Genomic DNA, 53,181 nt, shown 5'->3' on the forward strand with positions numbered 1-53,181 from the left:
GCGGGCTGTCATGTCCTCGGCAGGCGCCTACTGATGCTGTCCGCTGTGCGCGCCCTCTCGAGCTCCCTGCGCGCCCTGCCGCGGTGGACGCGGACCTCCGCCCTCGCGGTGCTCGCCCTGTATCCGGCGGGCGCTGCCTTCCTGCTCCTGCTGGACGACGGCTGGGCCGTGAACCGGGCCAATGTGCGGGTCTGGTACGCCGTGACCGCGGTGACCGGGGGTCGGGACGTCATCACCCCGGAGGTGTTCGCGGTGATCGCGAACGTCGCCCTGTTCGTGCCGGTGTTCGCCGCGCTCGCCGTCCTCGTCCCGACGCGCTGGTGGGTGCTGCTCGCGGCGCTGCTCAGCACGGCGGTGGAGCTGCACCAGATGGGCATCCAGCGGGAGGCGGATCTCGGCGACGTCGTCGCGAACACCTTCGGCGCCGGTCTCGGGACGGTGCTCGGCATCGGGCTGCGCGCTCTCGTGCTGCGCCGCGGCGCAGCTCCGGCCGCGGCGCTCCCCGATGAGGGAATCCGCCCCGACGGGGCGGCTCTCAGCGACGGGGGAGCGCTCGGCGCAGGCGTGCCCACCACTCGCGGCGCAGCTCGGCCCGGTCCGGCCGGTGGCCCAGACGGAGGGCCAGATGATCGGGGTTGACCCGCGCCGCCTCGACGAGCAGCCGCAGCCGCTCCCGCAGGCCGTGCGCATCGCGCCAGCGCGCCGCGCGCACCCCGCGGGCATCGGCGTTCGCATGCAGCGCCGTCCACAGGTGCTCCCCGGGGCCGCCGCGGGCGAGCTCCGGGCGGCCCGTCGCGATCGCGAGCGGCACCAGGGCCCCCAGATCCCGGGCGAGCGCATCGATCCGCTCCTGCTCGGACGCATCGACCCGCGTCCAGGAGACGTCGAGGTCATGGCGGGCGTGCCCGGTCGCATCGCGCGCCGCATGCACGAGCAGCAGCAGGCGCTGCGGCCGCAGCGCGGGGACCGCACAGGGCACCCCGCCCAGCAGCATCTCCTCGTGCCCGTCCCACAGCTGTGCGAAGGACGCCCCGGGGTCCCGGTCCAGGCCGGGGAAGGACCGATGCACGTCGACCGTGCCCCACACCGTGTGATGGAAGGTCGCCGCATGCATGAAGACGCTGCCGTGCGCGAAGGTCGTGATCTGCTCCCAGCCCTCCGCCGCGAGGGCCGCGGTGAAGACCGGGACCTGTGCCGGGCGCACCAGGACGTCGCAGTCGGTCGAGCGGCGCCGGCCCTCCGCGAGCTGCGGGTGCAGGGCGACGCCCTTGACATGCAGCAGCTCCACCCCGGCGGAACGGGCATGATGCTCGAGCACCCCGTGGGCGAGCCGCAGACGCACCTGCGTCGGGACGTGGGTCGTGGGTGCCTGCATACCCTCCACTCTAGATTCCCGGAGGCCGCGGCGAATGCCCGGTCCCACGGGACGTGCGACGCCGTGCGGAACGGCCCCCGCGGCAGCACGGAATGCAGGACCATCGGAACCATCGGAACGTTCAGGAGGCGCACGGATGCAGGAGCTTGACGGGCTCATCCAGCACTATGCCTGGGGGTCTCCGCGTGCGTTGCCGGAGTTTCTGGGTCGGGAGGCTGATGGGACCCCGTGGGCGGAGGTCTGGTACGGGGCGCATCCGCTGGCGCCGTCGACGCTGGCGGGCGGGGCGGGGCTGGACCAGGCGATCGCTGCGGATCCCTGGCGCACCCTGGGCGACGGAGTGAGCCGTGCGTTCGATGAGCGTCTGCCGTATCTGCTGAAGGTCATCGCTCCGGATCAGCCGTTGTCCCTGCAGGTCCATCCCACCCGCGAGCATGCCGCGGAATCCTATGCGGCGGAGAACGCGGCGGGTCTCGCGCTGGACTCCCCGCACCGGAACTACCGCGATGACAACCACAAGCCGGAGATGCTGGTGGCGCTGACGCGTTTCACGGCCGTCTGCGGGTTCCGCACGCCGCGTCGTGCGGCCACGATCCTCGAAGGTCTGGGCACGGTGCTCACCGATCGTCTCCATTCCCTCCTGGTGCGGTATCCCACCGCTCAGGGGATGCGTGCCGCGTTCCGCACGTTGGTGGCGACCTCGATGCGTCCTCCGGCGGCTGCGGTCGAGGAGGTCGTCCAGGCCTGCCGTGATCGGTACGCGGCGGGGTGTTCGCCGTCGCCGCGGATCGATCGGATCGTGTCCCTGCTCGCGGATCATCACGGCGGGGATCCCGGGGTGGTGGCGGCTCTGCTGCTGAACCCGGTGACGTTGCAGCCCGGGGAGGCGATGTTCGTGCCTGCGGGGACGTTGCATGCGTATCTCGAGGGGGTGGGGGTGGAGATCATGGCCGCGAGCGACAACGTGCTGCGGGCGGGGCTGACGCCGAAGCGGGTGGATGCCGAGGAGATGCTGCAGTGCGTGAGCGTGGCGGCTGCTCCGCCGTTGCGGGTGGCTCCGGAGCGGCAGAACGCGACGTCGGTGGCGTATTACGCGCCGGTGGATGATTTCGAGCTGTCGGTGACCACGCTTGCTGATCCGCCGGGGGTGTTCGGTCGTCGGCATCCCGTGCCGGGGACCGGGCCGCGGATCGTGCTGGGGCTCGAGGGCGAGGTGCTGCTGGAGACCGATGCGGGTCGCCAGCTCCTGCCCGCGGGCAGAGCCGTGTTCGTCCCTGCTGCTGATGGCCCGTTACGGGCCGGTGGCGAAGGCCGATTCGTCCAGGCGAGCGTGCCGTGAGCCCGCGCTATCGGCTGCGACCGATGGTCCTCGAGCACGACGACGAGACCGGGATGCTGTGGGCGGGAGCGCTGCCCTCCGGGCCGATCATCTCGCTGGGCGGGATCGCCGAGATCGTGCTGTACGTTCTGGAGGAGCAGGACGAGCCCCTCGGCGTGGTGGACGTGCTGGGCCGGCTGCGTGAGCAGCTCGAGGAGCTGCCGGAGGATGCGGAGGAGATCATCGCCGGCTTCCTCGAGGACCTCGACCGCGTGGGCCTGCTCGAGACCGTCCCGCAGGACCCCGACCCCCGTGCGCCGCGGCGCCCCCCGCGCAAGGAGACCGACCTCCCGTGACCGAGCCGACCGCCCTCCCGTCCGACCAGGGGTCCGCGCCCCCGTCGTCCGGACCCGCCGCCGTGCCCGACCCGCCCGTCGCCCGCACCGTCCGCCTGCGGGTCGCCGGGGTCGACCTCGACCTCGATTTCGGCCCCGGCCATGAGGACCTCGCCCGGGAGGTCGACGGTCTGTGGAGCGGGCATCTGGGACGTCCGGAGACCCGCGATCCGCAGCCCGCCGAGGACGGGACGCTGCGCCGGACCTACGTCGTGCCGCCCCGCGAGGAGGAGCTGGGCCTCGCCGTCGCGGAGCTCGTCGCCCCCGTCGCGGGCGAGGCGTCCCGAGGGCTGCTCACCCGGCCTGATGCGATGATCCTCGCCCCCGGACCGCAGGCCGCCTATGCCGTCTCCGGTGACCTGACCCGGGCGGTCATCGGCCGTCTGCTGGGCGAGGCGATCCTGCTGCACGCGGGGGTCGTGGAGCATCCGCGGCTGGGCGTGCTCGCGCTCGTGGGAGCATCCGGAGCCGGCAAGTCGACCGCGACCCTCGAGCTGGGGCGCGGCGGCGTGTACCTCTCCGACGAGCTCGCGATCCTCGACCCCGTCAGCCATGCGGTCACCGCCTTCCCCAAGCCCGTCTCCCGGGTCCTCGGCGAGGACGGCGGCAAGCAGGACATCGCCCTCGCGGCGCTGGGCCTGCGGGCGGGGACGGGATCTGCCGCGCCCGGCACCGTCGTGCTGCTGGACCGCGTGCGGGACGGGGAGGCCTCGCTCTCCCGCGTCCCGCTCGCGGAGGCGCTGCTGGCGATCATCGAGCAGTCCTCCTCGCTGTGGCGGGTGCCGGGCGGGCTCGCCTCCCTGGCACGGCTGCTCCTCGGGGCCGGCGGCGCGCTGCGCGTCCGCTACCGGGAGGCCGCGGAGTTGCCCGCCCTGCTGGCCCATCCGCCCGCCGCTGCGCGCGAGGACGTCGAGGAGATCCCCGCCCGTTCGATCACGACGGCCGCCCCGCCCGCGGGGACGGCGGATCTGACGCCGTACGTGCAGGCGCTCGCCGTGGAGGACGGCGTGGTGGTGCTGCGGGAGGGCAGGGCCGCGCACCTGACCGGGCTCGGCAGCCTCCTGTGGGAGGAGCTGCAGGCTGATGGCCCCCTCGGCCCTGCGGAGCTCGAGCGGAGGATCGTCGAGGGCGCCGGCGAGCACCCCGACAGCGCCCGCCTGATCGCCGAGGCCCTCGACGCCCTCGTGGAGGCCGGCTGGGCGCACCGCGGCTGAGCGCGCGTCCCCGGGCCCGTTCGAGCCCCGGTCTCCGGGAGCGCCGACCTCAGACGGGCAGCTCGCCGTTCTCGCGGGCCTCGGCCAGCTGCTCGATGATCTCCTCGACGAAGTCGATCACGTCGTTGCCGCCGCGGACCGGCCCGCCGGCGAGCATGCCGTCGGCGCCGAGGAGCACCGCCGAGGGGGTGTGCCGCGCCTCGAAGGCGTCCATGAGGTTGCGGTCGATGTCCAGGCTGGCGGTGTCTCCGGCGCGTTCGAGCACGTTCTCCGGCAGCTCCTCCGGGTCGCGGCGGAAGAGGGTGCGGATGCTCATGACGTCGCCGAGCTGCTCCTGCCAGCCGGCCACGGCGGACAGGACGCGTTCGCAGGGGCCGCAGCCGGGCTGCAGCCAGATCAGCAGGGCGGCCCGCTCCCGGGTGAGGGTCGCGAGCGTGATGGGCTCCTGCCCACGGGGGCGGAGCATGCCGAAGGGCGTCGCGCTGCGCTCGTACTCGAGCTCCTCCTGCGCGTCCGCGGCGTCCTCGGGCTCCGGGGCCGGCGCCGCCTGCGCAGACTCGCTGCGGGGTGCATGGGGCGGACGGGGCCGATGCGCGCTCCCGCGCGCCGGGGCGGGCGCGGGATCCGTCGTGGCGGCCCGCGAGGTCCCGAGGGTCAGGAGCGTCAGGCCGATGGCGAGTCCGAGCGCGAGGGCGAGGCTCAGCAGGGCCGGCCCGTCCAGGCGGACCACGGCCGCCGTCCGCCCGGTGACCGCGGCGATCAGGGCGAGGGCGGCGAGGAACACGAGCACGGCGTTGCGGCCCAGCGTCGCCGGGGAGACCGTGGGCGAGCCCAGCTTCCCGAAGCAGGAGCAGGTCACGGCCTCGCCGAAGGTCAGTGCGCGCGCGATGATCACGAGATAGGAGACGACGAGCGCGAGCGTCGCCGTCGCGAGCACGCCCTGGAGCACGGGGACGGGGATCCAGATGCCGAGGGCGAGGACGATCTCGGTGATCGGCAGCGCGGCGGCGGCGCGTGCGTGCAGGGCGCGGGCGGGCAGGCGCAGTGAGGTCATCGCATCGACGGTGGCTGTGCGGTCCTGGAGCTTCGCCAGGCCGCTGACCAGGAGGGTGAGGGAGACCAGCAGCTGGGCCGTCATCAGCAGGATCATCGCCGGGGTGCCTCCGGGGCGCGACGCTGCAGCAGGTCGGCGAGCTGTGCAACGAGGTCGTCGATCATCTGCGCGGACCGGGCGGCGGTCTCCGGGGAGCGGCGGTACGGGTCCGGCACGTTCCGCCCCGCGGGGTGGGACCGGCGCGACCAGTCGGCGACCCTCTCGCGCGTGAGCGGTGCGCCCCCGGTGAGGGAGAGGAGCTCCGGGACATGGCCCAGCTGTCCGGTGCGGCGGGCGGCGGCAGGGTTCTCCTCCAGGATCAGAGCACGCTGACGATCGGACATGGTCAGCACGAGGTCGGCCTCGAGGTCCTCGATCTCCAGCTGCCGGGAGCGGAAGCCCGCGCTCGAGACGCCGCGCAGGGACAGCTGTCCGGCCATCTGCTGCTCCATCTCGCTGTCGACGAGGGCGTAGGTCCCGCGGCTGGCGACGGCGAGACCGGCGACCTGCGTGCGCAGGAGCAGCTCGGCGAAGGGGGAGCGGCACACGTTGCCCGTGCAGACGAACAGCACGCTGCGCACGGGGCCGTCCGCGGAGGCCGGGGTGGAGAACACGGTCATGTGTCCAGAGTAGTGGCCGGGGAGCAGGGTGGCGGGGGCGGGCGGGGTGAGAGGAGGGCGGCAACTCCGGACGATGTTTTCTCGGTCTAGTGTAAGAAAAATGCGGGGAGCTCCCCGCGTCACGCCAGGAGTAGTTATTTGGACGACCGTCCGGGAAATATCTGGAAAGCTACTCCCGGGTATCGACGAGGCGTGTGGCGATACTCCCCAGTAATGTCACGAAACGGTGACATCCACTTCTTGTCGTCATGAAGTGATGCGTGTTCCTGCAGGGAGTGCCATGATCGGGGAGGGTGTCGCGCCGAGCGACCCGGCGCGCGATGGTCCAGCAGCATCGGTGCGTAGGGCGGCGGGTCGTGAACTGGATGCGCGCCAGGACTGCGCCGGCGAATGTCGACTCGGTCCCGACAGTTTTCATTTACCGCAGCTTCCTCCTCGCTTCCAGAAAGAGGCCCCGATGAGCACCGGAGTCACTCCCGACCTCGAGCAGCCCTCCCGCAGCTTCCGTCCCTCACGCCGTGCGCTCGTGAAGGGCGCCGCCTGGGCCGCGCCGGCAGCAGCGGCCGTCTCCGTCGGAGCTCCGGCGTTCGCGGTCTCGGCCACCTGTGCCGCCAAGAACCTCCTGGAGAACGCGCAGGCTCGCGGGATCCTCCTGAGCGGTCACCTCCTGAACCTCGACCTCGCCACCGTGGCCGAGCTCAAGTCCGCCCATGCACAGACCAACACGACCACCCCGTGGGACGTCGACCAGGCCGGGATCGCCGTCGGCGCCCTGGGGAACTTCCTGAACATCGACCTCACGGGCACGGGCATCCTCGTCTCCGACATCCTGACGGGCCTCACGAACGTGGACGCCGGGGCCCTCAACCAGTTCGGCTATGCCGACAGCGACTCCGCGGACGACAACAGCGCGAGCGGCGGCTTCAACGGCACCAACTCGGGCGAGCTCGGCGCCTCCGGCACGATCAACGACGCGACTGGCGCCGTGAACTTCTCGGAGGGCGACACGGGCGCTCCCAGCGTCGGCAACATCAACCTCAAGACCATCCTCGAGCAGATCGCGGGCGGCCCGGCGGCTGACCTGGTGAGCCAGGTCGCGGAGCTCAACCTCGACATCGGCGCGCTCTTCGGCCGGGCCTTCATGGACTACGAGTGCAGCACGAACAACGAGGACGTCTTCGTCCTCGAGCGCGACTACCTGATCGCCTACCTGAAGCTCATCCTGAAGTCGGATGTCCTCGGCGGGGTGCTCACGACCCTGACGGACGGCCTCGACAGCACCATCAACATCGACCTGAACGCCCTCAAGGACGCCCTCAAGAGCGTTCCGATCCTCGGCCCGCTCATCACGAACCTCGTGAACATCAGCGGCTCTGCGACGGTGGATGTCAACACGGGTCAGCTGGATGACCAGCCCATCCCTGATGATCCGAATGCCGCGCTCCAGCTCGATCTGGCGGGTACGACGATCACGCTGAACCTCGAGTCGCTCCTCGACGGAGGGATCAACGGGCAGGGTCCGAACACCCGACTCTTCGTCGATGCCCCGCTCGTCGACGGCTCGATCACGAATCTCGTCGACGGCATCGTGGACTCCATCCTCGACCGGATCACCCATATCGCGTCGGTGAACATCGACATCACGCTGAAGACGCTGGTTCTCGAGGTGGCGAGGATCAAGGTCACGGGGAGCCTGGCCGACCTGCTCGACGGTACTGCGCAGGCGACGATCACCGTTGCGGGCGCTGTCCAGGTCGACGCCGCCCTGGTGACCAAGGCGCTGGGCGGGGTCATCTACGACACCCTTGCGGCTCTCTTCAATGGGAGCGGCGTGCTCGCCGGCGTGGTCTCCTCGCTCAACGGCCTTCTCGGTTCGCTGTTCAGCGTCCTGACCGAGGTCCTCGTGATCTACGTGAACGCGCAGAACGCACCGGTGGGCGGCGTCGGCCCGGTGCCGTCGGCGTACTCCGGTCTTCCGGAGGGGCGCTACGACGTTGCCGCGCTGCACCTGGCCGTCCTCGACGTCCTTGACCTGCTGGACCTGTCGCTCGCCCGCGGCTCGGTCGGGGAGAACACGCCCCAGGCCTGAGCAAGATACCGCAGCGCTCAGGACGAAGCCCCGTCGCACGCGACGGGGCTTCGTCGCGTCCGGCGGTCCGACGGCGGCTCGTCCTCGATGTGCTGCACATCGTGGGTCATGGGCGTGGTGCGCGCTTCTCCTCCTTCGTCGCCCGGACACCGCCGAGGTCGGGGTCCCTCGTGGCCACCTCCTCCGGCTTCCGGACGAAGGACATCGAGACCTCCCCGGCACCCTTCGGGACCACCGCGACGACCTCCGCAGGATCCTCCGCCCGGGCCCCCTCGATATGGTCGCGGCCACAGGGGAACGGAATGGCGGGCCGATTCCATGCGCGGTTCTTCCGCGTCCGGGGCAGTGCCCGCCGGGGCCGGAGGCGGCATGGCCATGAATCTCGTGACGGTGCATCCCGGGATTCTCGATGAGGGTCGGGAATCCCGGGATTCCGGATCAGCAGGCGCTGTTCGGCGACGAATCCGGGCTGTACGCGGAACCGACGTTCTTCACCGTGCAGTCCGTGGCGTCGATCCAGCGCCAGCTCACGTACTGCGGCACATTGCTGCTGTTGCCGGAGAGGCCCCCGGTGATCACCCAGAAGGAGAGCGTCTGCCCCGGCTGGATGCACACGGACCGAGAGGCGTTGACGGTCGTGCCCCCGGCATTCTGGCAGGGAAGCGGACTGCATGCGGGGACGGAGCCGGTGCTGCAGGACAGCTGCGCCCCGGCAGAGTAGGTCCTGCCCACGCTGGAGACGCCGTCCGAGGCCCCATCCGTGCCGCTCGAGCTCGTGACGCCCAGCCGGTAGTCCAGGAACTCGACGATGAAGGGATGGGCCGTCGGGTTCGTGATCGTGACAGGCGTCGCGTACGAGTCCTTCGGCATGCATGCCTTGTTCGTGCAGCTGTTCCCGGGGTTCTTGACTCCATGGGCGAAATCGAAGGCCGGGTCCGCGGGGACCGTCGGATCGGTGGAGGACGCGATCGCCGGAGCAGCGATCGCCATCGTCATGGCGGGCGCAGTCCACGCGATTCCCTTCGCGAGGGAGCGACGGGAGATCTTTCGCATGCTGTTCATTCGGGTGATCTTCTCTTCACATTCTGATGTGGATTGTGGGAATGCGCATTTGGCGTCCCGCGGCTGGTGACGAGAAGAGATTAGGAAAGGGTGTTCCTCGGGCCCGGGGCGCGGATCGGGGGACGCCGGGGGTGGGACGGAGGTGCAGGGCGCCCTGATCTCCGCGGCCGGGAGCCTGAGGGCGATGAGAGGACTCTCATCGCGCAGACCTGGCATCCGCCGCCGGATCGGGGAGGATGGAGGCATGGCGGGACGAGGACGATGGATCGTGGTCGGCGGAGCGACGGCGCTCGCCCTCGCCCCGGTGGGGCTGATCCTCGACTCCCTCAGCGGCGAGGACCGCATCCCCGGCAGCGGGGTCGTCGTGCACACGACTGCGCCCGCAGCCGCCCCCGTCGGCGAGACGATCGCCCGGGCGAGCGCTCGGCCCCACGCCGAGGCGCAGGCCCAGGCAGCACAGGACCTGCAGGTCGAGGTGCCCGCCGGAGCAGGATCCTCTGCCCCCGCGGGAGCGGGCGGATCCACCGATGCGCCCCCGCCCAGCTCGCAGGAGCCCGTCACCGAGGCTCCCGCCGCGACCAGACCCCCCGCCGCGCAGTCCCCGGCGCAGTCCCCGGACCGGGTGGCCCCGCCCGGGGCCGTGTCCCCGGCGACCCCGCTTCCCGCGACACCCGAGGACGACGACTCGGACGAGGACGACGTCGACGAGGACGACGCGGCCGACGGCTCCGACCCGGACGACGATCCCGACGACGAGGGCTGACCGCCCGCCCCTCAGCTGCTCAGCCGGTACCCCGCCCCGCGCACGGTCACGATCCGCTCCGCCCCGATCTTCGAGCGCAGGTAGCGCACGTACACGTCGACGACGTTCGAGCCCGGATCGAACTCGTACCCCCACACCTGGGACAGCAGCTGCTCGCGGCTCAGCACCTGGCCCGGATGGCGCATGAAGGCCTCCAGCAGCGCGAACTCCCGCGAGGACAGCTCGAGCGAGCGCCCGTCGACCTCCACGATCCGGGTGCGCAGATCCAGCGCCAGGTCCTCGGTCCTCAGCTGCATGCCATCGGGCTGCACCGGGTCCCGCAGACGCAGCCGCACCCGCGCCAGCAGCTCCTCGAAGCGGAAGGGCTTGGCCATGTAGTCATCGGCCCCGCCCTCGAGCCCGGAGACGGTGTCCGTGACCGAATCCCGCGCCGTGAGGATGATGACGGGCAGGACGGAGCCCTGCCCCCGCAGCGCCTCGAGGACCGCGAAGCCGTCCATGCCGGGCAGGCCGATGTCGAGGATCAGCAGGTCGAAGGTTCCCGTGCCCGCCCGGTGCAGCGCCTCCGGTCCGGTGCGCACCACCGTCGGGGCGTGACCCGCCGCGCGCAGGCCCTTCTCGACGAACGCGGCGATGCGCGGCTCGTCCTCGGCGATCAGGATCGCGGCCATGCGGTCTCCTCCTCAGCGTCCGGAACCACCATAGTGAAGCGGGAGCCGCGTCCGGGAACGCTGTCGAGCTCGATGCTCCCGTCGTGCGCCTCGAGGATCGCGGTGACGATCGCGAGGCCCAGCCCCATCCCCTGCGGATGCTCGACGCCGCCCGCCGGAGAGGTCGCGTGGCGGGCGAAGATGCGGTCCCGTTCGGCGGGGTCGATGCCCGAGCCCTCATCCCGCACCCAGATCCGCAGACTGCCGGCGCGACGCCGCGCACCCAGGGCGATGACCGCCCCGGGCTCCGTGAACCGCAGCGCATTGGAGACGAGCTGGACGAGGGCCTGCTCGATCCGCTGCCGGTCCAGGACCCAGCTGCCCCCGTCGGAGGAGTCCAGCGTCCAGGTCCGCTCGCCGAGTGCCGTCACCCGTTCGAGGACGGAGACGAGCATCTCGTCGACATCGACCTCCGCGGGCCGCACGAAGTCGGGGCGGCGGGACTTGGCCAGCAGCAGCAGGTCGTCGACCAGCCGCTCCATCCGGCCGAGCTCCTCGAGCGTCACCTGCCGGGCATCGCGGACCTCCGCGGGATCCGTGACGTCCATGAGCTCCTGATGCCCCTGGATGATCGTGATCGGGGTGCGCAGCTCGTGGCCCACATCGTCGAGGAAGCGGCGCTGCGAGTCGAAGGACGTCGCCAGCCGGTCGAGCATCGCGTTCATGGTGCGGCCCAGGTCGGAGACCTCGTCGCGGCTGGACAGCTGGTCGGCGGGGATGCGGTCGCCCAGGTCCGCCTCGGAGATCCGCTGCGCGGTCGTGCGCAGCGCCCGCAGCGGCGCGAGCACCCGTCCGACGACGCCGTGGCCCACGAGGCCCAGCAGCAGGAGCGTCGCCGCCGCGACCCCGGCATAGGCGAGATAGGCGCGGTTCAGGGAGTCGAAGGCGGTGGTCATGTCGACCGCGGTCACGTAGTGGCCCAGCTCGGAGGAGCCCTCGAGCTGGACGGGCACGGAGATGTAGGCGAGATCGCGGTGGCTCGGGGTGCTGATCCGGTACACGCCGGGGGACTGCCCGGGGGCGACCGAGGCCGCGGCGGCGATGAGCTCAGCGTCCTGCTCGATCGACCGCTGGTATCCCGGGTCGTCGGAACCGGGGACCCAGCGGACCCGGCCGTCGATGATGCCGAGGACCGCCTCGTCGTCATTGGGATATGTCGTCTTGATCGAGTACTGCAGCAGGTCCGAGAGGGTCGTGATCGACAGGCCGGTGCCCTCCTCGGTGGCCACCCGGGTGCTCGAGCGGAACTCCTCGGCCTCCTGCCGCAGCGCCCCGTACACATCGGCCTGCGTTTGCTGGCGGGCGATCAGGTACGAGGTGCCGCCGGCGACGATCATCCCGAGCGCGGCCACGAGAAGCACCGCCTGCAGGATCCGCAGGCGCACGGAGATCCGGGGACGGCGACGCGCCTCCCCGGACTCCTCGAGCATCTCGTCGATCTCCTCCGCACCTCCGTTCACGTGAGCGCGTCCGGATCGCGGAACGCGTACACGGCCCGGAGCCGATGCCGGGTGATCTCCGCGAAGGCGGGGATCGCCTCCCGCACCGGGGCCGGGGCGCGCGCCCCCTCGAGGACGGCCTCGGTCGCCGCGGCGGGGTCGGCCAGCAGCCCCTGCTCCGAGCGCAGCTCCAGGTGGACGAGCAGGTTCGCGAGGTCGAGGGCCGGGTGGCCGAGCGCCGCGAGATCGAAGTCGAGCAGCCCCGCCCGCTCGCCGTCGAGGATCAGCTGGCCGTCATGCAGGTCGCGATGCACGAGCACGGGGGAGCCGAGGACCGGCAGCTCGGGGCGCTCGCGGGGCGGCGCGAGCCCGGTGAAGCGCTCCGCGAGCGTCTGCCAGCGCCGCACGACGGCGAGCTCATCGGCCCCGTCGTGCTCCGCGAGCGTCCCGGGCAGCACCCGCGGGCCCTGCTGCTGCAGCCGCGCGATCATCGCCCCGGCGGTGCGGCAGCCCGCCAACGCCGCGGAGGAGGAGAGGACCGAGGTCAGCGGCGTCCCGGGGACCGCGCGAGTGGTGAGGCTCCCGGTGGCGGGATCGGCGTCGAGGACCTCGGGCGCGCCGACGCCCAGTTGCGCCGCGAGCAGAGCCTGGCTGCGAACCTCCTCCAGCCGGCCGGGCCGTACGAGCTTGAGGAAGCGGTCACCGGCCTGCACGACCGCGCGCCGCTCGGGCCGATGCGCGACCAGGCGCCGGCCCGGTGCGGCGAGGAGCTCCGCGAGCGGGCGCAGGCGCCGGTCGGCTCCGGCGCGCTGCAGCACGATCCGTCCGGCCCGCTCCGCCCCGGGGGTCGCCTCGGCGATCGCCCGCGCCCGCTCGGGATCGGAGAACCACTGCCCGGCGACGGCGGATCCCGCCGGGTCCCGCAGGTCCAGCAGCAGATGATCGGCCGAGCGCGGCCAGGCCCGGGGAAGGGTCCAGCCCTCCTCCCGCAGCGGGGCGAAGCCCGGAGGGAGGAACGGATGCGCGGGCAGCAGCGGCTCTGCGCTCGTGCCGTGGGTCATCGGAGCTCCTCCAGCAGGGTCTCGGTGCGGTCCAGACGAGCCCGCATGAGGGCAGGCCATCCCGGCAGCGCCCGCCGGAAGGGCTCCGCGGCCCGGACGAAGCAGGCCCGTGCCCGTGCAGCGCTCAGACCGCGGGGGAGCGGTGCCCTCCGCTCATATCCTTCCAGGAGCGCCGCTCGCAGGGGCTCAGGAAGACCGGGCCCGTCCCCGCCGTCGTCGAGCCCGGCGGCATCGGCCTCGGCGAGATCCCGGGCCGGGGATCCCGCACCGCTGCGGTCCCAGTCCAGCAGGGCGATGCCCGGGGCCCGTTCGTTCCCGAGGAGGACCTGGTCGGCGGAGAGGTCCCCGTGGCACCACACGACCCTCCCCTCGTCCGTGCGGGAACGCTCGAGATGCTCGAGCCGTGCGGCCAGTCGGGCCAGGCGCCGGTGCTCGTCCGGGAGCAGGCGCAGCAGCTGGCGGTGCGCCGCGACGATCCCGGTGCGGCCCGTCGCGGCGCGTGCCGGGGCCGGGCGCGCGTGCCAGCGCGCCAGGGCCTCGCCCAGGGCGCGCATCGCCTCCCGCCGCTCCGCGGCATCGACCGCGGCATCGAGGAGAGGCCGGCCGGACAGGTGCTCGGTCGCCATGCAGGATCGCCGCGCATCGAGATCGAGGACGCGCGGGATCCGGAAAGGCGCGTCCTCGGGACCTGGCCAACGGGCCGCGGTGCCGGGGAGCAGACCCTTCCGGTACAGCCGCAGGACGGGGCCGGCGGGGGAGGATCCCGGCTCCGCGACCCGGCCCACCCAGCGGCGCTGCGGCTTGTAGGCGAGGACCTGCGTCGCCTCGCCGGGCAGCCGCCGCAGCCCCGGCAGATCGCGGTCCGCGGCGGGCCGGGCGAGGACCGCGCGACGGCCGGGGTCGTGCCGGAGGACACCGCCCTCCGGCGCCCGGGAGACGAGCTTGTCGACCTTGGCCCTCGCGGGGGGCGCCGCGCAGAGCAGGAATCCGGGACCGAGCGGGGTGAGGACCCCCGCGACGAGGCTCGTGCCGGGCTTCCATCGCAGGTAGCCGATATCCAGGACCGTCTCGGCATCGGCCAGCAGGGCGATCCCCGGCAGGGCGGGGTCGAGGGCCTGCAGGAGGGCGAGGTCCTCCGGCGTCATGCCCGGGCCCCGGGAAGGACCCGCGCCGGGCTCCCGTCGGCGACGACCCTGCCGTCCACGAGGCGGATCACCCGCTCGGCATCGGCCGCGGTCTCCATGTCATGCGTGATCACGAGCGTGGTCCGGCCCTCCGTGAGCCGGCCGAGCGCCTCGACGACCTCCGCCTCCGTCTCCGGGTCCAGGCCCGCGAGCGCCTCGTCGAGCACGATGATCGGGGCGTCGCGGATCGCGGCCCGGGCGATCGCGATGCGCTGCCGCTGCCCGCCCGACAGGCCGACGCCCCGGTCCGAGAGCACCGTCGCGTAGCCCTCGGGCAGGGAGCGGATGAAGCCGTCGGCCCCCGCGACGCGTGCCGCCGCGACGATCTCCGCCTCGCCGACCTCCCGGCCCGCGCCGTAGGCGATGTTCTCCGCGATGCTCGTGGCGAACAGCGGCGACTCCTGCAGCACGATCGCGATCTGAGCCCGCACCGAGTCGAGGGTGAGGTCGCGCAGGTCGTGCCCGTCCAGGAGCACGCGGCCGCTGTCAGGGTCGCGCAGCCGCACCAGCAGCCCGGCCAGGGACGACTTCCCCGCCCCCGATTCGCCGATCACCGCGAGGCGCTGCCCCGCCGGGACCGTCAGGTCGATGCCGCGCAGCACGGGGAGCCCGGGCCGGTATCCGAAGCGGACCCCGTCGAAGCGCACGTGGCCGTGCAGCCGCGGCGCCGGCCGCGCCCAGCTCGAGTCGGTGATCTCCGCGGGCTGGTCCAGCACCTCGAGGATCCGCTCGCCCGAGGCGGCGGCCTTGGAGATCCGGCCCGTGTACTTGGCGATGTCGCGCAGCGGGCGGAACGCCGTCTTCAGGTAGGTGAGGAACACGGTGAGCTCGCCGATGGACAGGTCCCCGGCGAGGACCCGATGCGCACCGGCGACCAGGACGATCGCGCTCGCGGCGCCCACCAGCACGTCCGTCGAGCGCTCGAGACCGGCCGACAGACGCTTGGCCTGCACCCCGTCGCGCAGGGCCGTGCTGTTGCCGGCCGCGAAGCGGCCGCGCAGGCGCTCCTGCAGGCCGTAGCTCTGCACCACCGCCATGGAGCCGAGGCTCTCCGTCGCGAGCGAGGCGAGATCCCCCTCGGCCCGGCGCTGCCGGCGCGAGACGCTCACGATCCGGCGGGTCGAGCGCCGCCCCAGCAGCGCGAACAGGGGGAACACGAGCAGGGCCAGCAGGCCCAGCTGCCAGTCCATCACCAGGACCACGACGACCATGCCCACGAGGGTGATGAGGTTCCCGGCCAGCGGCAGCATCGCCGTGACGACGGCGTCCTGCAGCCGGCCCACGTCCCCCGTCAGGCGCGTCACCAGGTCGCCGGTGCGGCGCGACTGATGGAAGCGCATCGACAGCACGTTCAGGTGGTCGTAGAGCTCGGCCCGCACCTGCGTGAGCACCCGGTTCCCGGCGAGCGCGAACATCACCGTCATCGCGTAGGAGGCCGCGGCCCGGGCCGCGACCACCCCCAGCAGCACCGCCCCGGCGCCCAGCAGCATGCCGATCCCCGGTGGGCGTCCGCCCGCCGCGGAGGCGGCGAGGGCGTCGATCACCAGGGCGAGCGGCCACGGCTCGAGCAGGCGCAGCGCGACCTCCGCGAGCAGGGCGAGCAGGCCCAGCAGGAGCAGGCGCCGCTGGGAGCGCAGGTGCGGGCGGAAGCGCCGCACGATCCTGCCCAGCATCGGCAGCGCCTCCCGCATCGGCGGGGTGCGGCGGCTCATCGGACGCCGCCCGCGGCCGCGGCCACCGTCCGGACCGTGCTCCGCGGACCGCCCAGCTCCATGCCGACGGTCGCGAGCGCGCCCTCGACCACGGACCTCCAGGTGTGGCGCGCGAGCGCCGCCTCCCGTGCGGCCCGCCCCAGGTCGGCGCGCAGCGGCGGGTCCGCCCACAGCGCGAGCAGGGCCTCGGCGAGGGCGCCCGCGTCCCCGGGCGGCACCAGGCGGCCGATGCGCCCGTGATCCAGGAGATCCGGGATCTGCCCGATGGTGCTCGCGACCACGGGCAGCCCCGCCGCGAGGTACTCGAACACCTTCAGCGGCGAGAAGTAGTGGTCCTCCGCCGCCGGGTAGGGGGCGCAGGCGACGTCCATCCGCTGCAGATGCGCGGACACCTCCCCGGCCTCGACGGCCCCGGTGAGCTCGAGGGCGATCCCGGCCTCGGCCGCGGCGCGAGCGACCTCTGCGCGCAGCGGGCCGTCCCCCACCACCAGCAGACGGCACTCCTCGCGGGGCAGGCGGGCCATCGCCTCGAGCAGCACGTCCAGGCCGTGCCAGGGCTTGAGGGTGCCCAGGAAGCCGACGGTGAACGGTCCGGGCTCGCGGGGGAGGAGCGCCGGACGGATCCGGTCGGTGTCCACGCCGTTGGGCAGGACCCGCAGCGGCAGCGCCGGATCCTCCGCGACCTCCCGCACCCAGGCGGCCACCGCCTCGCTCACGCACATGATGCCGCGGGCGCACCGGATCGCGCTGCGGGCGACCTCGTACGCCGCCTCCGGGGCGTGCAGCTCCCGATGCCGGGCCTGCTCCGGGATCAGCGGCGAGTTGACCTCGAGGATGCTGGGCACCCCTGCCGCCTCGGCCCAGGCCGTCGCCGTCCGCCCCCACAGGGCGTAGCGCTCGTAGACCAGGTCCGGGCCGATATCCTGCAGGATCTCCGCGACCTGGGCATCGGCGGCACGGGCGCGGCGCTCGCGCACGGCCGCCTCCCCGGAGCCGATCTCCGGCAGCAGGTGCACCGTGCAGCGGCCGGCCAGCTCGCCGGACAGCGGCCCGGGGCGGGGCGTGATCACGTGCACGTCGTGCCCGGCGTCGACGAGGACCTGCAGCACCGACTGCAGATGCACGGAGGCCCCCTTGCTGCCGAAGACGGGGATCCCGGCGTCCGTGCAGACGACGGCGACGCGGCCCGCGTCCCCTGCCGCCCCTCCGGCCCGGGCCGCGGCGCCGACCGGGGGCGCGGCCTCCGCGGAGACGCTGCGCTCGGGCGCATGCAGCTCGGCGAAGAGCGCGCCCACGGCACCTGCCTGCCGGACCGCGTCGAAGTCCGTCTCGACCCTCTCCCGTGCGGCGCCCGCGAGACGGGTCCGCAGCGGGGCGTCGGCCAGCAGGCGGGCGAGGGCATCGGCGAGTGCCGGGGCATCGTCCTCGGGCACCAGCAGACCGGTCCCGCCGTCCTGGATCGCCTCCGGGATCCCGGTGACCGGGGTGCTCACGCAGGGCGTCCCCAGCGCCATCGCCTCGAGGAGCACGGTCGGCAGGCCGTCGCGGTTGCCGTCCTCGCCCACCCGGCACGGGGCGGCGAAGACGGTCGCGCCGGCCACCAGCTCGCGCACCCGGTCCTGGGGGAGCGGGCCCAGCAGGCGGACGCAGGAGTCCAGGCCCAGCGCGGCGATCCGACCGGACAGCGGCTCCGCGAGGGGGCCCGCGCCCGCGATCTCGAGCTCGACGGGGATCCGGCGCTCGCGCAGCAGGCGGGCGGCCTCGACGAGCACGTCGAAGCCCTTCTTCTCCACGAGCCGCCCCACGGAGACGATCCGGGGCGCGGCGGCGCTCTCGTCGCGATCGGCGCGGACGGGGAAGCGCTCGAGCGCGATCCCGTTGTAGATGCGCCGCACCCGGGCGGCATCGGCGCCGAAGGTCTTCCGCAGATGGGCGAGGTTGAAGTCGCTCACCGTGACGACCGCGCGGGCATCGGCGAGCTTCGCCCGCAGATCCTCCGCCTCGACCTCCTCATGGAAGATGTCCTTCGCATGGGCGGTGAAGGTGTACCCGATCCCGGCGAGCGCGGCGGCCAGGCGCGCGACCGACGTCGCGGTCGAGCCGAAGTGGGCATGCAGGTGCGTGATCCCGCGAGCGCGGACGGCCGCGGCGAGATCGAGGGCCTGCGCCGCCTCCCGAGCCCCGTGGCGGGCGAGCTCCGCGAGCACCGCCGGCGGCACCTCCCCGACCTCGGCGAGGAAGCGGTGCAGCGACTGCCAGGGCTGATCCGCGCGCAGCGTCCCCGGATGCAGGTACTCGACGGGGGCGCGCAGGCGCGCGAGGTCCGGGTGGAAGCGGCCGTCCACGGGCAGGCGCAGCGAGAAGACCTCGAGGTCCATCCCCTGCGCCTCGAGCTCGAGCATCTCGGTGAGGATGAACGTCTCCGAGAAGCGGGGGTACATCTTCAGGACGTAGCCGATCCGCATCGGCGGCCGCTCCGGGCCCGGGGACGCCGGCGGCGTCGGGGACGGGTGCGCGGGCGGGACGTCATGCGGCATGGCGGGCCTCCTCGATCAGGTCGGTCGCGCGTCGAGCGACGCGGGGGAGCCCGTCGAGGTCGATCCTCGCGCGGGCGATGCGGTGGACGGCGGGGGCCTCGGCGCGGACGGCCTCGGCGAGCCAGCCCGAGAGCTGGGCCGGGGACAGGGCATCCGGCTCGAGGACGTCCAGCGCGCCGATGCGGGACAGCGCTCGGGCCCGCAGCAGCTGCTCCTGCCGGGGCACGACCCGGGGCACGACGAGAGCGGGCACGTCCGAGGACAGGATCTCCACCGTGCTGTTGAAGCCCCCCATCGACACGACCGCGGCGGCGCCCTGCAGGAACTCCTCCGCGTTGTCGACGAAGTCGTGCACGATCAGGCGGTCGGAAGCGAGGGCGTGCAGCTGGGCGCGCGCCGGCTCCGGCAGGAACGGGCCGGCCAGGAGGATGCCGTCGTGCCCGTCCGGGAGCGGTGCGGCCGCGAAGGCGAGGGCGAGGGCGGCGGCGTCGGCGCCCCCGCCCAGCTGGCACAGGACGTACGGGCGCGCGTGCGGGCGGTCGGCGTCGGAGGGCCAGGTGCCCAGGTATCCCAGCTGGTGGGTGCGCGCGGCGATCCGCGGGCTGAAGCCGTACTCGCGCACCGGGTCGTAGACCGCGGGGTCCCCGTACACCCACACCTCGTCGTACCGGTTCTCGAGGAGACGGGCGGTCCCGTCCCGGCGCCACTCGCGGGCGACCGCGGCCGGGGAGTCGAGGACCTCGCGCAGGCCCAGCACCAGACGGGTCCGTCCGCCGACCGCGTCGAGGGCGGGGAGCAGCTCGCCCTCGAGCCCCGCGGGCACCTTGTCGACCAGCAGCAGCTGCGGGTCGAAGGCGGTCAGCGCCGCAGTCAGGATCGCCCGGCGCAGAGCGAGGACGTCGGCGAGCTGCCCGCCCTGACGGCGGGGCACGTAGCGGCCGGTCGGATCCTTCGTCACCGTCGGCAGGGTGACGAGGTCCAGGCGCGGCGGCAGCGGAAGACGCGCCGCCTCCGGGTTCCCCGCCAGCAGGAGCAGATCGACGTCCTCGCGGCGCGCGGAGATCGCCGCGGCGATCGCGAGCTGGCGCCGGGTATGGCCCAGCCCCACCGTGTCATGCGCGTACAGCGCGATCCGGGACCTGGTCACGGGGACTCCTCGAGCGTCGGCATGCGGCAGGACCGCCGCGAGGACCACTCTGGTCCGTCCCGATGAGGCCCGGATGAGGCCCAGATGAGGACCCTGTCATGAAGCTGGCGCGCAGGTCCCGAGGGAGGAATCGTCGGGGATGAGCCGGGGGAGCCGGCTCGGGTCGAGGAGAGGAAGCCGGGATGAGGATCAGCGTGATCGGATGCGGATACCTGGGTGCTGTGCATGCCGCCTGTCTGGCGCATGCCGGACATGAGGTGGTCGGGATCGATCGGGACGAGTCCCGGGCGCGGGCCCTCCAGGACGGGGCGCCGCCGTTCTACGAGCCGGGGCTCCAGGAGCTCCTGCGGGAAGGGCTCGACGCGGGACGGCTGTCCTTCACCGACGATCCGCGGGCCGCGCAGGGCGCCGCCGTGCACTTCCTGTGCGTGGGCACCCCGCAGATGCGCGGCGGAGACGCGACCGACCTGGGGGCGCTCCGCGGGGCCGTGGCCTCGCTCCTGCCCAGCCTGCGCCCGGGCCAGGTGGTGGTGGGCAAGTCGACCGTCCCCGTCGGCACCGCCGAGGAGGTCGCCCGCACCCTGCGGGCCGCCTGCCCGGAGGTCGGCTTCATCTGGAACCCCGAGTTCCTGCGCGAGAGCACCGCGGTCGAGGACACCCTGCACCCCGAGCGCATGGTCTACGGGGTCGAGGGGAGCGCGGCGGGCGCGGACGGCTCGGATCCGAGCGGATCGGGGACCGCCGCCGCAGCGATCGCGGCGCTCGACGCCGTGTACGCGCCGCAGCTGCAGGACGGCGTGCCGCGGATGATCACGGATCTCGCCACCGCGCAGCTCGTCAAGGTCGCCGCGAACTCCTTCCTCGCCGTCAAGATCTCCTTCATCAATGCGATGGCCCAGGTCAGCGAGGCTTCGGGGGCGGATGTCGACGATCTCGCCGACGCCCTCGGCATGGACGAGCGGATCGGCCGACGCTTCCTGGACGCCGGGCTCGGCTTCGGCGGCGGCTGCCTGCCCAAGGATCTGCGCGGCTTCCGCGCCCGGGCCCGAGAGCTCGGCGCGGACGGCGTGGTCGACATGCTCACCGCGGCGGAGACCGTCAACGAATCCGCCCGCGAGGACGTCCTCTCCCTCGCGGCGCGGATGCTCGAGGACGGACGGGAGACCACCGGGGCCGGGATCATCGGCGCGCGGATCGCGGTGCTCGGAGCGACGTTCAAGCCGGGCAGCGACGATGTCCGGGAATCCCCGGCGCTCGCGCTCGCCGCCCGTCTCGAGGAGGCCGGGGCGGAGGTGGTGGTCGCGGACCCGCAGGGCGTGCGGCCCGCCCGCGCCGCCCATCCGGGCCTCGCCGTGACCGATGATCTGGACGGCGCGCTCGCCGGGGCGGATGTCCTGGTCCTCGCCACCGCCTGGCCCGAGTACCGGGACCTCGACCCGCAGCACGCGGCGTCCCTCGTCGCGGGGCGGCGGATCGTCGACGCCCGCGGCGCGATGCCGCTCGCGCGCTGGCAGGAGGCCGGCTGGGATGCCCGCAGCCTGGGCCGCCGCATGCCGAGGGCGGACGGCGCCTCGGCGCCCGCCCCCTCCTCCGCCGCGCCTCGGCGCTCCGGTGCCGCTCCCGAGCGCCGCTCCACGCCGACGGCGGTCACCGCGGTCTGAGCGACGGCGCGGCAGACGTCGGGGCTAGCCTGGAGCGGTCAGATCCCCTGCCCACGGCATGCCCGGCGAAGGAGCGACCCGTGCCCGACACCCCGCCGTCCCCCGACGATCCGACCGTCGCCCCGGACCAGGCCACGTCCGCCGTGCCGACCTCGTCCTCGAGCCCGGGCGGTCCCGCGAGGACCGAGGCCCCCGCCGTCGCGCAGGTGGAGATCGCGGCCCAGGTCGCGGCCCTGCGCGCCGGCTTCCGCTCCGGCCGGACGCGGCCCCTCGCAGCGCGACTGGCGGCGCTCGACGCCCTCGCGCGCGGCGTGCGGGAGCATGGCGACGCGCTGCGGGAGGCGCTGCGCGAGGACCTCGGCAAGCATCCCGTCGAGGCGGACGTCACGGAGATCGGACCGGTCCTCGCGGAGATCGCCCACGTCCGTCGGAACCTGCGGCGCTGGCTCGTCCCGCGCCCCGTCCCGCTGGGCGCGCTGCTCGCCCCGGGCAGCGGCCGCCTGCACCGCGACCCGCTGGGGACCGTGCTCGTCATCGCCCCGTGGAACTACCCCGTGAACCTGTCGCTGATGCCGCTGATCGGCGCGATCGCCGGCGGGAACACCGCGATCCTCAAGCCCAGCGAGGTCGCCCCGGCCAGCAGCGCCGCCCTCGCCGCGCTGATCGGCGAGCACCTCGATCCCGCGTGGGTGCAGGTGCGCGAGGGCGGCGTCCCGGAGACCACCGCCCTGCTCGCGGAGCGCTTCGACCTCGTCTTCTACACGGGCGGCGGCCCCGTCGCGAAGATCGTCGCGCATGCCGCGGCCGAGCATCTGACCCCCGTGGTCCTCGAGCTGGGAGGCAAGAGCCCTGTGTTCGTCGACGAGGGCACCGACCTCGCGGCCGCCGCCCGGCGCATCATCTGGGGCAAGCTCACCAACGCCGGCCAGACCTGCGTCGCCCCCGACCATCTGATGGCGACCCGCGCCACCCTCGATGCCCTCGTGCCGCATCTGCGCGATGCGATCCGCGCCCAGCACGGCGCCGATCCCCGCCACAGCCCCGCCTACGGGCGCATCGTGAACCAGCGCCACACCGAGCGCCTGGCCGCGCTCATCGACCCGGCCCACGTCGTCATCGGCGGGCAGGTCGACATTCCCGCCCGCTATGTCGCCCCGACCGTCCTGGACGGTGTCCGACCCGCCGACCCGTGCATGGGCGAGGAGATCTTCGGACCGATCCTCCCGCTGCTGGAGGTCTCCTCGGCCGATGAGGCGATCGCCCGGATCGAGGCGGGGGATGCGCCGCTGACCGCCTACGTCTTCTCGCCCGATGCGCAGGTCCAGGATCGCTTCGTGCGCGGGACCCGCTCCGGGTCTCTCGCGCTGGACGTCACCCTCGCCCACCTGGGCGCCCGCGAGATGCCGTTCGGCGGAGTCGGCGCCTCCGGCAGCGGCGCGTATCACGGGAGGGCGTCGCTGGAGGCGTTCACGCACGCCAAGCCGGTGGTCCGCAAGCCGCTGAGCCCGGACACGCTGCGGCTGATCCAGCCCCCGTACAGCGGCGCCCGCGCCCGCTTGGCGCAGCGCCTCCTGCGCGGCTGAGACGTCTCGGGGCTCATCCTGTCGCGGGCGCATCGGACGGGCTCGCGCCGACCGAGCTCTGACCGGACCGGACAGGGCCGACCGCGAACAGCCAGGGCGTCACCTCCTGGAGCACCGTCGCGATCTCCGTCTGCAGGCTCCCTGCCTGCGGGACGGCTCGAGCGCTGCCGTCGCGACGGTCGATCAGCGCCCCGCCCAGGGCGACGTAGAGGCTGCGCAGAGTGCGCATCGAGGTGCGCGCGGCGGGCAGGACCCGTCCCCGGCGCGACCGATTCCCGCAGGGAGCGCATCCGGCATCATCCGCTCCGGGGCGAGGACAGCGGTCGTGCGGCGGCTCCTGCGCCGTCGAGCAGGCATCGGGGGCACCGGCCATTCCGGTGTCCACATGGTCGGCATTGGGTTTCCAAGCGGTCCGATTGTGGCTACGATGCGGCGAGCGGCGGCCGCCCGGCCCCGCCCCCTCCGATGAAGGAGTCCCCATGGACAAGGATGTTCTGCGCACGTCTCCGGTCAGCCGTCGTACGAGCCTGGCCGCGGCCGGCGGTCTGGGCCTCGCGGCGGTCGGCGCCTTCGCCGCCCCCGCCGGTGCCGACCCCGGCAAGGGAAAGGGCAAGGGGCAGGGCAACGGCAACGGTCACGGCAAGGGACACGGGAAGGGGCACGGGCGCCGTGGTGCCGTCACCCTGCTCGTGACCCGCCACGGCCGCACCATGCTCAACACCCTGGACCGCGTCCAGGGCTACGCCGACTCCCCGCTGACCGAGCCCGGCGTCGCGATCGCCCGCCAGCTGGGCACCGGCCTCGGCCGCGAGGACGTCGAGATCGATGCCGTCCACTGCGCCGACATGGTCCGGCACTTCCAGACGGCGTCCTCGGTGATCGAGACCCACGGCTCCGACCTGACCCCGACCCGCGATGCCCGCCTGCGGGAGATCAACTTCGGCAGCTACGAAGGCGAGAAGAACGGCGTCTACTGGACGAAGATCGCGAACTCCCTCGGCTACGGCAGCCAGGAGGAGCTCATGAGCTCGCCGGACTTCGACATGCCCACGGCCCTCGACGCCGGCGCCGCGCTCAGCGACGGCACGGAGGTCCCCGCGGAGACCTCCGCGGAATGCGCCGACCGCGCCCTCAAGGCCCTGCACGACATCGCCGAGGCCCAGGCCTCGGACGGCGGCGGCACCGTCCTCGTCGTCACCAGCGGGCTCACCATCTACCTGGCGCTGGATGCCCTCGGCGCGGACCTCAGCTCCGTCACCTCCGGCTTCCACAACGCCTCCGTCTCCACCCTCACCTATGAGGACGGGGAATGGAGCATCGGCACCGTCAACGACATGTCCTACGTCGAGGCCGGGGCATAGGAGCCCTCCCTCGCCGCTGCGGCGGTGCGCCCGCCCCGTGCGGGCGCACCGCCGCCCCGATGCGGACCCAGCGTCGGGCGCCGCCGTCTCAGCCCGTGGGAGGGCGGGTATCACCTGTCGCCCCGTTCCCTTCGGGCATAGGCTGGTGCGAGTGACGAACGATCCCGCGGCCACGGCCGACTTCCCCGAGAGACCCGTCCACCGCCGCCGCCTCCTCGCGGTCCTCCTCGTCCCCCTGTTCATGGCCCTGATCGCCGTCAGCGTCATCAACGTGGCCCTCACCGCGATCGGCCACTCCCTGGGCGCGACCAGCGAGGGCCTCCAATGGGTCATCTCCGGGTACGCCCTGTCCTTCGGGATCATGCTCGTGCCCGCCGGGCGCCTCGGAGACGCGACCGGGCGGCGCCGCATCCTCGTCATCGGCGTCGCCGTGTTCACCCTCGGCTCGCTGCTGTCCGGCCTCGCCCCGGACACCCGCGTCCTCAACGCCGCCCGGATCCTGCAGGGCCTCGGCTCCGGGCTGCTGAACCCGCAGACCGTCGCCCTCATCCAGCAGCACTTCCGCGGCCAGGCGCGGGCCAAGGCCTTCGCCCTGCTCGGCACGACCGTCGCGGTCGCCACGGCCATCGGCCCCGTGATCGGCGGACTGCTCATCCAGGTCCTCGGCGAGGACGTCGGCTGGCGCTGGATGTTCTTCATGAACGTGCCCATCGGCATCGTCGCGATCATCGCCGCTCTGCTGTGGATTCCCGACGACAAGGCCCGCGGACGCCGCCCCGACCTCGACCCCGTCGGCACCGTGCTGCTGACGCTCGCGATCCTCGCGCTCATGCTGCCCTTCCTCGAGCGCGGCGTGAACCCGCTGATCTGGCTGTGCATCCCCGCGGGCCTGCTGCTCCTGGCGCTGTGGTGGGGCTGGGAGCACCGCTACAAGCGCAGCGGCCGCCCGCCCATGGTCGATCCGGAGATCTTCTCCAGCGCCGCCTTCCGCAACGGCATCATCATCGTGTCCGTCTACTTCCTGGGCGCCACCAGCATCTGGATCATCATCCCCCTGTTCCTGCAGATGCACCTCGAGCGCACCGCCTTCGAGGCCTCCCTGCTGGGCCTGCCCTCCTCGATCGCGGCCGCCTTCTCCTCCCAGATCGCCGGACGCTACGTCCTCACCCTGGGCCGGCGCATGGTCATCTACGGCTTCCTCGTCGCCTTCACGGGGCTGCTGGTCGTCGCGCTCATGGCCGGCTTCGTGGAGTCCGGCGTCATCCCGTTCTGGGTCCTCGCCGCACCGCTCACGCTCATGGGCGTCAGCCAGGGCATGACCATCTCCCCGAACCAGACCCTCACCCTGAACGCTGTGGACCCCCGCTACGGCGGCGTCGCCGGAGGCGTCCTCCAGCTGGGGCAGCGCCTGGGCGCCGCGATCGGCACCGCCCTCATCCCCGGCATCATCTTCGCGCTCACCGAGTCCGGCACCAGCTGGCTCGAGGCCTTCATCATGGCGCTCGTGCTCATCATGGCCCTGACCCTCGCCGCGCTCCTGGTCAGCGTCCGGGACCGCGCCCGCGAGAAGGCGAGCCCCGGCGCGCGCTGAGGCCGCCGTACGATGTGCCGATGGAGAAGCCGGCGGAGAAGATGACGCGGATCACCGCGGACCGCACGCATCTGTTCCCCGGCGCCCGGCTCGAGACCACGGCCGCCCCGGGCTCCGAGCCTCTCGAGACCGTCATCCTGTTCTCCGACGGCGCCCGCGCCGAGGGGACCCTGCTCGCCACCCCTGCAGGCGCATCGCTGCACGTCGAGCCGTACCGCACCGGTGCGGGGACGCGGATCCCCGCGAAGACCTGGACCCTCGTCCTCGCGGGCGAGGGCATGCTGCGCGTGAGCGGGCCCTCGCGCCGGTGATCCTCGGCCCCGCAGGTCGCGGGAACGGACGGAGCATGCGCGCCGCCGCGGGAGAGGAGTACCGTCGAGCGCGGCGACGGCGCGGCGGCGGGTCCCCGCTGTCACGACGGAGCCTCGGAACATCCGTCGACGAGAGGACCACGCACATGCACGAGCCCCGGGTCACGCCCCAGGAAGCATGGGAGTCGCTGCAGGCCGGCAATGACCGATTCATGCAGGGAACGCTCCTGCACCCGCAGCAGAGCGCCGCCCGACGCCACGAGCTCTCCTCGAGCCAGGCCCCCGATGCGGCGTTCATCGGCTGCTCCGACTCCCGCGTCGCCGCGGAGATCCTCTTCGACTGCGGCCTGGGCGACCTGTTCGTCTTCCGCAACATCGGCCAGATCGCCAACTCCAACACGGTCGCGACCATGGAGTTCGCCGTGGCGGAGCTGGGGGTGGCGATCATCGTCGTGCTCGCCCACGGCTCCTGCGGCGCCGTCGCCGCCGCCATCGACCAGACCACCGAGGCCCCCGGTGAGGTCACCCCGGCGATCAAGCGCGAGCTGGGCCTCATCCAGCCGGCCGTCCAGGCGGAGTGGCACATCGAGCACCGGGACACCCCCTACGTGGATCCCGCGCAGATCGACGCGGATGCCGTGGGCCGCCATCATCTGCGCTCCACGATCCGCGAGCTCACCCGCACCTCGCGTGTGATCAGCGACGCCGTCGCGAGCGGCCGGCTCGGCATCGTGGGCTGCCAGTACCAGCTCGAGGACGGCAGGGTCATGCCCGTCGCGGCGGTGGGCCGGGTCGACATCGGCGTCTGAGCCGCCGCGGCGCACCCGCAGGACAGCGCCCGGCCGCCTCGCGGCTCCCGCCGCGGGAGGCCGGGCGGGGACGCGTCAGGCGCGGGGACCGGCGAGCTCGACGTCCTCGGCCGCAGGCGCGGGATCGGCCTCCTCCGGGGCCCGGCGCACGAAGAGCGCGATGGCCACGGTGACCAGGGCGAGCGCCACGCAGATCGTGAAGGCGAAGGACGTCCCGCGCGAGATCCCCTCCGCCGCGGTGCCGCCGCCGTCGATCGTCCGCAGCGAGATGCGGGACATGATCGAGACCATGAGCGCCGCCCCGGCGGCACCCGCGACCTGCTGGACAGTGCCGACGATCGCGGAGCCGTGCGCGTACAGGGGGCGCGGCAGGGAGCCGAGCGCCGTCGTGAACAGCGGCGTGAAGATGAACGCGAGCCCCAGGGACATGACGACGTGCCCCGCGACGATCATCCACGGCTGCTCGGGAACCCGCGACAGGACCGCGATGCCCGCGGTCACGGCGAGCAGACCCGGCACGATGAGCGGCCGGGGACCCACGCGGTCGAACAGGCGGCCCACGAGCGGGGCCGCCAGGCCCTGGAGCAGGCCGCCGGGTAGCATCATCAGGCCCACGGTCAGGGTGGGCAGGTCCAGCACGCGCTGCAGGAAGATCGGCAGGATGACGATGGTCCCGAACATCGAGCCCATCATCACCACCATGAGCACCACGGCCACCGTGAAGTTGCGCGAGGCGAAGGTCCGCAGGTCCAGCAGCGCCCGCTCCACCTTCTGCAGGCGCAGCTGGCGCAGCACGAAGATCGTCAGCGACACCACCCCGATCACGAGGCAGACGATCGCCGCGAGCGGTACGCCGGAGCCCGCCGATGCCGAGGCGGCGTGCCCGCCGCTGATGCCGGTCAGCCCGTAGACGAGGGTGCCGAAGCCGATGCCGGACAGGACCACCGAGATGATGTCCGCGGGGATCGCGTGCGACTCCTGGACGTTCTCGATGCGGCGCAGGCCCAGGAGCAGGGCCGCGATCGCGATCGGGAGGACGGCGACGAACAGGAAGCGCCACGGGGCGAAGGACAGGATGAGCCCGGAGATCGTCGGGCCGATCGCGGGCGCGACCGCGATGACGATCGAGATGTTGCCCATCGTGCGGCCGCGCCGCGCCGGGGGCACCAGGTTCATCGTGGTCGTCATCAGCAGCGGCATCATGACCGCGGTGCCGGAGGCCTGCACGATGCGGCCCAGCAGCAGCGGCAGGAACGTCGGCGAGACCGCGCAGATCAGGGTGCCGACCGTGAAGGTCGTCATCGCGAGCGCGAACACCTGACGCGTCGAGAACCGGCCCATGAGGAAGCCCGTGATGGGGATGACCACGGCCATCGTGAGCATGAACCCGGTGGTCAGCCACTGGGCGGTGGTCTCGGTGATGCGGAGGTCGTCCATGATGGGCGGCAGCGCGACGGACAGCACCGTCTCGTTGAGGATCACGACGAAGGCGCTGACCAGCAGCAGCGTGATGACGCTGCGATCTCGGGGGGACAGGGACGCGGGGGAGCTCGGGGCGGCCGATGCCGGGGTGGTCTGCACCCTGGAAGTGTAGGGAGCACCGCGCCCGACCTGCCAGGGGATAACCGGCCCGCTGCTGGTGGGATGGTTCACCCGCGCGCCGGGGAATAGTTCCGCCTCGTCGCGGCAGAGCGCGGCTCAGGGACCGTGCTCCCGAGCCCGACGGACGTGCGAACGGGCGTGGAGCAGGGCGTCCTCGAAGCCCTCGAACAGATGCCGCCGGTCCCGCAGCGCGCCGAGCACGCCGACCTGGTCGAACAGCTCGCGGTGCGCGGCGCGGACCCCCTTGATCAGGACCGTCACGCCGCGCCGTTCGAGGCCGCGGACGATCTCGGAGAGGATCTGCGCGCCGGTCGCGTCGACCTGCTCCAGCCGTGACATCCGCAGGATCACGACCGTCACGGGGCCCACGCCCATCACCGTCTCGAAGACCCTCTCCGCGGAGGCGAAGAACAGGGGGCCGTCGAACCGGACCGCGAGGATCTCGTCGTCGCCGGGGACGGCGGGCTCCGCGGTGATCGGCTCGAGGGTGACGCCGGTGGAGCGGGACAGGCTGCGCAGCGCCGCGGTCGCGGCGAGCACGACGCCGATCACGACCGCGACGACCAGGTCGAAGGAGACGGTGATCAGCGCGGTGACGGCGAAGATGAGCGCATCGGCCCGGGTGGAGCGGACGATCGCGCGGACCGTCGCGATCTGCACCATGCGGCAGGCGGTCACGAACAGGACGCCCGCGAGCGCGGCCAGCGGGATCCGCCCCACGGGGCCGGTCGCGGCGAGGACCACGCCCAGCAGCACGAGGGCGTGCACGATCGAGGCGAGGCGGGTGCGGGCCCCGGCGCGCACGTTCACGGAGGTGCGGGCGATCGCGCCGGTCGCGGGCATGCCGCCGAACAGGGCGGCGCCGATCGAGGCGACGCCCTGGCCCACGAGCTCGCGGTCCGGGGCAGGGGAGCCCGTGTCGGAGATGCCGGCCGCCACACGGGCGGACAGCAGCGACTCGATCGCCGCGAGGGCGGCGACGGTCGCCGCGGCGGGGACCAGCACGCCGAGCATCGCCGGATCCAGGAGAGGCAGGGCCGGCGCGGGCAGGGTCGCGGGGATCGCGCCGATCGGCGCGAGCGGGGCGCCCGCGACCACGGAGGCGATCGTGACCAGGACGATCCCGATCAGCGAGCCCGGCAGCGAGGGGTGGAGGCGGGAGCACGCGATCATGCTCGCCGCGACGACGGCGACGGCGCCGAGCGACCACAGGAGGTAGGAGGGGTCGGCGTGCAGGAGCGACTGGGCGGCGGCGACGGCCGCGTTGGTGCTCAGCTCTCCAGGGGCGGCATGTCGAGCGGAGGCGACCATCGGCACCTGCTGCAGGAAGATCGTGCACGCGATCCCGAGGGTGAACCCCTCGATGACGGGCCAGGGGATCAGTGCGACGGTGCGGCCCAGCCGCAGCACGCCGGCGAGGAGGACCAGGGCCCCGGCCAGGATCGTCACGGCGCCGACGGCACCGGCGCCGTAGGTCGCGACGATCGGGGTGAGGACGACGACCATCGCGCCGGTGGGCCCGGAGACCTGGACGTGCGAGCCGCCGAAGACGGCGGCGAGCACGCCGGCCACGATCGCGGTGATCAGCCCCTGCTCGGCGGTCATGCCGGAGCTGACGCCGAAGGCGAGCGCCAGGGGGAGGGCGACGATGCCGACCGTCGCCCCCGCCATGAGGTCGGCCCGCCAGCTGCGCGGGAGCTCGCGGTAGTCGGAGGCGCGGGGCAGCAGCCCGCGGGCGTGGCCGAGGATCGCGTCGAACCGGCCCGGGCCGGTCCGGCGGGTCGCGGTGATCATCCGTCCTCGCCCGGGGAGAGAGGGCGCGGGCTGGCGGGAAGGTCGGGGAGCCGGCGGGCCTGGGCGAGCTGGTCGTGGTCGCTGCTGAGCATGCCCAGCAGGAGGGCGCGGGCGACGGCGAGGAGCTCGGCGGTGCGCCGGTCGGCCAGGCGGTAGTGGACGTGGCTGCCGCGGCGCTCGGATCGTACGAGGCGGTGGCGGCGCAGCACGGACAGGTGCTGGGACAGGTGGGAGGCCTCGAGCCCGGTCTCCTGCTGCAGGGCGGAGACGGTGACCTCCTCCGCGGCGGAGAGCAGCTCGAGGATCCTGATCCGGTAGGGGTGGGCGAGTCCCTTGAACAGGTTGGCCTTGACCTCGTACAGAGGGCGCTGGGCATCAGATAGCGGCATGATGGAATCATCATATCGGAACCGCGGGGATCGCCGGGCGGAGCGGACGCCGGCGACCCGGCCGGAGGACGCGGCTCGAGGGATCCTCGATCTCAGGCCACGTGATGCCGTCCCCGCGGGAGCACGAGCGGCTTCCCGGTCAGCGGATCCGGGATGACCCGGCAGTCGAGGCCGAAGACCTCCTGCACGGTGGCGGCCGTGATGACCTCCCCGGGCTCGCCCTGGGCGAGGACGTCCCCGCCGCACACCGCGATCAGCTCGTCGGCGTACCGCGCGGCGAGGTTCAGATCGTGCAGCACCATCACGATGGTGGTGCCGCGCTCGTGGTTCAGATCCGTCAGCAGATCCAGCACCTCGACCTGATGGGCAACGTCCAGGTACGTGGTCGGCTCGTCCAGCAGCAGGATGTCGGTCTCCTGGGCGAGGGCCATCGCGATCCACACGCGCTGGCGCTGACCCCCGGAGAGCTCATCGACGCTGCGGTCGGCGAGCTCGGAGATGCCGGTCGCGGCGAGAGCATCGGCGACCGCCCGGTAGTCGGCGGCGGACCATCGGCCCAGCATCCGCTGATGCGGGTGACGGCCGCGGCCCACCAGGTCCGCGACGGCGATGCCCTCCGGGGCGACAGGGCTCTGCGGCAGCAGGCCCAGGATGCGGGCGACCTCCTTGCGGGGCCGCTCCTGCAGCGCCTTCCCGTCCAGGACCACCTGCCCTCCGGCGGCGGGGATGAGCCGCGCCATGGCCTTCAGCAGGGTCGACTTCCCGCAGCCGTTCGCGCCGACGATCGCGGTGATCCTGCCGGGTGCGATCTGCAGGTCGAGGTGCTCGACGACGCTCCGCTCGCCGTAGGCGAGGGTCAGCTCGCGGGTGCGCAGCGAGTGGGTCGTGCTCACAGGGAGCCTCCTGAACGGTTGGTCCTGATCAGCAGGAGGATGAGGTACGGGGCGCCGAGCACGCCGGTGACGACGCCGACGGGCAGACGGCCCAGAGGGCTGTACTGGCCCACGAGGTCCGCGCCCACCACGAGCAGCGCCCCCACGAGACCGGCGGGCAGCAGCAGGGAGCCGCCGGGGCCCACGAGACGCGCCGCGATCGGCCCGGACATGAGGGCGACGAAGGCGATCGGTCCCGAGGCCGCGGTCGCGAAGGCGATCAGCAGCACGGCCGCGAGGATCGCGAGCAGCCGCGTGGCCTGCACCCGCACCCCCAGGGACGCCGCGGACTCGTCGCCCAGGCGCAGCACGTCCAGCGGCCCGCCCAGGATCAGCAGCAGCGGGACCAGCACCGCGCACACGACCGCGACCGGTTGGACCCGGTCCCAGGACGCGTTGTTGAGGCTCCCCGTCAGCCACACCATCGCCGCCTGCAGGTCCCAGGAGTCCGCGCGGGACAGCGCGTAGGTGACGACGCTGTCGAGCATCGCCCCCACGCCGATGCCGATGAGGATCAGCCGCGTCCCCGCGAATCCGCCCTGGTGCGACAGCAGCCAGATGCAGATCGCGGTCGCGAGCGCCCCGGCGAGCGCCATCAGCGAGACCGGCAGGCCGTCCATCCCCAGCACGATGATCGCGAGGGAGGCGGCGGCGCTCGCCCCGCTGGACACGCCGATCACATCGGGGGAGGCGAGGGCATTGCGCAGCATCGTCTGGAAGGTGACGCCCGCGATCCCGAAGCCGAGGCCCACCAGAAGCCCGAGCACCGTGCGTGGCAGGCGCAGCTCGCCGACGGTGAAGGAGGCGCCGGGGACGATCCGCCCGCGGATCACGTCCCACACCTCGGCGGGCGCGTAGAAGGTCTCGCCCACCATGAGCGCGGCCGCGGCGAGGACGAGCAGGGCGAGGGCGAGGGCGGCGGTCACCAGCAGCCGGCGGCGTCCGCGTCGACGACGGCCGGCACGGATCCGGGCCGGGTCGCCGAGCGGCCGCTCCGGGGCAGCGGGCCCGCTCGTGCGGGAGGAGCTGGGGGCGAGGATCACAGCTCACGCACCTTCTGGCGGCGGACGATGGCGATGAACAGGGGTGCGCCGAGGACCGCGGTGACGATCCCGACCTCCAGCTCCTGCCCGGGGACGAGGAGCCGGCCCGCGACATCGGCCGCGATGAGCAGACAGGCGCCCGCGAGAGCGGACAGCGGCAGCAGCCAGCGGTGGTCGGCGCCGATCAGCAGGCGGCACATGTGCGGGACGACGAGGCCGACGAAGCCGATCGGCCCGGTCGCGGCGACGGCCGCACCGCACAGGATCACCCCGCCGGCCGCGGCGATCATGCGGGTCCGCGCCACGTTCTCGCCCAGCGCGGAGGCGAGCTCGTCGCCGAGCGCGAGCGAGTTCATGCCCCGCGAGGTCGCCAGGCAGATGACGGCGCCGACCGCGACGAAGGGGACGAACAGCCAGATCTTCGTGGCGGTCGCACCGCCGACCCCGCCGATCTGCCAGAAGCGGAACGTCGTCATCACATCGATCCGCGGCAGCAGCACGGCGCTGACCAGCGAGCTCGTCGCGGCAGTGGTCGCGGCTCCCGCGAGGGCGAGCTTGAGCGGGGTCGCACCGCCGCGGCCCAGCGATCCGACCGTGTACACGAACACGGCCGCGAGCGCGGCGCCGAGGATCGCGAGACCGCTCTGCGGCAGCGGAGCGCCGATGCCCAGGAAGACGAGGCCGATCACGACGGCGAGGGAGGCGCCGCCGGAGATGCCGAGGATCCCCGGGTCCGCGAGCGGGTTCCGGGTCACCGCCTGCATGGCCGTGCCGGAGAGCCCCAGCGCCGCCCCGGCGAGGGCCGCGAGCACGGTGCGGGGCACACGCGTGACGACGGCGGCCTGGGAGATGGTCCCGTCCATCCCGCGCAGCCCCGCGAGGATGTCGTGCGCGGACACGTCGCGCACCCCGAGCGAGACCGACGCCGCCATGAGCACCGCGAGGAGCACGACCATGGCTCCCAGCCACAGCAGCCGCGTCGCCGCGTGCCGCCGGAGGCCGGCGGCGGGCGACGCGGGCGCCGGAGCCAGGGAGGTCGTCACCGCACCGCGCCCGCGAGCGCGTCGAAGTAGTCGCCGATGCCCCACGGGATCGACAGCGGGGTCGGATTCGCGGAGGCCGCGAGCGGGCCCGTGGGCAGGATCGCGACCGCGGCCGCGGCGATCGCCGGGATCTTCGAGAGCAGCGGATCGGCCTGGAGGGTCTGCAGCATCGCCGGGTCGTCGCCGTAGGTCACGAGCACGTCGACGTCCTCGAAGCGCTGCGCCTCCTCGGAGCTGACGGTCACGTAGAACTCGGTCGTCCCGGCCGACTCCTCCTCCACGATGCTCGGCAGGGGCAGGCCGACGCCCTGCAGGAAGCCGGCGCGGGGATCGTGGGTCGTGTAGAAGCCGACCTGGCTCAGGTCCGCGGCGTCGAGGTAGGCGAAGAGGATCTTCTTCCCGTCCAGGGCCGCATGCGCCTCGAGGGCGGCCTGCACCTGGGCGCGGAGGTCCTCGATGAGCGCGAGGCCGGAGCCGGCCAGGCCGATCGCCGCGCTGTTGAGCGTGATCATGTCCTCGAGCGAGGTGCCCCAGGCGACCTCGGGGTAGGCGATCACGGGCGCGATCTTCGTGAGCGTGTCGTAGTCCTCCTGGGTGAGGCCCGAGTACGAGGCGAGGATGACGTCCGGGGCGGCGTCCGCGACCTGCTCGAAGGGAACGCTCGTGGAGTCGTCCAGCAGGATCGGCGCCTGCGCCCCGAGCTCGGCGAGCTTCTGCTCGGTCCAGGGGAGGATCCCGTTGTCGTCGTCATCGCCCCAGGTGGTGAGGCTGATGGCGACGGGGGTGACGCCCAGGGCGAGGGGGACCTCGTGGTTCGCCCAGGCGAGGGAGACGATGCGCTCCGGCTTCGTCGGCACGGTGGTCTCGCCGAAGGCATGGGGGACGGTCACGGGGAAGACGTCATCCTGCGTGGGCAGCGCGGTCGTGCCGCCGCCGTCCGAGGCGTCGCCGGCGGAGCCGCCCGCGGGGGCGTCGTCGGTCGAGGAGGAGCAGGCGGCGAGCGCCGCGGTCAGCGCGAGGGCCGAGAGGCCGAGGGAGCGGCGGGCAATACGCAAGGAAGTCTCCTCATAATTACGAAAGGTAAGGCTTGCCTTATGGTAGCGCCGGCTCGGGATCCTGCGAACCCCGGCGGCCACGTGTGACGCAGCCGTCACCGCGTCGGCGACGGCCCGCGCTTCCGGGTCCACAGCCCTCAGCGCAGAAGCCTCGCGAGCTCCCGCAGCGCGAGGGGCTGCCACCACGCCCAGTCGTGCCCGCCGGGGACGACCTCGAGGGACGCATCGGCGCCGCCCGCCCGCAGCGCCGCGACGAGGCGCTCCGCGTCCTGGGCCATCGTGCCCTCGAAGGTGCCGGCCTGCAGGCGCAGCCGACTGCCCCGCCCCGCCGTGGCCTCCCGCAGCGGCGCCAGGAGCGCGCCCTCGGGATAGCGCCACAGCGAGACCGACTGCGCGATCGCGGCCCCGATCCGCCCCGGGGCGAGGGCGAGGGCGAACAGCGAGGTGAGGCCGCCGAAGCTCGACCCCGTGATCACGGTCCGCGACGCATCGGCGCCGAGGCCCCTCTCCCGCAGCCGCGGCAGCAGGACCTCCGCGATCCACCGCGCATGCCCGCCCGGGACGCCCAGCACCTCGGCGCGCCGGGGCCCTGAGTCGACGAACACCGCCACGAGCGGAGGCAGCGCCCGCTCCCGGACGGCGCGCTCCAGACGAGCCGGGGTCCCCAGACGGTCCGCATGGTCGAACCCGTCCAGCACGATCAGCAGCGGCAGCTCGGCGACCGCCCGGGCCGCGGAGCCGGGACCGCCCGGACCGCCCGCCGCCGCCCGCGCGACCGCCTCCAGGGAGCCGAGACCGGAGCTCTCGCTGATCCAGAGGTGCACCGCCGGCTCCTCCGCCCCGCGCTCGAGGGTGTGCAGCGTGGGGGAGACCCGGCCCGTCACCGGACCGAAGGGGCCGTCATCGGGCAGCGAGACCACAGGGCGCCGCCCGCCCCGGACCGCCCCATGGCTCAGACGCACCGCCGCCCCGGCGGCCTCTCCCGGGCCGGTGCCCCACCGTGCGGCCGGCAGCCTCAGACCTTCCTTCCACCAGGGGGGATCGCCCGGACCGAGGTGCTCGAGGAAGGCGTAGGTGGCACGCCACTGCGCAGGCACGACGAAGGTGCCCTCCCACCAGGAGCTGCCCGCGGCCTGCAGATCGCAGGCGTCGACCGGGTCGACGCGCCACCAGCCGCTGGCCTGCAGGGCCACGGCCCTCGCCTCGGGCGCCCTGTGCCGGAAGCGGACCAGCAGCATGCCCTCCGCGGACGCCGGGCCCAGCACCTGCGGCCCCTCGCGGAGCCGGGCCCCGGCCGGGAGCACCTCCGGAGCGGCCGCGGCCCGCGGGATGCGCAGCGGCGCGCCCCGGTCCGCAGGTCGTGGCAGCGGCTCCCACAGGGCGGCAGGGAAGAGGGGCGGGGAGGCCGCGGGAGCCGGGAGCGCGGAGCCGACGGGTCCAGCAGGATGCGAGTCCATTCACGACTCCTTGTGACGTCGGGCCCCCAGGCAATCACACGGACCGAGTCCTCGCGAGTCCTCCCGTGAACTCCCGCGGCGCGCGGTCGCGGCCCGCCGCCCTGCACGATTCACGCTCCGTCATGATCCGTGAGGAACCGGACGGGAGGCGCATATGTTCCCTGGCATGCCCGTCACCGCACCGCCCACGCCCCCCGGAGCCGCCCCGGCGCCGAGCGCCGCCGCGCCCGCTCGCCGCCGCCCGCAGCCCGCGCTGAGCTACGAGCTGTTCCCGGCGCGGGGCGAGGCGTCCTGGGAGAAGGTCCAGCGCGCCGTCGCCGCCCTCGAGGCGACCCGCCCCGACTACGTGTCCGTCACCTGTGCCTCCGCGCGCGGGAACTTCCCGCGCGTGCTCGAGCTCGTGGACCACATCCTCGCCGAGACCAGCCTGCGTCCCCTCGTGCATCTCACGAGCGTCGGCTCGAGCACCCAGGAGCTGTCCGGCTCGATCCGGGACCTGCTGGAGCGCGGCGTCCGCGGCATCCTCGCCCTGCGCGGCGACATCCCTCCCGGCTACGACACGCGCGAGGACGAGTTCCCCTTCGCCCGCTACCTCGTCGAGCTGATCCGCCGCATCGAACGGGAGGAAACCGCAGCGCTCGCCGCCGGCCGCCTCGCCATCGGCGTCGCCACCTACGCGCAGCGCCATCCCGAGTCGCCCAGCCACCAGCACGACATCGAGGTGCTCGTGACCAAGGAGCGCTCCGGCGCGGACTTCGCCATCACCCAGGCGTTCTTCGACCCCGCCGAGTACTCCGACCTGGTCCGCCGCGCCCGTCGCGCGGGCGTCACGATCCCCATCATCCCCGGCTTCGTGCCCATGACCTCGGTGCGGCGCCTGACCCGCTTCGCCGAGCTCTCCGGCGTGCACGCCCCCGCCGCGCACCTCCACGCCCTCGAGACGGCCACGAGCCCCGAGGAGCGGCGGCGCATCGGCATCGCGGCGAGCACCCGCCTGATCCGCGCCGTCCTGGACGACGGCGCCCCCGGCGTCCACCTGTTCACCTTCAACGAGCACGTCGACGCGCTCGGCGTGCTCGAGCAGGTGGACCTGGGCCGATGGGCGTCCTCGCCCGTCAGCGCCTGAGGACCCGGCTGATCGCGGCCCGCACGATCCGGCCGCCATCGGCCCGGACAACCGGCCGCCCCCGACCAGCACGACCCGCCGAGCCCGCCGCGGCCCGGAAGACCCCGCCAGGGCCGCTCGCGGTCCGCACCACCCCATGAAGGAAGACCTCAGATGACCAGCACCTCTGCTCTGCCCGCCGCGACGATCCTCGGCTATCCGCGGATCGGCCCGGACCGCGAGCTCAAGAAGGCCGAGGAGTCCTACTGGGCCGGCCGCAGCGAGCTGTCCGCCCTCGAGGAGACCGGCCGCGCCCTCCGCGCCGCGACCGCCGACCGCCTCGCCGAGCTGGGCCTCGCCGGCGAGGGCGCGATCCCCGAGTCGTTCTCCTGGTACGACCAGGTCCTCGACGCCGCCGTGGCCGTGGGCGCCCTGCCCTCCCGCTTCGCGGACCTCGTCGAGGCCGACGGGAGCATCTCCCTGGCCTCCAGCTTCGTCCTCGCCCGCGGCGACGAGCACCGTCCCCCGCTCGAGATGACCAAGTGGTTCGACTCCAACTACCACTACCTGGTGCCGGAGATCGGTCCCGACACCGCCTTCCATCTCGCGGGCGACCAGCTGATCCGATGGACGCAGGAGGCCGCCGATGCGGGCCGCAGCGTGCGCCCCGTCGTCGTCGGCCCGATCACCCTGCTGCTGCTCGCGAAGGCCGCGGACGACGCCCCCGAGGGCTTCGACCCGATCACCCGCCTCGCCGAGCTCGTGCCCGTGTACGCGCAGCTGCTCTCCGGCCTGCGGGCCGCCGGCGCCGCCTGGGTGCAGATCGACGAGCCCGCGCTGTCCGCGGACCAGCGCCTGACCGCCGCGCAGCTCGCGGAGCTGATCCCCGGCTCCCTCGGCTTGCTCGCCGCGCAGGGGGATCGCCCGCAGATCCTCGTCACCACCGGCTACGGCGAGCCCGAGGGACTCGTCCCCGCGCTGCTCGCGAGCGGCGTCGAGGCCCTCCATCTCGACCTCGTCAAGGGGCGGATCCCGGCGGTCTCCGAGCTCGTCGGCGCCGGGGCGACCCAGCTCGTGGCGGGCGTCGTGAACGGCCGCAACATCTGGCGTGCCGACCTCGGCACCGCCGCCGCGCGCGTCGCCGAGCTCTCCTCCCGCCTCGAGCAGGCCGGCGGCACGGGCGGTGTCGTCGTCGGCACCTCCACGAGCCTCCAGCACGTCCCGCACGACGTGACCCGCGAGACCGCTCTCGACCCCGCGCTGCGCGACGCCCTCGCCTTCGCCGATCAGAAGGTGCAGGAGGTCGTCGAGCTCGCCGCCGGCGGCGTCGAGCCCGGCTCGGTCGACGGTCCGCGCTCCACCCCGCGCACCTTCGCGGGCGTCCGCGTCGAGGCCGTCCGCGAGCGCGCCGCCCAGGTCACCGCGGCCGATGCCGACCGCGAGGACTACGCCCTGCGCGCCGCCGCCCAGCAGGAGGCGCTGGGCCTCCCCGAGCTGCCGACCACCACCATCGGCTCCTTCCCGCAGGTCGCCGAGGTCCGCAGGGCCCGTGCCGCGCACCGCAAGGGCGTGATCGACGACGCCGCCTATGTGCAGGCGATGAAGGACGAGATCGCCCGCATCATCGCGCTGCAGGAGGAGCTGGGCCTGGATGTCCTGGTCCACGGCGAGCCCGAGCGCAACGACATGGTGCAGTACTTCGCGGAGAACCTCGAGGGCTTCGCGACCACCGAGCACGGCTGGGTCCAGTCCTATGGCTCGCGCTGCACGCGCCCGTCGATCCTCTTCGGCGACGTGCACCGCCCCGCCCCCATCACGGTGGACTGGGCGACCTACGCGCAGTCCCTGACCGAGCGTCCCGTCAAGGGCATGCTGACCGGCCCCGTCACCATCCTGGCCTGGTCCTTCGTCCGCGATGACCAGCCGCTGGGCGAGACCGCCGACCAGGTCGGCCTGGCCCTGCGCGACGAGGTCACGGACCTCGAGGCCGCCGGGATCGGGATCGTGCAGGTCGACGAGCCGGCCCTGCGCGAGCTGCTGCCGCTGCGCGTGCGCGACCACGCCGACTACCTCGACTGGTCCGTGCGCTCCTTCCGCCTGTCCACCGCGGGAGTGCAGGCGGCCACGCAGATCCACACGCACCTGTGCTACTCCGAGTTCAACGTGGTCGTCGACGCGATCGACGCGCTGAACGCGGACGTCACCTCGATCGAGTCGGCCCGCTCGCGCGGCGAGATCCTCGAGGCCATCGACCCCGATGCGTTCCCGCGCGGCATCGGCCCCGGTGTGTGGGACATCCACTCCCCGCGCGTCCCCTCCACCGAGGAGATCGCCGAGCAGCTCACCCGCGCCCGCCGTGTCGTGGGCGGCGAGCGCCTGTGGGTGAACCCGGACTGCGGCCTCAAGACCCGCGGCTACGCCGAGACCGAGGCGAGCCTCAGGAACCTCGTCGCCGCGACCCTCCAGGTCCGCGCGGCCGCGGAGGTCCCCGCCGCGGTCTGATCCCCCCGCCGCGCGGTCCCGCGCCGGTCCGTTCCGCCCTGCGTCCACGCGCCGGGTCGACCGGGCCGGCGCGGGACCGATGCCGGGCCGGGAATCTGCTGTCGTCTCATGACCGGGATCGACGTTCTGCTCCGGGTGATGTCGCTGCGGCGACAGCACATTGCCGGTCCCGGTGATCACGCGACGGTCCGCCGCCGCGTGCGGTGCTCCCGTCGATCCAGCATCGCGCCCAGCATGCGGCTCGTCCGCTCCCAGTCGATCATCACCTGCTCATAGGTGAGCTGCACGTAGACCATGCCCAGGGCCTGGAGGTCGAGCCGCTTGCGGTACGTCCGGTCGTACTCCTCCACCCCGGTGTGGAATTCGAGGCTGTCGCATTCCACCACGAGGCAGTCGCCCACCAGGAGGTCCACACGCCACATCCCGTCCAGGAACTCCACCTGGGCGCGCACCTCGACGCCGCGACGCTCGAAGAAGCGCCGCGTCTTCGTCTCGGTACCGGCGTCGGCGTCGCAGCGCAGCTCGCCCAGGGCGCGGTCGAGCCGCAGCGGCAGCGCGGAGCGGACCTGCTCGACATCGTCCCGGGTGATCAGCCCCCGGCGCAGCCCCGACTCGAGCTCGATCGCGCCGTCCTCGACTCCGCGGCATCGGATGACGTGCTCGAGCGCGTCGGGGACCGGGACGAAGAGCTTCGAGCCGGGTATGCGTCGTGGTGCCGGATCATGCAGCACGACCCCGGAACGGTGGCGGGCGCGGGCCGAGCGGCTTCCCGCGCGGAGCTGGGCGACGTGGATCTTCTCGTCGCGGATCTGCCAGAAGCCGAGGAGGCTCAGCGCGGAGATGCAGGTGAGGAGCTGCCTGCTCTGCAGGGCCCGGATGATGGGCCCCGGTGTCTGCGACGTCCCGTAGATGCCGTGTGCGAGCCGGATGATCTCCCCTGCCGCGAGCTTCCGGTCCAGCTGGCGCGTGCTCATCCCCATGGCGGCGAGCTCCGGCCGCGTGCGCAGATGCAGGTGGGGGAGGGACAGCAGTTCCGGGGCGTCGTGGGGGATCGGGTGCGGGATGAGAAGGTCGTCCATCCGGCCAGGGTGACCTCCCCGGGGGGAGGCAGCGAGGCCGGCCCCGGATATGTGGAGGATCGCGGGGTGAGGAGGACAAGCGTGGTTCAGGGACAGGGACAGCGTCGGCGCCTGGGAACGGACGGGGCCGGGGCAGGGCTGGACCTGGCCGGGATCAGGGAGGGGCGGGAATCTGATGTCGTGTCAGCGACGCCGCTCGGAGCAGAACGCCGTTTTCGGCTCTGAGACGACAGGAGATTCCCGCCCCCGCCCCGTCCGTCACCCCAGCTGCGCGAGGATCGCCTCGTCGACGGCGCGGCGGGCACCGAGGTGCGCGTCCACGTCGTAGCTGAAGCGGTCGTAGGCGAGGGTGCCGTCCTCGTCCACGAGGGCCTTGGCGGCGTCGGCACCGGCGAGCGAGGCGAGCCAGGTGAGGGCGCGGTGGTCGGCCATGCCCTGCGCGAAGACGCGATGGCGGATGGACAGCCACGGCGTGCCGTCGGGGCCGGGGTAGATCGCGAAGGGGTCGCCGCCGGGGAAGTTTCCGCCGGAGCAGGTGTCCTCGAAGGGGTCGATCGCCCGCAGCGAGAACTGCGACCACCAGAAGTTGTAGCCCCAGTGCAGGAACCCGGGCGCGTCGAGGACGAACAGCTGGCGGCCCAGCACGCGGTTGCGCACGGAGGGCTGGGAGATGAAGCGGTTGGCGACGTCGCGGTTCTGCGAGACGCAGTAGTACACCCACGGCTTCTCCCCGGCCTCGAGGAAGGGGCCGGCGTGGTTCGTGGCGACGATCGGCGTGGCGACGAGGCCCCGGGAGAAGAACTCGTAGGAGCTGAGGGCATCGACCACCTCCGCCCCCTCGAGCAGGTCTGCGACCTGCGACTTCGCCGCCTGGTAGGCCTCGAGGTGCTCCTCGCCGGGCTCGTCGCTGATATGCCACATGACCTGGCCGTCCCAGTGCTCGGCGAGGTGGGAGCGCAGGGCGGGGATGAGCTGCTCCAGGAGGGCGCGGTAGGAGGGGTCGGTCGCCTCGACGTGCCAGCCGAAGCGCTCGACGGGTCCCTCGGCCGTGTCCACGACGATCTTCGGCGTGAAGCGGGCGCCCCACTGCGTGAACAGGTGCGCCATCTCGAGGGCGCGGAAGCCGGCCACGCGGCACAGCTCGAGCCAGCGGTCCAGGTTCGCGAGGTCGAAGGCGTAGCTGCCCGGGGCGTCCTCGCGGATGCCGACGAGCTGCACGGTGGGCCGGGTGTGCCCCTCGGCGGTGTCCAGCGGCGGCGTCCACACGGGCGTGAGCACGGAGTTGACGTCCATCGCGCGGGCGGAGGCGAAGCACGCCTCGAGCAGCTCCCAGTGGCGCTCGGAGAAGACCGGCACGTCGTAGTAGGTGGAGAGGCTATCCGCGTGCAGCCAGTGGGTGTTGAGGATCGCGAGCTCCGGCAGCGTGTGCGGGTGGATCTGGATCCGGGCCGTGTGCTGGGCCGATGCTCCCGCGGTGCGCAGGGACACCGACAGCTCGTGGTCCCCGGCGAGCGCCGGATCGTCCACGCGCACGTCGATCCACACGGCCTCCCAGATCCCGGGGGTCACGAGGATCGACTCCACGCCGTCGGAGCCGATGGGCTGGAGCAGGTCGGGGTAGTCGCCGGGCTCGGTCACGAGGTAGTGCTCGTCCACCTCGTCGGCGGCGGCGAAGGAGACGGGTACGCGGCGCACGGCGCTGACCGTCGCGGCGGGGGCGAGGTCGCCGTCGAGGGAGACGACGAGCTCGGTGCCCTCGCCTTCCTCGAGCTTCAGCGCGACCTGCAGGGACAAGGTCTCGCCGAGGAAGCCGGAGGCGTGGAGGCCCGCCGGGGCGGCGGCCGGGCGCGGGGCGGCATCGCCCAGCACCTTCTCGAGGGAATCGGTGAGGTGGGACAGCACGGGCGGGGCTCCTGGTCAGCGGTGACAGCGGCGGTGCGCCGGGCCGATGCGCGGCCCGGACAGCGCCCGCCATCATGCACGAGAACGATCGCAGGTGCCACATGTGCTCACGTTCTGCCATGTGCGCGGCCGGCGGCGGGACTGTGGCACGCTGGGGCGATGACCCCGCCTGCCGCGTCCGCCGCTGATCGCCCCGACCGCGCCGCCCTCCCGGCGCTGCCCGCGGACAGCCACGTGCACAGCGAGTTCTCCTGGGACACGGGCGGTCCGGGATCGGCCGCCGCGGGGACGATGGAGGCGACGTGCGCGCGGGCGGTGCGCATCGGCCTGCCCGGGCTGTTCTTCACCGAGCACCTGGACCTCGAGCCCGCCTGGTTCACCGATCTGGACGACTTCGCCGACCATGAGCGGCATCTGGTGGGGGAGGACGGCATCGTCGCGGTGCCGCGCCTGGACGTGGACGGCTACTTCGCGAGCATCGAGCGCTGCCGGGCGCTGTTCCCGCAGCTGCGGATCGGCACCGGCCTCGAGTTCGGGCAGCCGCATCTGCGCACCGCGGCCGCGCGCGAGCTCCTGGACCTGGACCGCTTCGACCGGGTCATCGGCTCCCTGCACACGCTCCCGCTGGACGTCGCCGAGCAGCCTGGGGCGGGGCCGGAGCATCGGGCGGAGCCGAACACCCTGTTCCGCCGGCTGGATGCGCCGGAGGTCCTGCGCCGCTATCTGGCGGAGGTCCCGGCCCTCGTCGCGGGGCCGGAGCGCTTCGAGGTCGTCACCCACCTCGACTATGCCGTTCGGTACTGGCCGGAGGCGCAGATCGGTCCGTTCGATCCGCGCCTCGTCGAGGCGGAGCTGCGCGATGCCATGGCGGCGATCGCTGCCAGCGGCCGCGCGCTCGAGATGAACACGCGCCGCCTGCAGCCGTGGATGCCGCAGTGGTTCGCGCAGGAGGGCGGACGGGCGGTGAGCTTCGGCAGCGATGCGCACGTCCCCGGCGCTCTGGCCCACGGGTTCCCGGAGGCGGTGCTCATGGTCGCCGCGGCCGGCTTCGAGCCGGGGGAGGAGCCCTGGGACCTGTGGCGCCGATGAGCCGCGTGCGGGCGCCGGGCCGATGAACGCGGCGCCCTGCGATCTCCGTGCCGCGCGGGCGCCGCGTGCGCTCAGGGGGCAGGGGTCTCCGGCGCCCACTTCGCGGTCGGCGCCTGCCAGCTCCGCAGCGCCTCGATGAGCTGCTGCGGGTCCTCGGCCACGACGAGGGAGTCGCGGAAGCGCTCGGAGAGGAATCCTGCGCTCGTCATCGAGTCGATCGCCGCGAGTAGCGGCTGCCAGTAGCCCTCGACGTCGTAGAGCGCGACGGGCTTGGCGTGGATGCCCAGGTGCTGCCAGGTCCACACCTCGAACAGCTCCTCGAGCGTGCCCGCGCCGCCGGGGAGCGCGACGAAGGCGTCGCCCAGCTCTGCCATCCGCAGCTTGCGGGCGTGCATGTCCGGGACGACCTCGAGGCGGGTGAGGCCGCGGTGCCCCATCTCCGCCTCCATGAGGACCTGCGGCATGACGCCCAGGACCTCGCCGCCCGCGGCGAGCGCGGCATCGGCGATCACGCCCATGAGCCCCACGTCGCCTCCGCCGTAGACGAGGCCGAACCGGGCCTCCGCGAGGTCGCCGGCGCAGCGCGCGGCCTCCTGCGCGTACCGGGGCGAGGCGCCCAGCGAGGAGCCGGTGAACACGGTGATCCGCGTGACGGGCTGCGGGGTCGGGGACTGCTGGGACACGGGGCTCCTCCTTCGTCGCGCGACGTTCACGCGGGTTCCCAGTCTGTCACCGTCCAGGGGAGGTGGTCGTCGGCCGGGGCGACGGGTGCCTCATGGCATGCACGGTCCGGGCGAGCGCCTCCTCCCAGGGGGTGGGAACCAGCTGCTCCTGCGTCGTGAGAAGCCCCGGCTCGAGCCGACAGGGTCCGTACCAGATGCCCGCGATGCCGGAGAGCTCGCGCGCGAGGGGGTGGAAAGGGGAGAGCGCGCGCAGGACGAGCCGCGGGATCGTCAGCGGAGGCCGGAACGGTACCTCCAGCAGGTCCGCGGCCGCCCGGGCGAGCTCGCGCTGGCTGCGGGCGGGTGCGGAGGGGGCGTGCAGGATCGCGTCGGCGGGCAGGCGCTCCGGGTACCGGGCCGCATGGAGCATGGCCGCGGCGAGGTCGGGGATGAAGGTGAGGGTGTGCGGGGCGTCCGGATCGCCGAGGATCAGGCCGCGCCGGCCCGCGGCCTGCTGCTCCATGAGCAGAGAGCAGGCGACCGCGGACCCCGTGCCGACCGCGGTGGGGCCGATGAGGTCCGAGGCCACGATGCTCGCCGTGCGGGCGGCATGGCGGCGGCGGGTCTCCAGGAGCTGGACGCGGATCTCGCCCTTGGCGTCCCGCGGGCTCGGGGCGGCGCCCTCGGCGAGCCGCGCGGCCTCGCCCTGGAAGCCGTACATCGACTCGGGGAAGATCACGGGCGCGTCGTGCCGTGCGGCGGCGTCGAGGACCGCGAGCTCGCGCGGCGGCAGCTCGCGGCGCCAGACCCGGGAGTCATAGGGGGCATGGAAGGCGGCATGCACGGCATCGGCGTCCTCGATCGCGCGGCCGAGGGCTGCGGGGTCGAGGACGTCTCCGCGGATGCGCCGCACGCCAGGGGCGGGGGCGGCCTCGCTGCGTCGCAGGACGGTGACGGCGTCCCCGCGGTCGCGGGCCTGGTCGATGATCTCGCGGCCGATCTGGCCTTCGCCGATGACGAGGTGGTGCATGTCATCCTCCATCTGTGAGCACTGCTCTCGATATTCTCGGGGACAGTGAACACTGCTCTCGGACTTCAGTCAAGAGCACTGCTCTCGAATTTGTGCTTGGATGGCCGCATGGCACAGGCAGGCGGCACCGGCAGCAGGGCACAGGCGCGCGAGCGGACCATGGCGCGGATCCTCGACCTGGGCAGGGAGCAGCTCATCGAGCAGGGGCCTGCCGGTCTCAGCGTCCGCGAGATCGCCCGCGGGCTCGGCATGGTCTCGAGCGCCGTCTACCGCTACGTCGCCAGCCGCGACGACCTGCTCACCCTGCTCATCGCCGATGCCTACACCGATCTCGCCGACGCCGTCGACCGCGCCCTCGCGCAGTCCGGTCCCGAGGGCGGGGTCGGCGACGGGGACGGAGCCCCGACGTGCGCGCCGACCGCGCCCCCGCCCCCGGATGGGCTCGACGACGTGGACAGGGCCCCGCCGCGGACCCGGTTCCTCGCGCTCGCCGAGGCGATGCTCGACTGGGCCCTCGCCCACCCCGAGCGCTGGACCCTCCTGTACGGCACCCCGGTGCGCGGCTACGACGCCCCTGCGGCGGCCACCACCCCGCCCGGCACCCGCGTGATGGGCCGCGTCCTCGAGATCGTCGCCGCGGCGGACCCCGCCGCGTTCCCCGGGCATGCCGCGGAGGAGCTGCCGGAACCCGTCCGCGCCTGGCTCGCCGCCGGTGCGGCCGAGGTCGGCGTCGCTGCGGCTCCGGCGACCGTCCTGCAGGCGCTGACGCTCTGGAACGGGCTCGTCGGGACGATCACGGCACAGGTCTTCGGGCAGATGGGACCGGAGGCGGCCGCGCTCGATGGCGCCCTGCCCCGCCTCCAGCTGCGCCTCCTCGCCGACCGTCTCGTCCCGCGCTGAGACCCGGCGCCGCGCCGTGCCCCCGGGCCTCAGCCGCCCAGGCGCATCCAGGCGTCCGTGCGCACGCGCACCCCGAGGGTGATCGCGCGGGCGACGAGGAAGATGAGCGTGCACGCGACCCAGAGCGCGGCCAGACCCATCGGCCCGGACCAGCCCGAGTACCACACCACGGCCGCGAACGGCAGGGTGACCAGGGCGTTGATGATCCCGACCCGGGCCAGGTACGGGGCATCGCCCGCGCCCATGAGCACCCCGTCCAGCACGAAGACGTAGCCGGCGACGGGCTGGGCGATCACCAGCACCCACAGCGCCGCACGCAGCGACTCCTGCACGGCCGGGTCAGGGGTGAAGACGGCGGGGACGACGTAGCTCGCCGCGAGCAGCAGCAGCCCGGTCGCGATGCCGCCGCCGATGCCCCAGATCATCAGACGCCGCGTCACCGCGTGGACGGAGGCGGCGTCGCGCGCGCCCAGGAACCGGCCGGTGAGCGCCTGCCCGGCGATCGCGAGCGCATCCAGAGCGAGCGCGAGCAGGCTGAAGATGGTGCCGGCGATCTGATGGGCGGCCAGCTGCACGTCCCCCAGCCGGGTCGCGACCAGGGTCCCGGCCAGCAGCACGACCCGCAGGGACAGGGTGCGCACGAGCATCGGCACGGAGTCGCGGCCGGCGGAGGCGACCTGGCCGCGGTGCAGGCGCAGGGGGACGCCGTGGCGGCGGGCGCCGCGGACCACGACCGCCACGAGCACCAGGGCCATGCCCCACTGCGCGATCACGGTGCCGAGCGCGCTGCCGGCCACCCCGAGGCCGAGCCCGAAGATGAGCACCCCGTTCAGCGGGATGTTCAGGACCGCTCCGCCGACGGCGACCAGGAGCGGCAGCCGCGCGTCCTGCAGGCCGCGGACCAGACCGGTCGCCGCCTGGACCAGCAGCATGGCGGGCAGGCCGAAGGCGCTCAGGCGGAGGTAGGTGAGCGCCTCGGCGAGGACGGCGGGCGAGGGGCCGAACAGGTCGAGCAGCCATCGGCCCCCGATCAGCAGGGCCAGCACGCTGCCGGCGCCGATCAGCAGGGCCAGCCAGCAGGCGTCGACGCCGCGGGCGATCGCCTCGCGCATCCGACCTGCCCCGACGGCGCGCGCGACCGCGGCCGTCGTCGAGTACGCCAGGAAGATCGACAGCCCCACCACGGTGGTGAGCACGGCCGAGGCGAGGCCGAGGCCGGCGAGGGAGGTGGTGCCGACGCGGGCGACGAATGCGGAGTCGGCGATGAGGAACAGCGGCTCCGCGATCAGCGCGCCGAGGCTCGGCAGCGCGAGGCGCAGGATGTCGCGGTCGACGGCGGCGCGGGCGGCGCGTGACGAGGAGGCGTCGAGGGAGGGCACCCGTCCATTGTGGTCGCCTGCGCGGCGGCTCCGCGGGGCGGGGCGATGCGGCTCACGTCCGCCGGGGTGCGCGGCCCACGGGGGCGGCAGGTCCGGCGCGGATTCAGGCGCCCATGATGCAATGCGCCCTGGCCCACGAGCGCGCGTCGGCCCCGCGCGAGATCCCTGGAGAACCGATGAAGCGCCTGGCCTCCCTGAGCCTGCACAACCGTTCGTTCATCGCTCTCGTCTGCATCGCCGTGTCGATCATCGGCGCCTTCGCGATGACGACGATGCGGCAGGAGCTGGTCCCCTCGGTGGCGCTGCCGCAGATCCAGGTGATGACCACCGCCCCCGGATCCTCCTCGGAGCAGGTCCGCGACCGGATCAGCGCGCCCGTCGAGCAGGCCCTCGGCGGCCTCGAGAACGTCGAGGGGACCTCCTCCACCTCGCAGGCCGGTGTGTCCGTGGTGACGGTCGAGCTGACCTACGGGACCGATGTCGCCCGATCCACGAACCAGGTCGACGCGGCGCTGGGCCGCATCGAGGACCAGCTGCCGGAGGGCTCGGAGCCGCAGGTCGTCTCGGGCGGCACCGGCGATCTGCCCGCCGTCATGCTCGCGATCTCCTCCGACCTCGTGCCCTCCGACCTCGCCGGTCGGCTGGAGGCAAGCGTGGTCCCGGAGCTGGAGCGCGTCGACGGCGTCGCCCGGGTCGCCGTGATCGGCGCGCCCGAGGAGATCGTCCGCATCACCCCGGACGAGGACGCCCTCGCCGAACGCGGCCTGACCACGGACGACATCGCCACCGCCCTCGATGCGACGGGCCTGTCGCTGCCCGGCGGCTCGGTCACCGATGGCGACCGCACCCTCGACGTCGTCCTGGGCGAGCGGATCGACTCGCTCGAATCCCTCGAGGCGATGGTGATCCGGCCGGGAGAGGCAGCCCAGGGCGCCGAGGGACAGGCGGGACCCGACGGCCGCCAGGAGCAGGAGGGGACGGGACAGGACGGCGAGCAGGCCGAGATCACGACCCTCGCCGACATCGCGACCGTCCAGCGCACCCCCGAGGATCCGACCTCGATCTCCCGCACGGACGGGCGCGAGTCGCTGGTCCTCATGATCACCGCGACCGCGGACGGCAACGTCGTGGACATCTCCGAGGGCGTCTCCGCGGCGCTCGAGGAGAAGCTCCCGGGTGTGGGCGGGAACGCGACCAGCGACGTCGTCTTCGACCAGGCCCCCTTCATCCAGGACTCGATCCTCGCCCTCGCCGAGGAGGGCCTGCTGGGCCTGCTCTTCGCGGTCGGCGTGATCCTGCTGTTCCTGCGGCGCGTGCGCCCCACCGTCGTCACCGCCATCTCGATCCCGACCTCGCTGCTGATCGCCTTCATCGGCATGCTCGTCACGGGCTACACCCTGAACATGCTGACGCTCGCGGCGCTGACCATCTCCATCGGCCGCGTCGTCGACGACTCGATCGTCGTCATCGAGAACATCACCCGGCACCTCGCCTACGGGAAGACGCGCATGCGCGCGATCCTCGACGCGGTCGGGGAGGTCGCCGGGGCGATCACCGCCTCGACCCTCGCGACGGTCGTGGTGTTCCTGCCGATCGCGGTGGTCGGCGGCATGGCCGGGGAGCTGTTCCGGCCCTTCGCGCTCACCGTCGGCATCGCCATGATGAGCTCGCTGCTGGTGGCGCTGACCATCGTGCCCGTGCTCGCGTACTGGTTCCTGCGCGCCCCGCGGTCCGCGGCGGACGTCGACCCCGAGGACGCGGAGCAGGTGACCGCGGTGCGGGAGGCCGCCGAGGCCGGGGAGGAGCGGTCCGTCCTGCACCGCCTGTATGCGCCGCTGCTGCGCGCGAGCCTCGACACCGTCGCCGGGCGCGTCGTGACGATCGTGGTAGCCCTCGGCGTCCTGGCCGGGACCGTCCTCCTGCTGCCGATGGTGAAGGTCAGCTTCCTGGGCGACTCGGGGCAGAACATCGCCTCGATCAGCCAGACCCTCCCCGCCGGCACCTCGCTGCAGGAGTCCTCCGACAAGGCTGCGGCGAGCGAGGAGGCGCTCCTGGCGATCGACGGCGTGCAGACCGTCCAGACCACCATCGGCGGCGGCATGTTCGCGGCCGGGTCCGGAGCGCACGAGATCAGCTTCTCCATCACCACGGACCCGGAGGCGGATCAGGAGGTGCTCACCGAGGAGATGGTCGCAGCGATCAGCTCTCTTCCGGAGCCGGGGGAGGTCGAGGCGGCCGAGGTCATGTCGATGACCGGCTCCTCGAGCGTGGACATCCTCATCACGGGGCCGACCGCGAAGGACCGCCGGGCCGCGCACGACGCGATCCTCGCCGAGCTCGACCCGCTGCCCTCGGGCGTCGCCGAGGTCAGCAGCGATCTCGAGGCCGACACCCCGACCGCCGTCGTCACCGTCGACCGGGAGGCCGCCGCGCGGGCGGGGCTCACGGAGGAGGCGGTGGTCGGCATGGTCGCCCAGCAGATGTTCCCCGGCGCGATCGGGACGATCACCCTGGACGACACCGAGCTGGACGTCCTCGTCGAGGGCTCCGAGCCGGTGTCGACCCTCGCGCAGCTCGAGGACCTGGAGCTCGCGGGCGGGATACCGCTCACGGATCTGGCGAGCGTCGAGGAGGTCGCCTCGCGGCCCTCGATCTCCACGCGCGACACCCTGGAGACGCTCACCGTGTCCCTGAGGCCGTCCGGCGAGGACGTGGGCCCCGCGACCGATGCCGCGAACGCCGCGATCGAGGCGGCCGCGCTGCCCGACGGCGCCGAGGCCAGCGTCGGCGGGACGGCCGCGGACATCGACGAGACCTTCGGGCAGCTGGGCATCGCCATGCTCGCGGCGATCCTGCTCGTGTACGTGCTGCTCGTGTGGATCTTCCGGTCCCTCGTCCAGCCGCTGATCCTGCTGGTGTCGATCCCCTTCGCGGCCACCGGCGCGCTGGGCCTGCTGGTGATCACGGGCGTGCCGCTGGGCCTGCCCTCGATGATCGGGCTGCTCATGCTGGTCGGCATCGTCGTCACCAACGCGATCGTGCTCATCGACCTGGTCAACCAGCACCGGCGCCGCGGCCTCGCCCTGCAGGAGGCGCTGCACCGGGGCGCCGCCACGCGCCTGCGGCCGATCCTCATGACGGCGGCCGCGACGATCTTCGCGCTCACCCCGATGGCGCTCGGCATCACCGGCAACGGCGGCTTCATCGCCCAGCCGCTCGCGGTCGTGGTCATCGGCGGGCTCGTGAGCTCCACGCTGCTGACGCTGGTCATCGTGCCGGTCCTGTACCGGCTCGCGGAGGGGCCGGGGGAGCGGCGGCGCCTGCGCCGCGAGGAGGCCGATGCCGAGCGCGCCCGCCTGCGGGAGGAGGCGGAGCGGGCGAGGCAGGAGGCGATCGAGGCGGAGGCCGCGGAGCTCCTGGCCCGCGAGGAGGCGGAGCGGGCCGAGCGCCGCGCCCGCGAGCAGGAGGCCGAGCGCGCCGCGGAGCGGGAGCTGGTGGCCGCCCAGGTGCGCGAGCAGATCCTCCGTGAGCTGGTCGGACCGCCGCGGTCCGGGACGGGGCGCCGCGCGCGCACGGACGCGGACGCCGCCGTCGAGGGCGAGGTGCTGACGGCGGGATCCGGCTCCGAGCTGGTCCGCCACGGCGGGCCCGCCGCTCCCGGGAGCGATCTCGTCGGCTCGGATGACCACGACGAGCGCGACCGACTCCGTGGCGAGCAGCGGGGCTGGCGCGCATGGCTGCGGGGTCGCCGGGGGCGGGGCTGAAAGGATCCGGGCGCTGACCAGCACAGTGTGGAAGGACGTCCCGGTTCGGGGGCGCGGCGCGGTAGGTTCGGCTCGAGCACCATCGCGCAGGCACCGGGCCTCGCAGGCAGGAGCAGCACATGACCATGCATCCCCCGCAGCACCACCCTGGAGGGCAGGGAGAGGCGCCGAACCTGATCAACGGGGCGACCCGCCACGGGATCCTCGGCCCGAAGGGCGTCCGGCACCCTTGGGAGCTGCCGCTGCTGGGGGTCGGGGTGGTCCTGACGCTCGCGGGATACCTGCTGTGGCTCGTCCTCGTCGTCATGACGCTGGTGAACCTGATCCGTGGCGAGGGCCCCACGATCTTCTCGATGGCGGAGGGCACGGGCCTGGTGTCCGTGTACGCGATGCAGATCTTCGTGATCGTCATGTTCGTGCCGATCATCATCTGGTTCAGCCGCGCGATGCTGTACGCGCAGCAGCGGGCGAACTCGGTGCGGATGAGCCCCACCCAGTTCCCCGAGGGCTACCGGATCGTCGCGGAGGCCGCCGCGCAGTTCGGGCTGAGGCGTGTCCCCGACGCGTACGTCGCCGGAGGAAACGGCGTCATCAACGCCTTCGCCTTCGGCCACGGGTTCCGGCGCAGCGTCGTCGTGTACTCCGACATGTTCGAGGTGGGCGGCGAGGTGCGCGATCCGGAGGCGCTGCGCTTCGTGATCGGCCACGAGGTCGGGCATCTCGCCGCCGGTCACGTCAGCTACCTCCGCATCGTCCTGACCAGTCTGCTGCAGTACGTCCCGATCCTCAGCAGCGCCCTGTCGCGCACGCAGGAGTACACGGCGGACAACTTCGGCTACGCGTACTGCCCGTCCGGGGCGCTGGGCGCGATGGGCGTGCTGTCCGGAGGCAAGTATCTGAACGCGGACGTGAACGTCCATGAGCTGGCCGACCGTGCCGCCTGGGAGAAGGGCCTGTGGGTCCACCTGGTGAACTGGCAGTCCAGCCATCCCATCATCACCTGGCGCGCGCATGCGCTGCGCGATCGCAGCCGCGCGGGACATCTGTGGTTCCGCCCGGGGGACGCGCTGTGGGGGATCCTCACCACGCCCGGCGCCTGGTTCCGCGGCCCGCTGCCGGCGGGCTCGGAGTTCTCCGGGGGCTATCCCACCCCGGAGACGGCCCTGGCCATGCTCGATGCGGCCGACGGGGTCCGCCCGGCCGGAGCCGCCGGTCAGTTCGGTCGCTTCAACGGCGCCGACTACTCCTCGCGCGTGCCGATGCGGGTGCTGCAGCTGTCGGCCCCGCTGCTGTCGACGCCGCTGCGGGGCGGCGGTCCGCAGGGACCGGGCGGTGGACCGGTCGGTCCCGCAGGGCCGACGGGCGGGCCCGGTGGGCCGACGGGCGGGCCCGGTGGGCCGACGGGCGGGCCCGGTGGGC

Annotated in this window: 44 protein-coding genes (1 of these 44 cut by a window edge); 19 read left to right on the forward strand and 25 right to left on the reverse strand. The window is 73.4% G+C overall.

The window, feature by feature from the left end; genetic code table 11:
- Positions 1-34: the 3' portion of a sugar transferase gene (locus ACFFF6_RS12195; protein ID WP_376981071.1), read on the forward strand. The gene continues 1,472 nt to the left of window position 1, outside the view; only the last 34 of its 1,506 coding nucleotides appear in the window; the start codon falls outside the window, past its left edge; the stop codon is at positions 32-34.
- The gene (locus ACFFF6_RS12200) at positions 34-639 is read left to right on the forward strand and encodes a VanZ family protein (protein WP_376981073.1); all 606 of its coding nucleotides are present in this window, start codon (positions 34-36) and stop codon (positions 637-639) included. Before ACFFF6_RS12195 ends, ACFFF6_RS12200 begins: the two co-directional genes overlap by 1 nt.
- On the opposite strand, the gene ACFFF6_RS12205 is transcribed toward ACFFF6_RS12200, so the two are convergent.
- Positions 536-1,375: a nucleotidyltransferase family protein gene (locus ACFFF6_RS12205; protein ID WP_376981075.1), complete on the reverse strand. Its 840-nt coding sequence runs from the start codon at positions 1,373-1,375 to the stop codon at positions 536-538. The genes ACFFF6_RS12200 and ACFFF6_RS12205 overlap by 104 nt on opposite strands.
- Before the next feature lie 136 nt (positions 1,376-1,511).
- Here ACFFF6_RS12205 and manA point away from each other — a divergent pair, with 136 nt between their 5' ends.
- From manA to ACFFF6_RS12220, 3 genes are read left to right on the forward strand one after another with little or no spacing between them, the layout of a single operon-like run.
- On the forward strand, positions 1,512-2,714 hold the full coding sequence (gene manA / locus ACFFF6_RS12210) for a mannose-6-phosphate isomerase, class I (RefSeq protein WP_376981077.1): 1,203 nt from the start codon (positions 1,512-1,514) through the stop codon (positions 2,712-2,714).
- Complete coding sequence (locus ACFFF6_RS12215; protein ID WP_376981079.1) at positions 2,711-3,049, forward strand: PqqD family peptide modification chaperone; 339 nt, start codon at positions 2,711-2,713, stop codon at positions 3,047-3,049. The genes manA and ACFFF6_RS12215 overlap by 4 nt, the downstream gene beginning before the upstream one ends.
- A complete protein-coding gene (locus tag ACFFF6_RS12220; protein WP_376981081.1) occupies positions 3,046-4,302 on the forward strand; it encodes a hypothetical protein in 1,257 nt (418 codons plus the stop codon). Before ACFFF6_RS12215 ends, ACFFF6_RS12220 begins: the two co-directional genes overlap by 4 nt.
- Positions 4,303-4,351: 49 nt before the next feature.
- Here the strand turns inward: ACFFF6_RS12220 and ACFFF6_RS12225 are convergent, their stop codons facing one another.
- Complete coding sequence (locus ACFFF6_RS12225; RefSeq protein ID WP_376981083.1) at positions 4,352-5,452, reverse strand: TlpA family protein disulfide reductase; 1,101 nt, start codon at positions 5,450-5,452, stop codon at positions 4,352-4,354.
- On the reverse strand, positions 5,449-6,015 hold the full coding sequence (locus tag ACFFF6_RS12230; RefSeq protein WP_376981085.1) for an arsenate reductase/protein-tyrosine-phosphatase family protein: 567 nt from the start codon (positions 6,013-6,015) through the stop codon (positions 5,449-5,451). Before ACFFF6_RS12230 ends, ACFFF6_RS12225 begins: the two co-directional genes overlap by 4 nt.
- Before the next feature lie 457 nt (positions 6,016-6,472).
- Between ACFFF6_RS12230 and ACFFF6_RS12235 the strand changes: the two genes are divergently transcribed.
- Positions 6,473-8,104, forward strand: coding sequence for a choice-of-anchor G family protein (locus tag ACFFF6_RS12235; protein ID WP_376981087.1), 1,632 nt, complete (start codon positions 6,473-6,475; stop codon positions 8,102-8,104).
- Between the two features lie 438 nt (positions 8,105-8,542).
- Here the strand turns inward: ACFFF6_RS12235 and ACFFF6_RS12240 are convergent, their stop codons facing one another.
- On the reverse strand, positions 8,543-9,166 hold the full coding sequence (locus ACFFF6_RS12240; protein WP_376981089.1) for a hypothetical protein: 624 nt from the start codon (positions 9,164-9,166) through the stop codon (positions 8,543-8,545).
- A gap of 244 nt (positions 9,167-9,410) precedes the next feature.
- On the opposite strand from ACFFF6_RS12240, the gene ACFFF6_RS12245 reads away from it, so the two are divergent.
- Positions 9,411-9,929 carry a hypothetical protein gene (locus ACFFF6_RS12245; RefSeq protein ID WP_376981091.1) on the forward strand — a complete coding sequence of 173 codons (519 nt, stop codon included), beginning with the start codon at positions 9,411-9,413 and terminating at the stop codon, positions 9,927-9,929.
- Positions 9,930-9,940: 11 nt separating this feature from the next.
- Here the strand turns inward: ACFFF6_RS12245 and ACFFF6_RS12250 are convergent, their stop codons facing one another.
- The 7 genes from ACFFF6_RS12250 to ACFFF6_RS12280 are packed head-to-tail and all read right to left on the reverse strand — an operon-like array spanning position 9,941 to position 19,719.
- A complete protein-coding gene (locus ACFFF6_RS12250) occupies positions 9,941-10,600 on the reverse strand; it encodes a response regulator transcription factor (protein ID WP_376981093.1) in 660 nt (219 codons plus the stop codon).
- Entirely contained in the window at positions 10,585-12,099 is a 1,515-nt protein-coding gene (locus tag ACFFF6_RS12255) for a sensor histidine kinase (RefSeq protein WP_376981096.1), read from the reverse strand. The genes ACFFF6_RS12250 and ACFFF6_RS12255 overlap by 16 nt, the downstream gene beginning before the upstream one ends.
- Positions 12,096-13,139 carry an aminoglycoside phosphotransferase family protein gene (locus ACFFF6_RS12260; RefSeq protein ID WP_376981098.1) on the reverse strand — a complete coding sequence of 348 codons (1,044 nt, stop codon included), beginning with the start codon at positions 13,137-13,139 and terminating at the stop codon, positions 12,096-12,098. The genes ACFFF6_RS12255 and ACFFF6_RS12260 overlap by 4 nt, the downstream gene beginning before the upstream one ends.
- Complete coding sequence (locus tag ACFFF6_RS12265) at positions 13,136-14,284, reverse strand: phosphotransferase family protein (protein WP_376981100.1); 1,149 nt, start codon at positions 14,282-14,284, stop codon at positions 13,136-13,138. Before ACFFF6_RS12265 ends, ACFFF6_RS12260 begins: the two co-directional genes overlap by 4 nt.
- A complete protein-coding gene (locus ACFFF6_RS12270) occupies positions 14,281-16,035 on the reverse strand; it encodes an ABC transporter ATP-binding protein (RefSeq protein ID WP_376981102.1) in 1,755 nt (584 codons plus the stop codon). The genes ACFFF6_RS12265 and ACFFF6_RS12270 overlap by 4 nt, the downstream gene beginning before the upstream one ends.
- On the reverse strand, positions 16,032-18,572 hold the full coding sequence (locus ACFFF6_RS12275; protein WP_376981103.1) for a glycosyltransferase: 2,541 nt from the start codon (positions 18,570-18,572) through the stop codon (positions 16,032-16,034). The genes ACFFF6_RS12270 and ACFFF6_RS12275 overlap by 4 nt, the downstream gene beginning before the upstream one ends.
- Positions 18,562-19,719, reverse strand: a complete 1,158-nt coding sequence (locus ACFFF6_RS12280; RefSeq protein WP_376981105.1) for a glycosyltransferase family protein — start codon at positions 19,717-19,719, stop codon at positions 18,562-18,564. The genes ACFFF6_RS12275 and ACFFF6_RS12280 overlap by 11 nt, the downstream gene beginning before the upstream one ends.
- A 182-nt stretch (positions 19,720-19,901) precedes the next feature.
- Here ACFFF6_RS12280 and ACFFF6_RS12285 point away from each other — a divergent pair, with 182 nt between their 5' ends.
- Together ACFFF6_RS12285 and ACFFF6_RS12290 are read left to right on the forward strand one after the other, a co-directional pair.
- The gene (locus ACFFF6_RS12285) at positions 19,902-21,380 is read left to right on the forward strand and encodes a UDP-glucose dehydrogenase family protein (protein ID WP_376981107.1); all 1,479 of its coding nucleotides are present in this window, start codon (positions 19,902-19,904) and stop codon (positions 21,378-21,380) included.
- An 80-nt stretch (positions 21,381-21,460) separates the two neighbouring features.
- Complete coding sequence (locus ACFFF6_RS12290) at positions 21,461-22,963, forward strand: aldehyde dehydrogenase family protein (RefSeq protein ID WP_376981109.1); 1,503 nt, start codon at positions 21,461-21,463, stop codon at positions 22,961-22,963.
- Between the two features lie 13 nt (positions 22,964-22,976).
- On the opposite strand, the gene ACFFF6_RS12295 is transcribed toward ACFFF6_RS12290, so the two are convergent.
- Complete coding sequence (locus ACFFF6_RS12295; protein WP_376981111.1) at positions 22,977-23,192, reverse strand: hypothetical protein; 216 nt, start codon at positions 23,190-23,192, stop codon at positions 22,977-22,979.
- Positions 23,193-23,442: 250 nt separating this feature from the next.
- Here ACFFF6_RS12295 and ACFFF6_RS12300 point away from each other — a divergent pair, with 250 nt between their 5' ends.
- The 4 genes from ACFFF6_RS12300 to ACFFF6_RS12315 all read left to right on the forward strand — a co-directional run bounded on the left by ACFFF6_RS12300 (position 23,443) and on the right by ACFFF6_RS12315 (position 27,035).
- Positions 23,443-24,324 carry a histidine phosphatase family protein gene (locus ACFFF6_RS12300; protein ID WP_376981113.1) on the forward strand — a complete coding sequence of 294 codons (882 nt, stop codon included), beginning with the start codon at positions 23,443-23,445 and terminating at the stop codon, positions 24,322-24,324.
- A 151-nt stretch (positions 24,325-24,475) separates the two neighbouring features.
- Positions 24,476-25,915, forward strand: a complete 1,440-nt coding sequence (locus ACFFF6_RS12305; protein ID WP_376981115.1) for an MFS transporter — start codon at positions 24,476-24,478, stop codon at positions 25,913-25,915.
- 20 nt (positions 25,916-25,935) lie between these two features.
- Positions 25,936-26,226: a hypothetical protein gene (locus ACFFF6_RS12310; RefSeq protein WP_376981117.1), complete on the forward strand. Its 291-nt coding sequence runs from the start codon at positions 25,936-25,938 to the stop codon at positions 26,224-26,226.
- A gap of 146 nt (positions 26,227-26,372) precedes the next feature.
- The gene (locus tag ACFFF6_RS12315; RefSeq protein WP_376981118.1) at positions 26,373-27,035 is read left to right on the forward strand and encodes a carbonic anhydrase; all 663 of its coding nucleotides are present in this window, start codon (positions 26,373-26,375) and stop codon (positions 27,033-27,035) included.
- 75 nt (positions 27,036-27,110) lie between these two features.
- On the opposite strand, the gene ACFFF6_RS12320 is transcribed toward ACFFF6_RS12315, so the two are convergent.
- The 8 genes from ACFFF6_RS12320 to ACFFF6_RS12355 form a co-directional block, all read right to left on the reverse strand.
- Positions 27,111-28,616 (reverse strand): DHA2 family efflux MFS transporter permease subunit, encoded by a 1,506-nt coding sequence (locus tag ACFFF6_RS12320; protein ID WP_376981120.1) that lies wholly within the window; start codon positions 28,614-28,616, stop codon positions 27,111-27,113.
- A 117-nt stretch (positions 28,617-28,733) separates the two neighbouring features.
- The gene (locus ACFFF6_RS12325; protein WP_376981122.1) at positions 28,734-30,431 is read right to left on the reverse strand and encodes a SulP family inorganic anion transporter; all 1,698 of its coding nucleotides are present in this window, start codon (positions 30,429-30,431) and stop codon (positions 28,734-28,736) included.
- Complete coding sequence (locus tag ACFFF6_RS12330; RefSeq protein WP_376981124.1) at positions 30,428-30,820, reverse strand: ArsR/SmtB family transcription factor; 393 nt, start codon at positions 30,818-30,820, stop codon at positions 30,428-30,430. The genes ACFFF6_RS12325 and ACFFF6_RS12330 overlap by 4 nt, the downstream gene beginning before the upstream one ends.
- Positions 30,821-30,912: 92 nt before the next feature.
- Positions 30,913-31,713 carry an ABC transporter ATP-binding protein gene (locus ACFFF6_RS12335; protein WP_376981126.1) on the reverse strand — a complete coding sequence of 267 codons (801 nt, stop codon included), beginning with the start codon at positions 31,711-31,713 and terminating at the stop codon, positions 30,913-30,915.
- Positions 31,710-32,720, reverse strand: coding sequence for a FecCD family ABC transporter permease (locus ACFFF6_RS12340; protein ID WP_376981155.1), 1,011 nt, complete (start codon positions 32,718-32,720; stop codon positions 31,710-31,712). Before ACFFF6_RS12340 ends, ACFFF6_RS12335 begins: the two co-directional genes overlap by 4 nt.
- Before the next feature lie 71 nt (positions 32,721-32,791).
- Positions 32,792-33,838: a FecCD family ABC transporter permease gene (locus ACFFF6_RS12345; protein ID WP_376981128.1), complete on the reverse strand. Its 1,047-nt coding sequence runs from the start codon at positions 33,836-33,838 to the stop codon at positions 32,792-32,794.
- Positions 33,835-34,893 (reverse strand): ABC transporter substrate-binding protein, encoded by a 1,059-nt coding sequence (locus tag ACFFF6_RS12350; RefSeq protein ID WP_376981130.1) that lies wholly within the window; start codon positions 34,891-34,893, stop codon positions 33,835-33,837. Before ACFFF6_RS12350 ends, ACFFF6_RS12345 begins: the two co-directional genes overlap by 4 nt.
- Positions 34,894-35,030: 137 nt before the next feature.
- Positions 35,031-36,350, reverse strand: a complete 1,320-nt coding sequence (locus tag ACFFF6_RS12355) for an alpha/beta hydrolase-fold protein (RefSeq protein ID WP_376981132.1) — start codon at positions 36,348-36,350, stop codon at positions 35,031-35,033.
- A gap of 166 nt (positions 36,351-36,516) precedes the next feature.
- Between ACFFF6_RS12355 and ACFFF6_RS12360 the strand changes: the two genes are divergently transcribed.
- On the forward strand, positions 36,517-37,476 hold the full coding sequence (locus tag ACFFF6_RS12360) for a methylenetetrahydrofolate reductase (RefSeq protein WP_376981134.1): 960 nt from the start codon (positions 36,517-36,519) through the stop codon (positions 37,474-37,476).
- Between the two features lie 153 nt (positions 37,477-37,629).
- Positions 37,630-39,957: a 5-methyltetrahydropteroyltriglutamate--homocysteine S-methyltransferase gene (gene metE / locus ACFFF6_RS12365; protein WP_376981136.1), complete on the forward strand. Its 2,328-nt coding sequence runs from the start codon at positions 37,630-37,632 to the stop codon at positions 39,955-39,957.
- 176 nt (positions 39,958-40,133) lie between these two features.
- On the opposite strand, the gene ACFFF6_RS12370 is transcribed toward metE, so the two are convergent.
- Positions 40,134-41,036 (reverse strand): type IV toxin-antitoxin system AbiEi family antitoxin domain-containing protein, encoded by a 903-nt coding sequence (locus ACFFF6_RS12370; protein WP_376981138.1) that lies wholly within the window; start codon positions 41,034-41,036, stop codon positions 40,134-40,136.
- A gap of 258 nt (positions 41,037-41,294) precedes the next feature.
- Positions 41,295-42,938 (reverse strand): glycoside hydrolase domain-containing protein, encoded by a 1,644-nt coding sequence (locus tag ACFFF6_RS12375; protein WP_376981140.1) that lies wholly within the window; start codon positions 42,936-42,938, stop codon positions 41,295-41,297.
- Positions 42,939-43,097: 159 nt separating this feature from the next.
- On the opposite strand from ACFFF6_RS12375, the gene ACFFF6_RS12380 reads away from it, so the two are divergent.
- Positions 43,098-44,027: a PHP domain-containing protein gene (locus ACFFF6_RS12380; protein WP_376981142.1), complete on the forward strand. Its 930-nt coding sequence runs from the start codon at positions 43,098-43,100 to the stop codon at positions 44,025-44,027.
- A gap of 71 nt (positions 44,028-44,098) precedes the next feature.
- Here ACFFF6_RS12380 and ACFFF6_RS12385 read toward each other — a convergent pair whose 3' ends face one another.
- Both ACFFF6_RS12385 and ACFFF6_RS12390 read right to left on the reverse strand, forming a co-directional pair.
- Positions 44,099-44,710: an LOG family protein gene (locus ACFFF6_RS12385; protein ID WP_376981144.1), complete on the reverse strand. Its 612-nt coding sequence runs from the start codon at positions 44,708-44,710 to the stop codon at positions 44,099-44,101.
- Between the two features lie 46 nt (positions 44,711-44,756).
- Complete coding sequence (locus ACFFF6_RS12390) at positions 44,757-45,719, reverse strand: NAD(P)H-binding protein (RefSeq protein ID WP_376981146.1); 963 nt, start codon at positions 45,717-45,719, stop codon at positions 44,757-44,759.
- 108 nt (positions 45,720-45,827) lie between these two features.
- Between ACFFF6_RS12390 and ACFFF6_RS12395 the strand changes: the two genes are divergently transcribed.
- The gene (locus ACFFF6_RS12395; RefSeq protein WP_376981148.1) at positions 45,828-46,619 is read left to right on the forward strand and encodes a TetR/AcrR family transcriptional regulator; all 792 of its coding nucleotides are present in this window, start codon (positions 45,828-45,830) and stop codon (positions 46,617-46,619) included.
- 29 nt (positions 46,620-46,648) lie between these two features.
- Here the strand turns inward: ACFFF6_RS12395 and ACFFF6_RS12400 are convergent, their stop codons facing one another.
- On the reverse strand, positions 46,649-47,998 hold the full coding sequence (locus tag ACFFF6_RS12400; RefSeq protein WP_376981149.1) for an MATE family efflux transporter: 1,350 nt from the start codon (positions 47,996-47,998) through the stop codon (positions 46,649-46,651).
- 176 nt (positions 47,999-48,174) lie between these two features.
- Here ACFFF6_RS12400 and ACFFF6_RS12405 point away from each other — a divergent pair, with 176 nt between their 5' ends.
- Together ACFFF6_RS12405 and ACFFF6_RS12410 are read left to right on the forward strand one after the other, a co-directional pair.
- Positions 48,175-51,762, forward strand: coding sequence for an efflux RND transporter permease subunit (locus tag ACFFF6_RS12405; RefSeq protein ID WP_376981151.1), 3,588 nt, complete (start codon positions 48,175-48,177; stop codon positions 51,760-51,762).
- Positions 51,763-51,881: 119 nt separating this feature from the next.
- Positions 51,882-53,181, forward strand: a 1,300-nt coding sequence (locus ACFFF6_RS12410) for a M48 family metallopeptidase (protein ID WP_376981153.1), incomplete at its 3' end; no start/stop codon positions are given.

Source organism: Brachybacterium hainanense (assembly GCF_042434575.1).
In the GTDB taxonomy this organism is placed as follows: Bacteria; Actinomycetota; Actinomycetes; order Actinomycetales; family Dermabacteraceae; genus Brachybacterium; species Brachybacterium hainanense.

Coding starts and splice junctions, on each gene's coding strand:
- ACFFF6_RS12200 (WP_376981073.1), top strand. CDS start 34: ATGCTGTCCGCTGTGCGCGCCCTCTCGAGCTCCCTGCGCGCCCTGCCG.
- ACFFF6_RS12205 (WP_376981075.1), bottom strand. CDS start 1,375: ATGCAGGCACCCACGACCCACGTCCCGACGCAGGTGCGTCTGCGGCTC.
- manA (WP_376981077.1), top strand. CDS start 1,512: ATGCAGGAGCTTGACGGGCTCATCCAGCACTATGCCTGGGGGTCTCCG.
- ACFFF6_RS12225 (WP_376981083.1), bottom strand. CDS start 5,452: ATGATCCTGCTGATGACGGCCCAGCTGCTGGTCTCCCTCACCCTCCTG.
- ACFFF6_RS12230 (WP_376981085.1), bottom strand. CDS start 6,015: ATGACCGTGTTCTCCACCCCGGCCTCCGCGGACGGCCCCGTGCGCAGC.
- ACFFF6_RS12235 (WP_376981087.1), top strand. CDS start 6,473: ATGAGCACCGGAGTCACTCCCGACCTCGAGCAGCCCTCCCGCAGCTTC.
- ACFFF6_RS12240 (WP_376981089.1), bottom strand. CDS start 9,166: ATGAACAGCATGCGAAAGATCTCCCGTCGCTCCCTCGCGAAGGGAATC.
- ACFFF6_RS12245 (WP_376981091.1), top strand. CDS start 9,411: ATGGCGGGACGAGGACGATGGATCGTGGTCGGCGGAGCGACGGCGCTC.
- ACFFF6_RS12250 (WP_376981093.1), bottom strand. CDS start 10,600: ATGGCCGCGATCCTGATCGCCGAGGACGAGCCGCGCATCGCCGCGTTC.
- ACFFF6_RS12260 (WP_376981098.1), bottom strand. CDS start 13,139: ATGACCCACGGCACGAGCGCAGAGCCGCTGCTGCCCGCGCATCCGTTC.
- ACFFF6_RS12265 (WP_376981100.1), bottom strand. CDS start 14,284: ATGACGCCGGAGGACCTCGCCCTCCTGCAGGCCCTCGACCCCGCCCTG.
- ACFFF6_RS12270 (WP_376981102.1), bottom strand. CDS start 16,035: ATGAGCCGCCGCACCCCGCCGATGCGGGAGGCGCTGCCGATGCTGGGC.
- ACFFF6_RS12275 (WP_376981103.1), bottom strand. CDS start 18,572: ATGCCGCATGACGTCCCGCCCGCGCACCCGTCCCCGACGCCGCCGGCG.
- ACFFF6_RS12285 (WP_376981107.1), top strand. CDS start 19,902: ATGAGGATCAGCGTGATCGGATGCGGATACCTGGGTGCTGTGCATGCC.
- ACFFF6_RS12295 (WP_376981111.1), bottom strand. CDS start 23,192: ATGCGCACTCTGCGCAGCCTCTACGTCGCCCTGGGCGGGGCGCTGATC.
- ACFFF6_RS12300 (WP_376981113.1), top strand. CDS start 23,443: ATGGACAAGGATGTTCTGCGCACGTCTCCGGTCAGCCGTCGTACGAGC.
- ACFFF6_RS12310 (WP_376981117.1), top strand. CDS start 25,936: ATGGAGAAGCCGGCGGAGAAGATGACGCGGATCACCGCGGACCGCACG.
- ACFFF6_RS12315 (WP_376981118.1), top strand. CDS start 26,373: ATGCACGAGCCCCGGGTCACGCCCCAGGAAGCATGGGAGTCGCTGCAG.
- ACFFF6_RS12325 (WP_376981122.1), bottom strand. CDS start 30,431: ATGATCACCGCGACCCGCCGGACCGGCCCGGGCCGGTTCGACGCGATC.
- ACFFF6_RS12330 (WP_376981124.1), bottom strand. CDS start 30,820: ATGCCGCTATCTGATGCCCAGCGCCCTCTGTACGAGGTCAAGGCCAAC.
- ACFFF6_RS12355 (WP_376981132.1), bottom strand. CDS start 36,350: ATGGACTCGCATCCTGCTGGACCCGTCGGCTCCGCGCTCCCGGCTCCC.
- ACFFF6_RS12360 (WP_376981134.1), top strand. CDS start 36,517: ATGCCCGTCACCGCACCGCCCACGCCCCCCGGAGCCGCCCCGGCGCCG.
- metE (WP_376981136.1), top strand. CDS start 37,630: ATGACCAGCACCTCTGCTCTGCCCGCCGCGACGATCCTCGGCTATCCG.
- ACFFF6_RS12370 (WP_376981138.1), bottom strand. CDS start 41,036: ATGGACGACCTTCTCATCCCGCACCCGATCCCCCACGACGCCCCGGAA.
- ACFFF6_RS12380 (WP_376981142.1), top strand. CDS start 43,098: ATGACCCCGCCTGCCGCGTCCGCCGCTGATCGCCCCGACCGCGCCGCC.
- ACFFF6_RS12390 (WP_376981146.1), bottom strand. CDS start 45,719: ATGCACCACCTCGTCATCGGCGAAGGCCAGATCGGCCGCGAGATCATC.
- ACFFF6_RS12395 (WP_376981148.1), top strand. CDS start 45,828: ATGGCACAGGCAGGCGGCACCGGCAGCAGGGCACAGGCGCGCGAGCGG.
- ACFFF6_RS12405 (WP_376981151.1), top strand. CDS start 48,175: ATGAAGCGCCTGGCCTCCCTGAGCCTGCACAACCGTTCGTTCATCGCT.